The following is a 56726-nucleotide window of genomic DNA, read 5'->3' as shown; positions in this document are numbered from 1 at the left end:
ATCCAGCGCGTCTTTGGTGGCGGCTATACGGTTGAGGATCTGCGCGCGGGCTCACCGCTCGGCACCGATGCGCTCGCGAGCGACGTCGAAGCCGTCTTCGTCTTCCTCGACGGGCCGGCCGGGCAGCCGCCCGCGCAGGTGCTGACGCTGATCCTCGTGCCGCGGATCGACACCGGCTTCGTCCAGGGCAGCATCTTCGGCGATCTGATCGACGTCACAACGATTCCCGGCGTCGATGCGGGGCAGAACATCGGCATCGAGGGCGGCGAGGGCGACGACGTCATCATCGGGCATGCCGGCTCGAATTTCATCACCGGTGGCGCCGGCGACGACGAAATCTCCGGTGGCGGCGGATTCGACACGGCGAGCTATGCGCTGCCGACCGGGACGGCGGGGACGCTGTCCTCCGTCACGACCGGCAACGTCACGCTCGTGCGCCTGACCGACGGCGCGACCGTCACCGATGTCTTCCGCGTCACGTCCTCGGGATCCGCCGTCACGGTCGAGGATCTCAGGCCCGGTTCGCCGCTGGGCACCGACACGGTCTATGTCGGCTCCGGCCCCGTGTTCCAGACCGAGCTGCTCAACTTCCAGATCAGCGGCGTCGGCAATGTGCCGCCCGTCCAGAGCCTGTTCCTCAATATCGCGCCCCAGGGCTTCGCCAATGCCGGCGGCGGCTTCATCCAGGGCAGCATCGGCGGCGACACGATTTCCGCCAATGTCTTCTTTCCGCTCGCCGGCAGCGAGGACGCGATCAGCATCGACGGGGGCCTCGGCGACGACATCATCAGCGGCCATACAGGCTCGAACTTCATCACCGGCGGAGCGGGCGACGACGTCATCGGCGGCGGCGGCGGCATCGATACGGCGGCCTTCACATTGCCGCTCGGCACGGCCGGCACGCTGAGCTCCGTCACCGCGGGCGCGGTCACGCTGGTGACACTGACTGACGGCGCCACGACGAGCGACGTCTTCCGGATCACGCAGACGGGGACCGGCTGGAGCGTCGAGGATCTGCGCCCCGGCTCACCACTCGGCATCGACACGCTGGACGAGACGATCGAGAACCTCTCGATCGCCATCGATGGCGGACCCGGTCTGCCGCCGGTCCAGTCGCTGTTCCTGAACCTGGCGCCTCAGTTCTTCCCGAACGGGACGGGCGGTTTCGTGCAGGGCGGCATCGGCGGGGATGTGATCTCCGTGGCGACGCTGGCGCCGGGCGCGGGGGCCGCCGACAGCGTCACCGTCAATGGCGGCGCCGGTGACGACGTCATCACCGGGCATGCCGGCGTCAACTTCATTGAGGGCGGCGGCGGCAACGACACCATCAACGGCGGCGGCGGGCGCGACGTGGCGCAGTATGCGCTGCCCGCCGGCACGAGCGGCTTCATCGGGTCGGTCCGCGACGACACCAACGTCGTCCGCCTCACCTTGAACGACAATGGCAGCGTCAGCGATCTGTTCTCTATCGTCCGGAACGGTGACGGAACCTGGACACTGACCGATCTGCGCCCGGGCGCGCCGCTGGGCGTCGACACGATCGCGGCCGATGTCGAGGAGGTCTTCGTCTTCGTGCCGTCCTCGCCTGCGGCGATCAGAGTCAATCTCGTCCCGCTGACCGAAACGGTGAACGGCATCACCTCGGTCTTCGGCTCGATCGAACCGGACGTCCTGACGGCGAGCGGCCCCAACAACAGCCAGATCAACCTCTTCGGCAATCTCGGCAACGACACACTGACCGGCCATGGCGGTACGAACTATCTCTCGGGCGGGCCCGGCAACGATATCATCGATGGCGCGGGCGGCGACGATACGCTGGTGGGCCAAGGCGGCGCGGACCAGATGAATGGTGGAACCGGGACCGACCTCGTCAACTATGGCGACGAGACGGGCGTCAGCGGCGTCGTCGTCAATCTGTCGGACACGGCCATCAACGTCGGCGGCGCGGTCTTCGCGGGCGGCACGGCTCGCGACAGCTTCGGCGGCAGCGATACCCTGACCGACATTGAGAGCGTGCGCGGCACGATCTTCGCCGACACGCTGATCGGTGACGACCTTGCGAACGATTTGTTCGGTGATGCCGGTGCCGACACGCTGATCGGCAATGGCGGGAGCGACGGCTTCAGCGGCGGGGGTGGCAACGACATCCTCGACGGCACCGCCGTCGCCTTCGACAGCGACGACACCGACCAGGTCTTCTATCAGGGAACGAACGAGGTCGTCAGCGGCGGCGTTCGGGTCAATCTCTCGGCGACGGCGGTCACCCATCTCGATGGCGGCGTCATCGCCGCCCGCTCCGGCCAGGACACCTTCGGCGGTGTCGACACGCTGATCGACATCGAAATGGTGCGCGGCACCAATTTCACCGACGTGATCTATGGCGGCGACACCGGCAACGACGACTTCGAAGCCTTCCGGGGACTCGGCGGCGCCGACCACATCGACGGCGGCTCGGGCTTCGACGAGACGCGCTACGACCGGGACGCCCGGTTCGGCGGCACGGAAGGCGTGGTCGTCAATCTCAGCGGCTCCAGCCGCACGGTCGATCGCGACGGGGCGGGGCCGCAGGCGCCGATCACGATCGCGGCGGGCACGGCGATCGACGGCTTCGGCACCGTCGATACGCTCGTCGGCATCGAGGGCGCGCGCGGCACGGCTCAGGCCGACATCTTCATCGGCGGCGGCGAAGACAACACCTTCATGGGCTTCGCCGGTGCCAATTCCTTCGACGGCGGCGGCGGCACCGATACGGTGCGCTACGATCAGGAGTTCAACAATGGCGGGGCGCCCGTCGGCATCCGCGCCAATCTCAGCACGACGGCGCAGGTGCTCGGCGGCGTCGCGGTCGCGGCCGGCTCGGTGATCGACAGCTTCGGCGCCACCGACAGCCTGACCAGCATCGAGGCGATCCGCGGCACCCGCTTCGACGACATCGTTTACGGCGGCAATGCGGGCGAGACGCTGCGCGGCGAAGGCGGCAACGACATCTTCTTCGGCAATGGCGGCATCGACACGCTCAGGCTGAATGGAAACCGCGCCGAGTACAGCGTGACCGCCATCGCGCCCGGCCGGTTCGAAATCGTCGATCTGCGCTCCGGTTCGCCCGACGGCATCGACACGATCTATGACGTCGAGCGCCTGCGCTTTCTCGACGGAACGGTCGACATTTCGGTGCCCGAGGCGGCGCCGACGGACATCATCGCCACGGGCCCGCTCTCGGTGCAGGACACCAGCGGCGCGGGCACCACGGTCGCCACCTTCGGCGTCGTTGATGCCGGCGATCTGGGTCCCCACAGCTATGCCCTGGTCGGCGGGGCGACGGACCGCTTCGCGATCGTCGGCGACCGGCTCGTCGTGGCGCCCGGTGCGAACTTTGACGCCGAGAACGAGCCGGTGGTCTCGGTGACCGTACGCGTGACCGACCCTGGCGGACTGAGCTATGAGGAGACGTTCGCGATCACGATCGGCAGCCGCAGCCTCGGCGGCTCCGGCGACGATACGCTCGCTGGCACGGGCGGCGCCGACCGGCTGTTCGGCCAGGGCGGCAACGACATCCTGGTCGGCCTCGACGGCGACGACACGCTCAATGGCGGCACCGGTGCCGACGCAATGCAGGGCGGCGCGGGCAACGATTCCTATGTCGTCGACGATGCCGGGGATGTGGCCAGCGAGGATGACGGGCTTGGCGGCGACACCGGAGGCCTCGACAAGGTCACGGCCTCGGTCAGCTTCACGCTCGGGGACTTTGTCGAGAATCTCACGCTGAGCGGCACCGCCGACATCGACGGCACGGGCAATGCGCTCGACAACCGGCTGCTGGGCAATGCCGGCGCCAACGTCCTCGACGGCGGCGACGGCGAGGACACGCTCAACGGCTATGACGGCTCCGACACGCTGCGGGGCGGGGCGGGCAATGACCGGCTCGATGGCGGGACGGACGTCGATTGGCTGCTCGGCGGCGCCGGCGACGACATCTATTACGTCGACGACGCCCTCGACACGGTGAGCGAGGATGACGGTTCGGGCGGCGATGCCGGCGGGCTCGATCTCGTCATCGCGACCGCCAGCACGGTGCTCTCCGCCCATGTCGAGGATCTGCGGCTCGTCGGAAGCGACGCCATCGACGGCACCGGGAATGACGACGACAACACGCTGCTGGGCAACAATGCCGCCAACCGCCTCATCGGCCTGGGTGGCGCGGATCTGCTCAACGGCTATGGCGGCAACGACATCCTCGAAGGCGGGGAGGGCGACGACGTCCTCACCGGCGGCGACGGCGACGACATCCTGCGCGGTGACGCGGGCGCCGACGTGCTGAAGGGGAGCGCGGGCATCGACTCGATGTTCGGTGGCGACGGCGACGATCTCTATTATGTCGACGACCTCGGCGACAGCGCGAGCGAGGACGACGGCTTTGGCGGCGATGCGGGCGGCTTCGACACCGTCTATTCCAGCGTCAGCTTCACGCTGGCAGCCGGCATCGAGGTGCTCAAGGTGAGCGGTTCGGGTGCGCTCTCGCTGACCGGCAATGCCGGCGACAATTCGCTCTATGGCAATGCCGCGGCCAACATCATCGAAGGGGCGGCCGGCAACGATCTGCTCAGCGGCGGCGCGGGCGACGACGTGTTGCGGGGCGGCGACGACGATGACCGCCTCCTCGGCGGCGACGGCGCCGACCAACTCTTCGGCGATGCGGGCAATGACCGCCTCGACGGCGGGGCCGGGGCCGACGTCATGAATGGCGGCGCCGGTGACGACCTCTACTACGTCAACGATGTCGGCGACGTCGTCAGCGAGGACGATGACTTCGGCGGCGACGCGGGCGGCTTCGACATCGTCTACAGCAGCGTTGACGTCACGCTCGGGGCCGGCATCGAGAACCTCTATCTCACCGGTTCCGCTGCGGCGAACGGGACGGGCAATGGTCTCGACAACCGTTTGCTCGGCAACAACGGCGACAATGTGCTGAGCGGGGACGACGGGGCGGACCGGCTCGTCGGCAATGCCGGCAACGACGTGCTGATCGGCGGTGCGGGCAGCGACAACCTGAATGGTGGCGCCGGCATGGACCGGCTGATCGGCGGTCTCGCCCGCGACGTCCTGACGGGCGGGGCGGACGCCGATACCTTCGTCTTCGAGGCCGTGCCCGATACGCGCGACACCATCACCGACTTCCAGACCGGGCTCGACACCATCGAGATTTCGAGTGCGGCCTTCGGGGGAGGTCTGGCGGCGGGTGGCAGCGTCAACCTCGTCGTCAACGGCACGCTGGCGGCGGGCGTCGCCGGCTTCACCTACAGCTCGACCAGCGGGGCGCTGGCCTGGGACGCCGACGGGCAGGGCGGCGCGGCCGCCGTCGCCGTCGCCGTGCTCACCAACAAGCCCCTGCTGACGGCCAGCGACTTCCTGCTGGTCTGACGACGACCAGGCTGCGTGCGGCACAGGCCGCACGCAGCCTCGGCGGGATGGGGCGCGTCTGCGCGCAGCCAAACTTCGGCAGCGCTCTCCTGAGTTGTTGGCAACTCCCATTTGATGCACGTCAAAGTGCCTGACAGTCGATTGTGTCACGTTTTCATGACAGTCGACGGAGGCTTCCGATGCGCATCGTGCTGGTTCACCCGAATTACCGTAAGCGATGTCCCGCTGGCACCTTTGCTTGAGCGGTCTGAGCGCCGATGTTTGAGGCCCCTGAGGGCTTCGACACATGACGATTTCAGAGCTTACGCTTAAATCCAGCGACGACGAGCCGGTTCGGCGGTTCGAGGTCTTCACTGGGACCGGGCGCCGACGAGATTGGTCGGACGACGACAAGGCAAGGATCGTGGCGGAGAGCTACGAGCCGGGCGCGACGGTGAGCGCGATTGCGCGCCGCCATGCCTTGTCTCCGCAGCAGCTTTTCGGCTGGCGGCGTCTTTTGCGGCGAGCACCAGAGCCGGCATCATCGCCCATGTTCGTGCCCGCGGTGGTCGATGCAGTTCGTTGCGAACCCGAGACCGTGAGGCAGCCGACCACGCGTCGTCGTCGCACTGTCGCCAGGCCGAGCGGCGGGATCGAGATCGAGATTGACGGCGTCGTGGTGCGTGTCGGAACCGGTGCGAGCCCCAAGACGATTGCCGCGGTGATCGGCGCGCTTAAGGGCGGCGCGTGATCGGCCCGACCGGCGCGGTCCGCGTCATGATCGCGACGAAGCCGGTCGACTTCCGCAAGGGCGCGGAGGGCCTGGCCGCGCTGGTGCGCGAGAACATGGGCGCCGATCCGTTCTCGGGCGCGGTCTATGTGTTCCGGGCGCGGCGCGCCGACCGGATCAAGCTGGTCTACTTCGATGGAACGGGCGTCTGCCTGTTCTCGAAGAGGCTGGAAGACGGCAAGTTCCAGTGGCCCGCCATCGCCGACGGCGTCGTGCGACTGACAGCGGCACAGCTTCAGGCGTTGCTCGAAGGCCTCGACTGGCGACGGGTGCATGAACGGCGCGAGACACGGGTCCCCGTCGCGGCAAGTTGATCGTTCCAGACTGGCAAGCCACTGTAATCCATGATTGAATCGGCTTCGTGAACAACGCGGCCAACCCACTGACCAGCGATCCGATCGCGCTTCGGGCGATGCTGGCGGAAGAGCGCGCCGAGAACGAGCGGCTGCGTCAGATCATCAAGGAGTTGCAGCGTCATCGCTTCGGGCGCCGAGCCGAGAGCCTGCCGCTCGATCAGCTCCTGCTCGGGCTCGAGGAGGCCGAGCAGATCGAGGCCGAGGCCCTCGCGGGCGAGGAAGCAGCTGATCCCGTCAAGCATGCCGACCGGGCCAGGAAACGCCGCGCCAACCGTGGAGCACTGCCGGCGCACCTGCTGCGGGTTGAGCAGATCGTCGACGTCCAGGACAAGACCTGCCCGTGCTGCCGGGGCGAGCTGCATGCGATGGGCGAGGATGTCTCCGAGCGTCTCGACATCGTCCCCGCCCAGTTCCGCGTGATCGTGACCCGTCGGCCGAAATACGCCTGCCGGGCCTGCGAGGAGGTCGTGGTGCAGGCGCCGGCACCCGCCCGGCTCGTCGAGGGCGGCATCCCGACCGAGGCAACGGTGGCCCATGTTCTGGTCGCCAAATACGCCGACCACCTGCCGCTTTACCGCCAGGCCCAGATCTATGGCCGGCAGGGCGTGAACCTGGACCGCTCGACCCTGGCTGACTGGGTCGGCAAGGCAGCCTTCCTCCTACGGCCGGTCCATGAGCGCTTGTTCGAGCGGCTGAAGGCATCGACCAAGCTCTTCGCCGACGAGACGACGGCGCCGGTGCTCGATCCCGGCCGCGGCCGGACCAAGACCGGCCAGCTCTTTGCCTACGCCCGTGACGAACGGCCCTGGGGCGGCGCAGACCCTCCTGGCGTGGCCTATCTCTATGCGCCCGACCGCAAGGCTGACCAGCCGATCCGGCATCTTCAAGGCTTCACCGGCGTGCTCCAGGTCGACGGCTACGCCGGCTACAAGGCGCTGGCTGAGAGGAATGCCGTGAGCCTGGCCTTCTGCTGGAGCCACGTCCGACGGAAGTTCTACGATCTCGCGCAAGGTGGCCCCGCGCCAATCGCCACGGAAGCGCTCGCGCGCATCGCGACGCTCTATCAGGTCGAGGCCGACATCAAAGGCTGCTCGGCCGAGGAACGCTGCGCCGCCCGCCAGGCCCGAAGCCGCCCCATTGTCGCGGCGCTGGAGCCGTGGCTCAAGGACAAGCTCGGCCTCGTCAGCCAGAAGAGCAAGCTTGCCGAGGCCATCCGCTACGCGCTCTCGCGCTGGGCCGGTCTCTCACGCTTCCTCGACGACGGCCGCGTCGAGATCGACTCCAACGTGGTCGAGCGCGCGATCCGACCGATCGCTTTGAACCGCAAGAACGCGCTCTTTGCCGGATCCGATGGCGGCGCCGAGCACTGGGCAGTCGTCGCCTCGCTCGTGGAGACCTCCAAGCTCAACGGCGTCGATCCGCAAGCCTACCTCGCCGACGTCATCGCCCGTATCGTCGCCGGCCACCCGCAAAGCCAGCTCGACGATCTGCTGCCTTGGGCCTACGCCAAACTGCCGCTCAAGGCCGTGGCCTGAGAACAACGCTTACGAATTACCATTCCGGGGGCGCCGAGATCGCCGGGAATTGGCCGCCCGCCTGGGTCGCCTATCTGGCGGGGCCGCTGAGGGCCGCCGGTTTCGACGACATCACCTTCATCGACGCGATGACCAACGATCTGAGCGACGAGGAGTTGCGCGCCCGGCTGGCGGACCTGCGGCCCGATGTCGTCGGCACCACCGCGATCACGCCGTCGATCTACAAGGCGGAGGCGGTTCTGAAGATCGCCGCGGAGGTGGCGCCTCAGGCCATCCGCGTGCTCGGCGGCATCCACGCCACCTTCATGTACAAGCAGGTCCTGTCCGAGGCGCCCTGGGTCGACGTGATCGTCCGCGGCGAGGGCGAGGAGATCTTCCGCGAACTCATCCGCGCCATCGATGCCGGCGGCTGGCCGGCCAGCCGCAACACGATCAAGGGGCTGGCCTTTCGCGACGGCGAGCGGATCGTCGCCACCCAGGCAGCAGCGACCGTCAAGGACCTCGACGCGATCACCCCCGACTGGTCGCTGCTGGAATGGGCAAAATACATCTATGTGCCGCTCGGCGTGCGCGTCGCCATCCCGAACATGGCGCGCGGCTGCCCCTTCACCTGCTCGTTCTGCTCGCAGTGGAAGTTCTGGCGCGACTACCGGGTGCGCGACCCCATCAAGGTGGTCGACGAGATCGAGAACCTCGTCGAGCGACACGGCATCGGGTTCTTCATCCTCGCCGACGAGGAGCCGACGATCAACCGCAAGAAATTCATCCAGTTCTGCGAGGAGCTGATCCGGCGGGGGCTGCCCGACAAGGTCAAATTGGGCATCAACACCCGCGTCACCGACATCTATCGGGACCGGGAGCTGCTGTCCTTCTACCGCAAGGCGGGGCTCGTCCATGTCTCGCTCGGTACCGAGGCGGCGGCCCAGCTCAAGCTCGACCAGTTCAACAAGGAAACCAAGGTCGAGGAGAACAAGGAGGCGATCCGCCTGTTGCGCGAGGCCGACATCTTCACCGAGGCGCAGTTCATCGTCGGCCTCGACAACGAGACGGCGGAGACGCTGGAAGAGACCTTCCAGATGGCCTGGGACTGGCAGCCCGACCTGGCGAACTGGGCGATGTACACGCCCTGGCCGTTCACGCCGCTGTTCCAGGAACTGAAGGACAAGGTCGAGATCTTCGACTTCTCGAAATACAACTTCGTCACGCCGATCATGGCGCCGGAGGCGATGTCGCGCGGGGCCCTGCTCGACGGCGTGATGAAGAACTACCGGCGCTTCTATTCGCGCAAGGCGCTGTTCCACTATCCCTGGCGCGGCACCGGCTTTCGCCGCCGCTACCTGCTCGGCTGCCTGAAAGCCTTCCTGAAGGCCGGCTTCCAGCGCAAATTCTACGATCTCGGCAAGGCCGGCTACTGGGGGCCCCAGTCCAAGGACAAGGTGAACTTCAACTTCGACCGCACCCGCACCATCGCCCCGGCGCAGATGGACGATTGGGAGGCGGCGGCCGACCGCGCCTCCCAGGCGCGGGCCCGGCGCGAGTCGCGCCAGCCACTGGTCGCCTGCGGCGGCGGGACGGAGCAACTCGCGCCTGTCGCCCTGACCCGTCCGCCCGCCGCGCCGGCGGAGACGGCCGAGCGGCCATGCTGAGCCTCGGCCTCACCTTCGACACGGCCGCCGGGGCGCGGGCGGGGGCCGGGCTCCTCGGCCCCAACGCCGTCATCCAGCTGGGCGCGGCGTTGCGTGCGGCGCCGGGGCTGGCCGGGGCGGCCGAGCGCGTGTTTGCGCGCGCGGGGTGCACTCGCCTGCTCGCCTCGGCTCCGGATGAGATGATCGACGAGGCGATCCCGGCACGGCTGTTCGCGGCGCTGTGGCGCGAGCTGCCATCCGCGCAGGCGGCGGCAATCGCCCATCAGGCGGGACACCGGACCGGCGCCTATGTGCTGGCGCACCGCATCCCGGCGCCGGCGCGCTGGGCGCTGCGGCGCCTGCCGCCGTTCCTGGCCGCGCGCCTTCTCCTGCAAGCCATCCGCCGGAACGCATGGACCTTCGCGGGCTCGGGGTTCTGTTCGGTCGCGCCGGGCGATCCGGCCCTCATCACGATCAGCCGCAATCCGCTCGCGATGCCGGGCGGGGTCTGGCATGTCGGCGTGTTCGAATGCCTGTTCCGCGCATTGGTCAACGAAGGCACGCAGATTGGCCACGCGGGCGATGTCGTCGCCGGCGGCCCCGATTGCCGATTCACGATCGACTGGCGCGGATGATCCGCAGCCGATGCGGCGGTGCGGCAGGCCAGACCGGCCAGCAGCGCCGGACGAAGCCACCAGCGAGGTCGAGGGGCCGCGTGCCACGGTCCTGGGCGAGGGACACGGGGTTCGTCGCGCGGCGGGCCTATGTGCCTGTCGCTGATCGCCATCATGATGCGGTCTTGGCCGAGTTCGCCCGTGCCGAAGCCCGGCGGAACCGCTTCGTTGCAGCGGACACCCGGCTCGCTTGACACCCGCCGGACAACAATGCGCGCATGGAACTCGGTTCCGGGTTCTCGAAAGCCTCCTCGGCATGATCATCCGCCAATTGATCTATCTCGATGCGCTGGCGCGCGAGCGTCATTTCCGCAGGGCAGCGGATCAGTGCCATGTCTCGCAGCCGACCTTGTCCGCCGCCATCGCGCAGCTGGAGGAGGAACTCGGGGTTCTGATCGTCGAGCGCGGCCGGCGCTTCGAGGGGCTGACCAAGGAAGGGGAGATCGTGCTGGCCCATGCCCGCCGGATTCTCGCCGAAGCCGACCAGATGAAGCAATCCATCGCCGAGCTCAGGGAAGGCGTCAGCGGGCGCATCAGGCTCGGCGCCATCCCGACGGCGCTGCCGATGATCGCTCACATCACCGGCCCGTTCTCGGCGCGTTATCCGGCGGTCTCGCTGACCGTCCTGTCGCTGACCGCTTCGGAGATCCAGGCCCGCATCGACAATTTCGAACTCGATGCCGGGTTGACCTATCTCGACAACGAGCCTCTCGACGGGGTCGTCTCCAAGCCGGTCTATCAGGAATCCTACGTCCTGCTGACACGGGAGGATGGGCCACTGGGCGGACGCGACAGCATCACCTGGGCCGAGGCCGGAGAGCTGAAGCTCTGCCTCCTGACCTCCGACATGCAGAACCGGCGGATCATCGACGGCATCTTCCGCTCGGTTGGCCAGACGCCGCGCCCGGCGATCGAAACCAATTCGATCTTCAATCTCTGCTCCCATGCCGGCATCCAGGGCGTGTCGAGCATCGTGTCCCTGCAACTGCTGGAGTTCTTCGGCGTGCCGCTCGGGACCAAGGCGCTGCCCCTTGTCGAGCCCGAGGCCCGTCGCATGATCGGTCTGATCATCGCCGACCGTCAGCCCCTCGCGCCGCTGGCGCGCAACCTTCTGATGATGTCGCAGCCGGTGGCCGACGCCGCGCTGCCGACGCGCCCTATCCCGAGATAGTCTCGATCTATTGCGCTTTCGCAACCGGTTTGTTTTGCGCCGCACAATCAGTCTGCAAGCCTCATTCAGGGCAGGCCTGATCGTGGCGCGAGAGAGCGGATCCGTGTTCTTCCGTCTATTTGATAGCCTCAACCTATCAAGCGGTTGGCAGAATTGATTTGAAATTGGTCCAGATTGAGTTCCTTCTTGTCGAAAGCGATCGTCGGGACAACGGCGTCGGACGGAGGGACAATGGCCGGATATCGTGCCTGGAATGATGAGGGGGCCCGCCAGATCGTCGGTGGGCTCGTCCATCTCGAAGGGGCGACGCTCCCCATCCTGCATGCCCTGCAGGATGAATTCGGCTATGTCGACCCGAAAGCCGTGCCGCTAATCGCCGACGCCCTGAACCTGTCGCGCGCCGAGGTCCATGGCACCATCTCGTTCTACCACGACTTCAAGACGGCGCCGCCTTTGGGCCGTGTCATCAAGCTGTGCCGGGCGGAGGCCTGCCAGGCGCTCGGCTGCGAGACGCTGGTCGCGCAGTTGGAGCGGGACCACGGCATTCAGGTCGATGGCCACAGCGGGGTCGATGGGGTGGCGGTCGAGACCGTCTACTGCCTCGGCAATTGCGCGCTCGGACCCTCCGCCCTGGTCGATGGCGCGTTGATCGGCCGCGTCGACGCCAACCGGCTCGCAGAGCTCTGCGGCCTTGCGAGCGCATCGCCATGAATGCCCCGATCGCCCCCGTCCGCATCTTCATCCCCGTCGACGCCGCGGCACTCTCGGTCGGAGCGGAGGCCGTTGCGGAGGCGGTTTCGCGGGAGGCGGCAGCACGCGGGATCACGATCGACATCGTACGAAACGGCTCGCGCGGCATGCTCTGGCTGGAGCCGCTCGTCGAGGTCGAGACGCTGCAGGGCCGCATCGCCTATGGGCCGGTCGCGGCCAGGGACGTGCCAGGTCTGTTCGATGCCGGCCTCATTGATGGTGGCGGACATGCGCTCCGGCTCGGTCCCGTCGATGATCTCGACTGGATGAAGCGCCAGCTGCGCCTGACCTTCGCCCGCACGGGCGTCATCGATCCGCTCTCTCTGAGCGACTATCGCGCCCATGACGGGCTCGCCGGCCTTCAGGCCGCGCTGGCGCTGACGGGCGCGGAGATCGTCGAAACCGTCCGCGCATCGGGCCTGCGCGGTCGCGGCGGCGCGGGCTTCCCGACCGGGATCAAATGGAAGACCGTGCACGATGCGAGCGGCGACCAGAAGTACATCGTCTGCAATGCCGACGAGGGTGACAGCGGCACCTTCGCCGACCGCATGCTGTTCGAGGGCGACCCCTATCTGACGATCGAAGGCATGGTGATCGCCGCCATCGCCGTCGGCGCCACCCGCGGCTACATTTATCTGCGCTCGGAATACCCCCACGCCTACAAGACGATGCAGCGCGCGATCCTCAAGGCCGAGCAGGCGGGGATCCTGGGGGATTCGGTCCTCGGCACGGCCCACGCCTTTCATCTGGAGGTCCGTCTCGGCGCCGGTGCCTATATCTGCGGCGAAGAGACGTCCCTGCTGGAAAGCCTGGAGGGCAAGCGTGGCGTCGTCCGCGCCAAGCCGCCGATCCCGGCGCTGAAGGGGCTCTTCGGCAAGCCCACGATCGTCAACAACGTTCTGTCCTTCGCGGCCGTTCCGTGGATCCTCCAGCACGGTGCTCAGGCCTATGCCGATTTCGGCATGGGGCGCTCGCGCGGCACGCTGCCCGTCCAGCTCGGCGGCAATGTCAAGCGCGGCGGGCTGGTCGAGCTCGCCTTCGGCATTTCGCTGCGCGAGATCATCGAGGATCTCGGCGGCGGCACGCTGTCGGGCCGGCCGATCCGGGCGGTTCAGGTCGGCGGCCCGCTGGGCGCCTATCTGACGGCGGCTCAGCTCGACGTCGCGATGGACTACGAGGCGCTGGCCGCGATCAAGGGCATGCTCGGCCATGGCGGCATCGTGGTCTTCGACGACAGTGTCGACATGGCGCAGCAGGCCCGCTTCGCCTTCGCATTCTGCGCCAAGGAAAGCTGCGGCAAGTGCACGCCCTGCCGGATCGGCGCGACGCGCGGCGTCGAGACGATGGACAAGATCATCGCCGGCACCGAACGGCCGAAGAACCTCGCCATCCTGCGCGATCTCTCGAAGCTGATGGCGGATGCCTCGCTCTGCGCCATGGGCGGGCTTACGCCGAACCCGGTCCTGAGCGCGCTCAACAATTTCCCCGAGGATTTCGACCGGCCGGCCGGGCCCGCGAAGGGCTGGCCGCTGGCCGCCGAATGAGGACCTCGTCATGAGCCTGATCAAGGAGATCGATTTCGGCACGCCGATCCGCGTCGCCTACAAGACCGTCACCCTGTCGATCGACGGCATGAGTGTGACCGTGCCCGAGGGCACCTCGGTGATGGCGGCCGCGATGTCGCTGGGCACCAGGATTCCCAGGCTCTGCGCCACGGACTCGCTTGATCCCTTCGGTTCCTGCCGGCTCTGCCTCGTCGAGATCGAGGGTCGGCGCGGCACGCCCGCCTCCTGCACGACGCCGGCCGAGGAGGGCATGGTCGTGCGCACCCAGTCGGAGAATCTGTCCGGGCTGCGCAAGGGCGTGATGGAGCTCTACATTTCCGACCACCCGCTCGACTGCCTGACCTGCTCGGCCAATGGCGACTGCGAATTGCAGGACATGGCCGGCGCCGTCGGCCTGCGTGAGGTCCGCTATGGCTATCAGGGCGAAACCCACGTCTTCGCCAAGGGCACTGACGGCCTCGCCAACGAGAACTGGTTGGGGAAGGACGTTTCGAACCCCTATTTCACCTATGACCCGACCAAATGCATCGTCTGCAATCGCTGTGTCCGTGCCTGCGAGGAGGTGCAGGGCACCTTCGCGCTGACGATCACCGGACGCGGCTTTGACTCGCGTGTCTCAGCCGGGCCGACGGATTTCCTCGGCTCGGAATGCGTCTCCTGCGGCGCCTGTGTCCAGGCCTGCCCGACCGCGACGCTGATGGAGAACAGCGTCATCGCGATGGGCCAGCCGGAGCATTCCAAGGTCACGACCTGCGCCTATTGCGGCGTCGGCTGTTCCTTCAAGGCCGAGATGCAGGGCGACAAGGTCGTCCGCATGGTGCCTTACAAGGACGGCAAGGCGAATGAAGGCCACTCCTGCGTGAAGGGCCGCTTCGCCTGGGGCTACGCGACCCATGCCGACCGCATCACCAGGCCCATGATCCGCGCGAAGATCACCGACCCCTGGCGCGAGGTGTCATGGGAGGAGGCGATCGGGCATGCCGCTGCCGAGTTCAAGCGCATCCAGGTGGAGTATGGCCGGGAGGCGCTGGGTGCCATCACCTCGTCGCGCTGCACCAATGAGGAGGTCTTCCTCGTGCAGAAGCTGGTGCGGGCAGGCTTTGGCAACAACAATGTCGACACCTGTGCCCGCGTCTGCCATTCGCCGACGGGCTATGGCCTGAAGACGACGCTGGGCACCTCGGCCGGCACGCAGGATTTCAAATCGGTCGCCAAGGCCGACGTCATCCTCGTCATCGGCGCCAACCCGACCGACGGCCATCCGGTCTTCGCCTCGCGCATGAAGAAACGTCTGCGCCAGGGCGCGCGCCTGATCGTCGCCGACCCGCGCCGCACCGACATCGTCAAGTCGCCGCACATCAAGGCCGATTACCACCTCCAGCTTCTACCCGGCACCAATGTCGCGCTGATCAACGCGATCGCCCATGTGGTCGTGACGGAGGGGCTGATCGATCAGGATTATGTGCGCGAGCGCTGCGACCTCGCCGATTTCGAGATCTGGGCGCGCTTCATCGCGCAGGAGCACAATTCGCCCGAGGCGACCGAGGCCTTCACCGGCGTGCCGGCGGCCGATGTCCGGGCCGCCGCACGGCTCTACGCAACCGGCGGCAACGGTGCGATCTATTACGGGCTGGGCGTCACCGAGCACAGCCAGGGCTCGACCATGGTCATGGGCATGGCCAATCTCGCCATGGCGACCGGCAATATCGGGCGCGACGGTGTCGGCATCAATCCGCTGCGCGGGCAGAACAATGTCCAGGGGGCCTGCGATATGGGCTCTTTCCCGCACGAGTTCACCGGCTATCGGCATGTCTCAGATGACGCCACGCGCCAGGTCTTCGAGGGGATGTGGGGCGTGACTCTCGATGCCGAGCCGGGCCTGCGCATCCCCAACATGCTGGACGAGGCCGTCGGCGGCAGCTTCAAGGCGCTCTATGTCCAGGGCGAGGACATCGCCCAGTCCGACCCCAACACCCAGCATGTCACCGCCGGCCTGTCGGCGATGGAATGCGTCGTGGTTCAGGACCTCTTCCTGAACGAGACTGCGAAATACGCCCATGTCTTCCTGCCGGGCTCGTCCTTCCTGGAGAAGGACGGCACCTTCACCAATGCCGAGCGTCGCATCAACCGCGTCCGGCAGGTGATGGCGCCCCTTTCGGGCAAGGCCGAATGGCAGGTCACGATCGATTTCGCCCGGGCGCTGGGCTACGAGATGGCCTATTCCCACCCCTCCGAGATCATGGACGAGATCGCCCGGCTGACGCCGAGCTTCGCCGGGGTGAGCTATGACAAGCTGGACAGGCTCGGCTCGGTGCAGTGGCCCTGCAACGATCAGGCTCCGCTGGGCACGCCGCTGATGCATGTCGACCGCTTCGTGCGCGGCAAGGGCAAGTTCATGATCACCGAATTCGTGCCGACGGAAGAGAAGACCGGCGCGCGCTTCCCGTTGATCCTGACCACGGGCCGCATCCTGTCGCAGTACAATGTCGGTGCGCAGACGCGGCGCACCGCCAACTCCGCCTGGCATGACGAGGACGTGCTGGAGATCCACCCCTTTGACGCTGAGAACCGCGGCATCAAGTCGGGCGACCTGGTTGCGCTCGCCAGTCGATCGGGGGACATCTCGCTGCGGGCCGAGGTCTCGGAACGCATGCAGCCCGGTGTCGTCTATACGACCTTCCACCATGCCGAGACGGGCGCCAACGTCATCACGACGGACTACTCGGACTGGGCGACGAATTGCCCGGAATACAAGGTCACGGCCGTCGAGGTGCGGCGGACGAACTATTATTCGCAATGGCAGGAGCGCAATCGCGAGGAGGACGTCTCGCTGCGCCGGATCGCAGGGAGGCTACCCGATGCCGCGGAATAGCGCGCCCGCCCAGCCCCCGGCCAGTTGCGCGGTGGCTGCGACACCCGTCCGTTTCGCCCGAGGCGCCGGGGAGGCGGGCAGCGTCGAGGTTGCCGTCGAGGCGGCGGTCAACATTGTCTATGGCAACCAGCCCTATGCGGTGATGATGGCGACGCCGTCGGATCTCGAGGACTTCGTCACCGGCTTCAGTCTGACCGAGGGCATCATCTGCGATCCCACTGAAATCAGGGAGATCTCCGTGGTGCCGCAGGCGGGCGGCCTGGTCGCGACGGTCGATCTTGCTCCGGGGCGTTTTCGCGAGCATCTGGCGCGCCGTCGCAACCTGTCGGGGCGCACCTCCTGCGGGCTCTGCGGCGTCGAAACCCTGGCGGAGTTGCCGATGGCGGCCGGTCGCCGCGACCACCAGCCCGGCATTGCGGCCGCAGCGATCGCAACGGCGCTGTCGGCGCTCGATCGACATCAGCCGCTGCATCGCCTCACCCGCGCCGTCCATGCCGCGGCCTGGTGCGACGGGCAGGGAAGAATTCTCGCGGTCCGCGAGGATGTCGGGCGACACAATGCCCTCGACAAGCTGATCGGGGCGCGGCTGCGGGCCGGCCAAACGGCTGGAGAGGGCTTCGTGCTCGTGACCAGCCGGGCTTCTTTCGAGATGGTAGAGAAGGCCGCGATCTTCGGCGCGGGCACGCTGGTGTCCATTTCGGCCCCGACATCGCTCGCGATCGAGCGCGCCGTCGCGCTGACGCTGACGCTGGTGTCGGTCGCGCGGGACGATGGCTGCACGATCTTCGCCGGCTCCCTCGCCTCGACCCTGGAACTCGCCGCGCGATGACGCCGGCCGACACGGCGACCGGGGGCGCCACCTCGCATGAGAGCCTGCAGCGCGAAAAGCTCGCCCGCATGGCCGGACAGATCGCAGGATTTTTCGAGGCCTATCCGCGCGAGCAGGCCGTTCCCGCGATTGCCGAACACATCAACCAGTTCTGGAGCCGCAAGATGCGCAGCGATTTCCTCGCCGCGTTCCGGGCGGATTCCCCGGAACTCCACACCCTCGTGCGCGACGCGATGGCGCAGATCAAGCCGCCGGGGAGGGGATAGCGGACAAGGGTTCGTCCGGCCGCTCGCCGGCCGGAGCGGAAGGTGGCTGTCCCGTTCGAGCTGTTATGGTCTGACGTGCAGCGGTCCAGGAACAAGGTCTCGCCGCCGGCCTTTACGTCATCTTAGGTGGCCACCCGTCACGGTGCGACGATGAAGAGGGTCTCGCCGACGGAGGACGCCCAGATGTCGATCCTTGCCTGCCTCTCGGACGCCCCGGAAGCCGGGGGGCGATCCGACGGGTTCATGATCGAGCGGGTGCTTCAGTCGGTACGCCAGCATCTGGGCATGGAGGTCGCCTATGTGTCGGAGTTCGTGCGCAATGAGTCGGTCTTCAGGGTCGTCGACGCGCCCGGCCTGGAAGCGCTGATCAAGCCGGGTGACTCGCGCTCGCTCGACGATGTCTACTGCCGCCATATTCTCGCCGGCCGTTTGCCGGAGTTGATTCCCGATACCTCGGCCATCCCCCTGGCCGCTGCCATGCCGATCACGCAGGCCGTCCCCATCGGCGTCCATGTCAGCGTGCCGCTTCGGCTCTCCGACGGCTCCGTCTTCGGCATGTTCTGTTGCCTCAGTCCGCATGCCAATCATTCGCTGAACGGTCGCGACCTCCAGGTCATGCGCGCGTTTGCAGACATCACCGCCCAGCATATCGATGAGGATCGGCGCAGCAGCCGGGATCGCGATGCCCGGCACGCCCAGATCGCCCGGATCATCGACGATCGCGCCTTCGACATTCACGTCCAGCCGATCTGGGATTTCGCCAGCGATCGTGCTGTCGGCTTCGAGTGCTTGGCACGTTTCTCTCAGGAGCCCCGTCGCTCGCCGGACAAATGGTTTGCCAAAGCCGCTGAACTCGGCCTCGGGGTGCCGCTGGAACTGGCGGCGATCGAAGCGGCTCTGGATCATGCCAGTCGTTTGCCGAGCCATATCTACCTGACGATCAATGCCTCTGCCGAAGCGGTGATGGCTGCAGAATTCGGCGATGCAGTCAGCCGACTCGACCCCCATCGTCTCGTGATCGAGGTGACGGAACATGGCGCCGTGCATGATTACGAGGGACTGTTGGCCAAGCTCGATTGCTTTCGGAGCAAGGGCGTCCGCCTTGCGATCGATGATGCGGGTGCCGGCTATTCGGGACTGCAGCACATCGTTCGACTGAAGCCCGACATCATCAAGCTCGATATGTCGCTCACCCGCAATGTGGATGGCGATCCGGCCCGAAGGGCGCTCGCCAGCGCGCTCATCTTCTACGCTCGCGAAACCGGCTGCCAGATTCTGGCCGAGGGGATCGAGCGCGACGCCGAATTGCAGACCCTTAAGCTCTTGGGCGTCAGCAAGGGGCAAGGCTACTGGCTCGGTCGGCCCGTGCCGATCGACATGGCCGCCGCTGAACTGGCGTCGATGGCCGCCTAGAAGCTGAGGCCACGGCTTGGCGCATTGCGCCGGTATCCCATCATTCGCAGGCAGCCCATCAGGGGACGTGGACGACCCGGGTCCTGTGTCGATGAGGCAGAGGCCGAGTTCGGTCCCGGCTGGACGCGCGTTCGTCTCCCGCCTAAAGCCTCGTGCCGATCGCCTTGTGCCAGCCTGGCCGACGGTTGCAGGAGGCTGCATGGGCAAGGTGCTCAACCTGACGATCCTGTGTCTCTCGGTGGTCGCCTCCCTGTCCGTCTGGTTTGCCGCGACCGCTGCTGTCGCCGATCTCATCAGCCATGGGCTGATGACCAGCGCGCAGGGCGGCCTCCTCACCTCGGCTGTCCAGGCAGGGTTTGTGATCGGCACGCTCGCCAGCGCCACTCTGGGCCTCGCCGACCGGATCCAGCCGAAGCGCCTGTTTGCGGCCGGGTGCGGCCTCGCGGGCGCGGCCACGCTGCTGTTGCCCTTCGTCGAGCCGGTAGGCTGGGGCACGATCGGACTGCGGGCCGTGGCGGGCGCCGCCATGGCGGCGGTCTATCCGGTCGGGATGAAGATGGCCGCCACCTGGGCGAAGGGCGATCTCGGCGTCCTCATCGGGATCCTCGTGGGCAGCCTGTCCCTGGGCTCTGCCTCACCCCATCTCGTGAACGGGCTGATCGGCACGTTGCCGTGGACGACCGTCTATCTCGTCGCCGGAAGTCTGTCGCTGGCTGCAGGCGCCCTTATTCTGGCGTTTCGCGAAGGTGCGGCGCCGTTCGTGGCGACCCGATTCCGGATCGCGGATATCGGCGAGGCCTGGCGCTCGCCCCAACTGCGCTTCGCCAATCTCGGCTATCTCGGCCATATGTGGGAACTCTACGCCATGTGGGCCTGGATCGGGGCGTTCCTCCAACACGGTCCCGTCAATCTCCAGGGCGGCAAGGCCAGCCTCATGGTCTTCCTGATCATCGCCGCAGGGCTCCCCGGTGCCGTGCTGGCAGGGCTCGCGGCGGATCGATTCGGTCGTTGCCAGACGGCTGCGGCTGCGCTGCTCGCCAGCGGCCTGTGCGCTCTCGCCATCGGCCCGCTGGCGAGTGTCGCTCCGGCGCTCGCCGTCGCGCTCGCCCTCGTCTGGGGCTTTGCCGTCGTCGCCGATTCCGCGCAGTTCTCTGCGCTGGCCATCGAGGTCGCGCCCCGTCGATTGACGGGAACTATGCTGACGATCCAGACCTGCATCGGCTTCCTGATCACGATCGCAGCCATCCAGGCTCTGCCCTGGCTCCTCCCCTATACGGGCTGGAACCATGCCTTTGCCCTGCTCGCCATCGGACCTTTCCTCGGAGTTCTCGCGATGTGGAAACTCAAGGCCATGCAGCGAACCAGCAACATCGCCTGACCTGGTGAAGCGGCCTACCGCAGCGGGCTGACCCGCGGCGATAGGCCCGTCACGCGTGTCAGTTCCGCCCGGTGGGGCCGCGCGACACACGCGACCGCGACGTTCGACAGCCTGTCCTAGAGAAGGCGGCCGGTGCCGAGATAACGCCATTTGCGACGCTAAGTCGTGTGTGCGTGAACAGGTGATCGGGGAGAAGAAGGTGTGCGGCGGGTGTTGGCCCGGGAACCCGCTCAATCGAAAAGCCAACACAGAAGCCGTCCGAGAGGCTTGGTGATGGCTGGGGGACTAGGATTCGAACCTAGACAACCAGAGTCAGAGTCTGGGGTCCTACCGTTAGACGATCCCCCAATGGCGGACGGCGTCGGCGCGCTCGCCTTGGTGTCGCGGGGTCTAATCAATGCTTCGCCGAATGGCAAGCCCCGAATGCGCCCGTCGGCGGAAGCGGGCTTGAGCCTTCGCGCGCATCTCTTTCGCGACGTCGCGCCCGACCGCCCCGAGGGGCGGGCAGGGTGCGGCTGTCATCAGCCCGCCGCCCTCGCTCCGGCCGCAGCGGCGTAGCGGAAGCGCGCGATTGACAGGCCTGCATGCCGGCGCGCAGTATGCAGCATACAAGAATGCGGCCGGGCCAACCGACTGCCGTCCCGGGCCTGGAAACATCCGGAGTCGCGTCATGCGCTCTCGCCGATCACCTGTTCGATTCGTGTCGGAAACCCGCGCCGCTCGGGTGCGGCATGCCTCGCGGCCGCCTTGCCGGTCGTGGCGCTGACCCCGCCGGCCCCTGAGCAGCGACGAAGCCTGAAAGCCCATTGCCGATGAACCTGCCCCGCTCGCTGCTGCGCCTGCTCGAGAATGCGCTCATCCTCGCCTTCGTCGTGATGATTGCGATGGTCTTCGGCAATGTCGTGCTGCGCTACGGGTTCAACTCCGGCATCACGATGTCGGACGAAGCCTCGCGCATGATCTTCGTCTGGCTGACCTTCGGCGGCGCCTTCCTGGTCGCGCTCGAGAACGGGCATCTCGGCATGACGGCGATCGTGCAGATGCTCGGCCTGCGCGGCCGGTGGCTGGCGCGACTCATGGCCGAGAGCCTGTCGCTGTTCTGAATGGGCCTGCTGGTCTGGGGCTGCTGGCAGCAGAGCAGCCTCAACATGGCCAATCTCTCGCCGGTGATGGGGGTGCCGACCGCGATCTTCTATGTCGCCGGGCTCGCCTGCGGGCTCGGGATCGGGGCGATCAACCTCGTGACCCTGGTCAGGCTCGTCACCGGGCGAATGCCGCCCGACGAGCTCGTCATCGGGGCGGAGTCGGAGGAACTCGCCGGCTTCGAGGCGCAGCAGCGGGAGCGGCTGCGCCCATGACGGTCCTCGTCTTCCTCGTCTCGCTGCTCGGCGCGATGGCGCTGGGCATGCCGATCGCCGTCTCGCTGCTGGTCTGCGGCGTCGCGCTGATGCTGCATCTGGGGATGTTCGACGCGCAGATTCTGGCGCAGAACCTGATCGGCGGGGCCGACAGCTTCCCGCTGATGGCCGTGCCCTTCTTCATGCTGGCCGGCGAGCTGATGAATGCGGGCGGGCTGTCCAAGCGCATCATCGCCTTCGCGATGGCGCTCGTCGGGCATGTCCGCGGTGGCCTCGGCTATGTCGCCGTGGTGGCGGCGATCGTGATGGCCAGCATCTCCGGCTCGGCGGTCGCCGACACGGCGGCGCTCGCCGCCCTGCTGATCCCGATGATGCGGCAAGCAGGCTACCGACTCGACCGCAGCTGCGGGCTGATCGCGGCCGGCGGCATCATCGCACCCGTCATCCCGCCCTCGATCGGTTTCGTGGTCTTCGGCGTGGCGGCCGGCGTTTCGATTACCCGGCTGTTCCTGGCCGGCATCGTGCCTGGCCTGCTGATGGGGCTGGCGCTGGTCATCACCTGGTATGTGCTGGCGAAAGACGAGCCGGTCTCGACCCTGCCGCGGCCGAGCGTCCGCAGCATCGCCAAGGCTGCGCTCGACGGGTTGTGGGCGCTGCTGTTGCCCTTCGTCATCATCGGCGGGATGAAGCTCGGCGTGTTCACGCCGACGGAGGCCGCGGTGGTGGCCGCCGTCTACGCCTTCTTCATCGGGATGTTCGTTTATCGCGAGCTGCGGATCGCACATCTGCGGCCGGCGCTGCTGGCGGCGCTGAAGATGTCGGCCTCCGTGATGTTCCTGGTCGCGGCGGCGCTGGTCTCGGCCTGGCTGATCACGATCGCCAACATTCCCGCCGAAGTGGGCGCGCTGCTGGGCCCCCTGATCGAGTACAAGACGCTGCTGATGGTCGCGATGATGCTGCTCGTCGTCGTCGTCGGCACGGCGCTCGACTTCATCCCAACCGTGCTGATCCTGACGCCGGTGCTGATGCCGATCGTCAAGCAGGCGGGCATCGACCCGGTCTATTTCGGCGTCCTCTTCATCATGAACAACGCGATCGGCCTGCTGACGCCGCCTGTGGGCACGGTGCTCAACGTGGTCTGCGCCGTCGGCCGCGTGCCCGTCGACAAGGTGGTGCGCGGCGTCATGCCGTTCCTGCTGGCGCAGATCGCGGTGCTCGCGCTGCTGGTTCTGGTCCCGGAGATCGTGACCGTGCCGGCGAAATGGTTCTACGGGCGCTGAGGAGGCGCCGCGTCGAAGACGAGAAGCAACGAAAACGACACCCTCAGGAGGAAGACAAGATGACCATCACCAGGCGCCATGCTCTGATCACCGCCGGCTCCGGCCTCGCCCTCTTCGCGATCGGCCGGCCGGCGCTCGCCCAGGCGGCGAAGCTGCGCTTCGCGCATCCCCATCCGGAATCGGACAGCTGGCACAAGGCCGCGCTGCAGTTCGCCGAGAAGGTCAAGGCGAAGAGCAATGGCCAGCTCGAGGTCCAGATCTTCCCGAACGGTGCGCTCGGCTCCGATCCGCAGACGATCAGCGCGGTACGCGGCGGCTCGCTCGACATCTGCCTGACCGGCAATCCGTTCTTCACCGGCCTGGCGCCCAAGCTCAACGTGCTCGATCTGCCCTTCCTGTTCCAGAGCCGCAAGCATGCGGCTGCCGTGATGGACGGCCCGATCGGCGACGGCCTGCGCAAGGAACTCGAAGGCTCGAACCTCAAGGCGCTGGCGACCTGGGAGATCGGCTGGCGCAACCTGACCAACAGCCGCCGCGCGGTGGCGACCGCCGCCGACATCAAGGGGCTGAAGATCCGCACCACGCCGAACCCGGCCCATATTCGCGCCTTCCAGCTGCTCGGCGCCGTGCCGACGCCGATGGCCTTCACCGAGCTGTTCTCGGCGCTGGAGACCGGTGCGGTCGACGGGCAGGAGAATCCGGTGACGCTGATCCTCAACGCCAAGTTCGCCGAGGTGCAGAAGCATCTCTCGCTGACGCGCCATGCTTTCACCACCGGACCCGTGGTGATGAACAAGACGAAGTTCGACGCGATGGCGCCCAATCTCCAGAAGATCCTCGGCGAGACGGCGATCGAGCTCGCCGCCGTTCAGCGGCAGATGAACGAGGACACCGAGGGCTCCAGCCTCGCCGCGCTGAAGAAGGCCGGCATGCAGGCGGTCGAGAACCCCGACCGCGAGTCCTTCTCGAAGATCGTCACGGCGGAAGTCGAGAAGGAGTTCGTCACCAAGTTCGGCGGCGAGACGCTCGAGGCGATCAAGAAAGCGGCGGTGTGATGGAGATCATCGACCTCTCCATGCCGATCGAGCCGCATTTCCGGTGGCCGGTCGACCTGGCGATCAGGGGCGACATCGCGGCGGGGGACCCGTTCCGGGTCTCCCGCATCAGCATGACCTGCCACGGCTTCTCGCATGTCGATGCGCAGGCGCATGTCGTCGCCCACAGCCCGACGATCGAGGCGACCGCGCTCTCGCGCGTCGTCGGGCCCTGCCGCGTGCTCGACCTGCGCGACGTCGCGCCCAACCAGGCGATCGACGCCGACAGGCTGGCTGCGGCCGATCCCGGCGGCCCGGAGGGGGAAATCCTGCTGCTCTCCAGCGGCTGGGACACCAAGCGCGACTACCGCACGCGCGAATTCTGGCTAGACGCGCCCTATCTCACGCGCGAGGCGGCGCTCTGGCTGAGGGACCGCAAGCCCACCGCGCTCGCCTTCGACTTCCCGCAGGACTATCCGATCCGCCTGCTGCTGGACGACGAGCATGTGCCCTTCGACCAGCATGTCACGCATGACATCTGTCTGCGGGCCGGCATTACGCTGATCGAATATGTCGTCAACACCAGTGCGCTGACGAACCCCCGCACATTCTTCTGCGCGGCGCCGCTGAAGCTGCCGAATGCGGACGGCTCGCCGGCGCGGATCTTCGCGATCGAGGGGATGGTCTGAGAAGGGTTCCCGCTCAGGCGAGGACGCCGAGGCCGCGCCCGATCACATAGAGCCCGACGACGGCGACGAGGCCGGCGAAGAGCCGTGTCAGCAAGGTCCTGTGGCCGGAGAGCCGGCGCGCCAGCAGCGTGCCGGCAATGCCGCCGACGAGTCCGCCGGCGACGAAGAGCGCGGCGACATGCCAGTCGACCAGCCCCGACAGTGCATAGGACGCGGCGGTAGTCAGGCCGAAGGCGGTCACTGCCACCAGCGAGGAGCCGATCGCGACGATCATCGGCAGATTCGCGGCGGTCATCAGCCCCGGGACGATCAGGAAGCCGCCGCCGATCCCGAAGAAACCGGAGAGCCCGCCGACGAGGCCACCCATGCCGAGAAGGCGCGGCAGGAGCCTCGCTGCGGTGCTGCGCCCGAGCGGCTGGAAGCCGGCGCCGCTCTCGCTCCGGCGCAGCAGCATGGCTGCGGCGATGACGAGCATCAGCACGCCGAAGACCAGCAGCAGCTTCTGTCCGTCGAGCCGCTTGCCGAGCGCCGAGCCCAGAGCCGCGCCGGCGATGCCGGCGGCGGAGAACACCAGCGCACAGGGCCAGCGGACATGGCCGGCGCGGGCATGGCCGAGCAGATTGCCGAAGGCGCTGAGCGCGACCGCGACCGCGCTCGTGCCGATCGCGACATGCGGCGATGCGACGCCGACGACATAGACCAGCAGCGGCACGGCGAGGATCGAGCCGCCGCCCCCGACGAGGCCGAGGGTGAAGCCGGCGAGCGAGCCCGAGCCGAGCGAGGCGATGTCAGGCGTGGCGATCATCGGCGGCGTCCGTCAGAGCACGTCCAGCGGGACCTTGAGGAAGCGCTTGCCGCTGGCGTCGGGCGCCGGCAGTTCGCCCGCCTTCATGTTCACCTGCAGCGAAGGGATGATCAGCTTGGGCATGTCGAGCGTCCTGTCCCGGGCTTCGCGGGTACGGACGAACTCGTCCTCGGTGATCCCGTCGCGGACATGGATGTTGTGCTCGCGCTGCTCGGCGACGGTGGTCTCCCAGCGAATGTCGCGGCCATTGGGGCCGTAGTCATGGCACATGAACAGCCGGGTCTGTGGGGGAAGCGCCAGCACGCGCTGGATCGAGCGATACAGGGTGCGGGCGTCGCCGCCGGGGAAATCGGCCCGGGCCGAGCCGCCATCGGGCATGAACAGCGTGTCGCCGACGAAGGCGGCATCGCCGACGACATGGGTCATGCAGGCCGGGGTGTGGCCGGGCGTGTGCATGGCGAAAGCGGCCATGCCGCCGATCGTGTAGGTGTCGCCGTCGGCGAAGAGACGGTCGAACTGGCTGCCGTCCCGCTGGAACTCGGTGCCCTCGTTGAAGACCTTGCCGAAGGTCTCCTGCACGATCGTGATCCGGTCGCCGATGCCGATCTTGCCGCCGAGCAGCCCCTGGAGATAGGGCGCGGCGGAGAGATGGTCGGCATGGACATGGGTCTCGATCAGCCACTCGACCTCGAGCCCGTGCTCGCGGACGAAGGCGACGATCTCGTCGGCGGAGTGATAGGCGATCCGGCCCGCCGCATAGTCGATGTCCATCACCGAATCGACGATGGCGCAGGCGCGGGAGCCGGGATCCTTCACGACATAGCTGACGGTGTTGGTCTGCGCGTCGAAGAAGGCGGTGACCTCGGGCCTGGTCGCGAGGTCGACGGCGTGCGGAATGGTCATGGGGAACCTCTTCGGTTGGTCAGGCGGTCTTCGACCGCAGGGGCGGCGTGGCGGACGACAGGAGCCGCGCCAGCGCCATGCCGGCGAGCATGGCCGCGATGAAGATGATCGCCGGCTGGCCACCGGTCAGGGTGGAGACGAGCGCGGGGCCGGGGCAGAGGCCGGCGAGGCCCCAGCCGATGCCGAACAGGGCGGCGCCCGTCAGCAGCCGGGCATCGGCCGCGCCGGGCTCGGGCAAGAGGAAGCGCTCGGCCATGACGGGGCGTTCGCGGGCCAGGATCAGCCGGTAGGCCAGGAAGGTGACGGCGATTCCGCCCGCCATCACGAAGGCCAGGCTCGGGTCCCAGGTGCCGGCCGGGATCGCGGCGAGATCGAGGAAGGCGAGCACCTTCGCCGGGTCGGCCATGCCGGCGAGGATCAGCCCGAGCCCGAAGACGAGGCCGGTCAGGAACTGCAGGATCACGGACATCGAGGCTCTCACAGCACGTGTCGGATGAAGAAGACGGTCGCGATCGCCGTCGTCATGAAGGTGGCGACGGCGACGAGGGAGCGCAGCGAGAGCCGCGAGAGGCCGCAGATGCCGTGGCCGGAGGTGCAGCCATTGCCCCAGACGGCGCCGAAGCCGACGAGACCGCCCGCCACAGCCAGCAGAAAGGGCCCGGTCGCGATCTCGGGCCGCGGCGCGGTGCCGGTCAGTCCCAGATGGACGAGCGGGGCCAGGACCAGGCCCGCGATGAAGGCGAGCCGCCCCCAGGACTGGCCGTCGCCGGCCGGCAGGAGCAGCCGCGAAACGATGCCGCTTATCCCGGCGATGCGGCCCTGGAACAGCATCAGCATCGCCGCCGCCAGCCCGATCAGGGCGCCGCCCGCCAGCGAGGCGAGCGGAGTGAAGTTCGACGCGACCGTCACGGCTGGCGCGTCCCGCAGGTGTTGAGGCCCAGGAGCGTGTAGGCCGGGCAGAAGCGCATCGCGGCCGTCCCGATCATCACCGCGCCCCAGGCCGTCAGCGCATATTTCCAGGCGCCGAGCGGGGCGACCCAGCCGGCGAGGGGGGGCACGAAGACGGCGACGAGGAGGACCGCGCCGACGACGAAGCGAAGCGTCCGATCCAGCGAACCGACATTGACCATGACCACGATCTCCCGTTAAGAACTGATATCCTCCATATATATGGAATATCGAATATGTCAACGGCCTTGCTGAAGCGCGACGAAGCCGGCATCGCGGCCCCGATCGAAGAGGCGGCGGCGCTGCTCGCCGCCATGGCGAGCCCGCGCCGCCTCGCCATCCTGTGCCGGTTGGTCGAGGGCGAGGAGGGGGCGGGTGAACTCGCGCGGATCACGGGCCTGAGCCCGGCCGGCGTCGCGGCCCATCTGGCGCAGCTGCGGCGGCAGGGGTTGATCGCTGCGCGCCGCCGCGGCGTCGCGGTGACCTTCTCGCTGGCCAGCGCGGAGGCGAGGGCGGTGCTGGAGACGCTGCACGCACTCTATTGCGAGCCGCGCGCCGCGCAGGGCGGCCCAGCGGCGCAGGCCTGAGCGGGGCATCCGCCCAGGCCGGTCGTCCGTCGGTGTCGTCAGGGGCCGATGAGCTGGCCGCCATCGACGACGAGGCTCTGGCCGGTGACCCAGCTCGCCCGCTCGGAGGCGAGGAAGAGCACGACCTCAGCGATCTCCTCGGGCCGGCCCATGCGTCCGAAGGGGATGGTGGCCAGGGTCGAGTTGTAGAGATCGGGATTCGAGGTCTTTCGGTCCTCCCAGGTGCCGCCGGGGAATTCGACCGAGCCGGGGGCGACGCAGTTCACGCGGATGCCCTGCCGCGCCAGCATCTTGGCCTGGCTCGCGGTGTAGTGCATCACCGCCGCCTTGATCGCGCCATAGGGCGCCGAGCGGGCTGTTGCGCGCAGCCCCGAGATCGAGGAGATGTTCACGATCGCACCGCCCGAGGTCATGTGCGGGATGGCGGCGTGGCTGCCGCGGACCACCGCCATCATGTCGACGGCGAAGGAGGCGCCCCAGCCGGCCTCGTCGTCGGAATGGCCGAAGCCAGAGGCGTTGTTGACGAGGATGTCGAGGCCGCCCAGCGCCTTCACCGCTGCGGGGAGATAGGCGTCGATCGCCGCCGCGTCGGCGAGGTCGACGGAGGCGGCATGGGCGGTCACGCCGAGATCCGCGAGCTCTTGCCGCGTCGCGGCGAGCGGACCCGGGGTGCGTGCGCAGATCGACACCGCGGCCCCGCGCCGGGCGAAGGCGAGCGCGGTCGAGCGGCCGATGCCGCGGCTGCCGCCCATGACGATGACATGTTTGCCGGCAAAGTCCTTCATCATGGCGTGCGATGCTTTCTACAGAGGGAGAGCAGGGCTGGCGCGGCGAGATCGCGCCGGCCATCCTCTCCGGTGTAGTCCAAGCGGCGTCTGCGGTCGAACCGCCCGCTGTGCCTGCGCGTTGATCGAACGCAACGTTGCGGCCGGCCCGCACCGCGATGATGCAGGCCGCAACCGGGAGAGCACGATGGCGGCTGAGGATTTCGAGGAAGCGCTGGAGCTGCTGGCGGCCGAGGCTGGCGTCCTGCCTGCGCAGGCGCGGGAGATCACCACCCATATCTCGGTGGTGCTGCTGGCAGGCGAGCGGGCCTTCAAGCTGAAGCGGCCGGTCGCGTTGCCTTATCTCGATTTCTCGACTCCGCAGAAGAGGCTCGCCGCCTGCGAGCGCGAGCTGTGGCTGAACCGGCGAACGGCGCCGTCGCTTTACCGGGCCGTGCGCCGGCTGACGCGCGAGCGCGACGGGCGGCTGGCGCTGGACGGCGGCGGCGACCTGGTCGATGCCACGGTCGAGATGGCGCGCTTCGACGAGGACGGGCTGTTCGACCGGATGGCGCAGGAGGGGCGGCTGACGCCCGCTCTGATGACGACGCTGGCGCAGGCCATAGCGCGCTTCCATGCGGGGGCCGAGATCGCGCGCAGCCGCGGCGGCGCCGAGGCGATGTCCTCCGTCCTCGCGATCAACGAGAACGGCTTCGCGCTGACCGATCTCCTGCCGGCCGGCGAGGTCGCAGCGCTGGAAACGGCCTGCCGGGAGGCGCTCGACCGCCACCGGTCGCTCTTGGATGCGCGCGGCCGGGAGGGGCGGATCCGCCGCTGCCATGGCGACCTTCACCTGCGCAACATCTGCCTCGTCGCGGGCGAGCCGACGCTGTTCGACGCGCTCGAATTCGACGAGGCGCTGGCGACGACGGATGTGCTCTACGACCTCGCCTTCGTGCTGATGGATCTCTGGCATCGCGACCTCGCCGGACACGCGAACACGCTGCTGAACCGTTATCTCGACGCCACGGACGACGAGGCCGGGCTGCCGGTGCTGCCCTTCTTCATGGCGGTGCGTGCCGCCGTGCGGGCTCATGTCCTCGCCGTCCAGGCGCGGGACGGCGAGGACGCACAAGCCCTCGACGAGGCGCGCTCCTATCTGGCGCTGGCCTTGCGCTGCCTGGCGCCGAAGGCGGCCCGGCTCGTGGCGGTTGGCGGCCTGTCGGGGGCGGGCAAGTCGACCGTCGCGGCGGCGGTGGCGCCGGGCATTGGGCCGGTTCCCGGCGCGCGGATCCTCGCCTCCGACCGGCTGCGCAAGCGCCGCTACGGGGTCGAGCCGCAGACGCGGTTGCCGCCGGAGGCCTATGTTCCAGCCGTCTCCGAGGCGGTCTTTGCGGAGCAGGCACAGCGTGCGGCCGCGATCCTGCGGCTGGGGCATGGCGTCGTCGCCGATGCCGTGTTCGACGGCACGCCCGATCGCGAGCGCATCGCGCGGGCCGCGCACGAGGCGGGCGTGGCCTTCCAGGGGCTGTGGCTCGAGGCGCCGGCGCAGACCCTGATCGCGCGGGTCGAGGCGCGCCGGGGCGATCCCTCGGACGCCACGGGCGACATCGTGCGCCAGCAGCTTGGCCGCGCCACACCGGTGGAAGACTGGAGGCGGCTCTCCACCGAGGCGGGCCCCGAGGCCGTCTGCCGGGAGGCCCGCGCGATCGTCGCCGGAACGGATTCCCCCGACGCCGCTTGATCTCCCTCAAGGTCCGATCCGCGCGACGCCGTACCATGGCGGTGACGAAGGGAGAGTGGATCATGGCGACGATGATGAAGGCTGCGGTCGTGCGGGCGTTCGGTCAGCCCCTCGTGATCGAGGACGTGCCGGTTCCGGTCCCGGGACCGGGCGAGCTCCTCGTCAAGGTTCGGGCCTGCGGCGTCTGCCACACCGATCTGCACGCCGCCGACGGAGACTGGCCGGTCAAGCCGGTGCCGCCCTTCATTCCCGGCCACGAGGTCGCGGGAACCGTCGCCGCGCTCGGGCCAGGCGTCACCGATTTCAAGCTGGGGGACGCGGTCGGCATCGCCTGGCTGCATGATTCCTGCCTGCGCTGCGAATATTGCGAGACCGGCTGGGAGACGCTCTGCGAGCACCAGCACAACACCGGCTACAGCTGCAATGGCGGCTTCGCCGAATATGCGATCGCTTCGGCGGCCTTCGCGGCGCAGCTGCCGGACGGCGTCGATTTCGCGGCCATGGCGCCGATCCTCTGTGCCGGCGTCACCACCTACAAGGGCCTGAAGGAGACCGAGGCGAGGCCCGGCGAATGGGTCGTGATCTCCGGCATCGGCGGGCTCGGCCAGGTCGCGATCCAGTATGCGCGGGCGATGGGGCTCAAGGTCGTGGCGGTCGACATCGCCGAGGACAAGCTGGCGCTGGCCCGCGCGACGGGGGCCGACGTCACCGTCGATGCCCGTTCGCCCACGGCCGTCGACGAGGTCATCGCCGCCACGGGCGGCGGGGCGCATGGCGTGCTGGTCACCGCCGTCTCGCCGCCGGCCTTCGCCCAGGCGATGCGGATGGCGCGGCGCCGGGGCACGGTCGCGCTGGTCGGGCTGCCGCCGGGCGAATTCCCGACGCCGATCTTCGAGGTGGTGCTGAAGCGGGTGACGCTGCGCGGCTCGATCGTGGGAACGCGACGGGACCTCGACGAGGCCATCGCCTTCGCGGCGGAGGGCAAGGTCAAGGCCCGGATCGCGACGGTGCCGCTGAGCGACATCAACGCAGTGTTCGCACGGCTCAAGCGCGGCGCGATCGAGGGGCGGATCGTGCTCGATCTATCGCTGCCGATCGCCATGTCCGGGCCGGAGACCGATCGGGCCGCCGCCTGATGGCGCGGTGGGCGGATCGCGGGGAGAGGAGCCTCGCCATGCAGGGAGCCTACACCATCGCGGGGATGACCCCCGATCAGGTCGCTGCCGCCGGACTTCTGGTGGGCACGCTGAAGCCTCTACCGGATCTTGAGGGCTGGCGCAGGGATGGCGGCGATGCGGAGGTCACCGCGGGGCGGCGCCAGGACGTGCGGGTGGCGACCAACCCGCGCGGCTATGTCCAGGGTCTGTGCCTGTGCCGCCAGGCGCGCCACGTCGTGCATGGCGACATTCTCGACGTTCCGCTGTTCATCGTCGCCAGCGCCGCAGACGGGCCGGGCGTCGCCTCTGCACTGGTCGAGGATCTCTGCGCCATCGCCGGCCGGCTGGATTGCGCCGCCGTGCGCATCCGCACCGGCGACTCGCCGCGCGCGCTCCACGGGATGGACCGCGCGAAGCGCGGTGGCGCCAGCGGCATCGCCGTGATTCTCGATTCCTCGCCGATGGGCGAGCCGCCCTGGCGGTTCAGGGCGCCGGCTTGCCCGTGAAGACATAGCCGACGCCGCGGACCGATTTGATCAGCGTCGGCTGGCGCGGATTCGGCTCGATCTTCTTGCGCAGCCGCGCGATCTGCGCGTCGATCGTGCGATCGAAGGCCTCGAGGCTGCGGCCATGGGTGAGGTCCATCAGCACGTCGCGGGACAGGACGCGGCCCGGCGCGCGCGCCAGCGCCGCCAGCATGTCGAACTCGCCGGTCGTCAGCACGATCTCGACGCCTTCGGCGGTGACGAGCTGGCGGCGGGCGAGATCGAGCCGCCACCCGTCGAAGTGGATCGTCTCGCCGGCTTCGGCGCCGGCGTGCGCGGCGGGCTGGCGCCGGCGCAGCACGGTCCTCAGCCGGGCGAGAACCTCGCGCAGATGGAAGGGCTTGGCGATGTAGTCGTCGGCGCCGACCTCGAGCCCGACGATGCGGTCGACCACGTCGTCGCGGCCGGTCAGCATGATGATCGGCGTCTCGCAGCGCGTGCGCAGCTCGCGCGCCAGCATCAGCCCGTCCTCGCCGCCGGGCAGGACGAGGTCGAGAAGGATGATGTCGACCGGGTGGCGCTGCAGGGCGTCGCGCATGGCGGCGCCGTCGCCGACGGCGGTGACGCGGTACCCCTCGTCCTCAAAATAAGTGATCAGCATCTGCCGGATTCGAACATCGTCATCCACGACCAGGATGTGTTCATTGCGGGCGGGCGGCTCGGTCATGGCAGGCAGTTGGGTTCCCTCGCGATCCCGGTTGTTACAAACCGTCACAACTTTGCACGGTTCGTCACCGTGGCGGCGTTCGCCCGTTACCGGGAGCGGTTCAAGTCGGCTCGTCAATCACAGAGGGATGACAAGCCGATGCTCTCGCAAACCACCATGTCACAGCCGCACGGAGCTGTCAGGCGACTCGCGACGGTCCCGCCTTGCCCGGCCAGCCTCAACAGCCTCTTCGGCGGGCAGCCGGTCGAGACCTTCGAGCCCGGGACGGCGGTGTTCTGGGAGGGCGACGAGGCCCGCCATGTCTTCGAGGTCGTCGAGGGCGTGCTGCGCGTTTTCCGCATCCTCAGCGACGGCCGCCGCGTCATCACCGGCTTCCTCTATCCCGGTGATCTCCTCGGCGTCTCGCTGAAGGACCAGTATCTCTACACCGCCGAGGCGGTGAACCGGACGAAGCTGCGCCGCTACGAGCATGGCCGCTTCCAGGAGGAGATCAACCGCTCACCGGAGCTGCGGCCGCAGCTCTTCGCCTGCCTCTGCGACGAGATGGCGGCGGCCCAGGACCAGATGGTCCTCCTCGCCCGCAAGAGCGCGGAAGAACGCGTCGCCAGCTTCCTGCTGCTGATCGCCCGCCGGCTCGGCGGCGACGAGCGCCAGCCGGTGATCGAGATCCCGATGACGCGCCTCGACATGGCCGATTACCTCGGCCTCACGATCGAGACCGTCTCGCGGACGATGACGCGGCTGACCAATTGCGGCGTGATCGCCCCGAGCAGCCGCCATGCCCTGGTGGTGCGCAAGCTCGGCAAGCTGGCGCTGCTTGCAGGCGAGACCGATGCCGACGATAAAGACGGCGCCGGAGGCCGCGCGATCCAGCAGGCGGTCTGGCCGAACTGAGCGCACGGCACCGAGAGAGACGATGGAGGCGACCGTCACCAACGAGTCCAGTCTGGACGAGATCGCCCGCATCCTCGACAGCGCCAACGTCATCGTTCACGGCTTCGACGGCGTGGTCACCCGCTGGACCAGCGGGTCCGAGGGCCTCTATGGCTGGAGCCGTGCCGAAGCGCGCGGCCGCGTTGCACATGAACTGCTGGAGACGGTGTTCCCCCAGCCCTTCGCCGACATCGTCGCGCATCTGAAGGCGCATGGGGTCTGGACCGGCGAACTCAGCCAGCGCCGCAAGGACGGGACGCCTGTCTTCGTCGCCAGCCGCTGGGTCGTCGCCGAGACGGAGGGCGAGGCGGGAACGGCGATCATCGAGACCAATGTCGATGTCAGCGACCTGCGCACGATGCAGGCGCATCTCGTCGCGCGCGAGGCGCATCTGCGCTCGATCCTCGACACGGTGCCGGAGGCGATGGTCGTGATCGACGAGAGCGGCACGATCACCTCCTTCAGCGCGGCGGCAGAAAAGCTCTTCGGCTTCGCCACCTCGGAGGTGCTCGGCCGCAATGTCCGGATGCTGATGCCGCAGCCGGATCGCGACGCCCATGACGGCTACATGGAGCGCTATCTGGAAACCGGGCAGCGCCGCATCATCGGCTATGGGCGCGTCGTCACGGGTCAGAAGAAGGACGGCACCGAGTTTCCGATGGAGCTCGCGATCGGCGAGGCGCGCGCCGCCGGCCGGCGCATCTTCACCGGATTCATCCGCGACCTCACCAGCCGCCACCGGATCGAGGAAGAGCTGCGCCAGGCACACAAGATGGAGGCGGTGGGGCAGCTCACCGGCGGCATCGCCCATGATTTCAACAATCTGCTGACGGTGGTCAGCGGCAATCTCGAGATGATCGAGCGGCGGCTGACCGACGACCGCGCCCGCGCCCTGCTGCGCGAGGCGCAGAGCGCGGCCGAGGACGGCGCCAAGCTCACCGCCCAGCTCCTCGCCTTCGGGCGCAAGCAGCCGCTCAACGCCAAGCGCGCCGATATCGGCCAGCTCGTCTCGCGCTTTTCGGACCTGCTGCGCCGGGCGCTCGGCGAGACGATCGAGCTGCGCATGATCGTCTCGGGATCGCCGGGGCCGGCGCTGGTCGACGCGTCGCAGTTGCAGAACGCGCTGCTCAACCTCGCTTTGAACGCGCGCGACGCGATGCCCCGCGGCGGGCGGCTGACGGTGGAGATCTCGGCGGCGAAGCTCGATTCCGACTATGCCAGCATGTATCCGGAGGTCCGCACCGGCAGTTATGTGCTCATCTCGATCACCGATACCGGAGCCGGCATGTCACCCGAGGTGCGCAAGCGCGCCTTCGAGCCTTTCTTCACCACCAAGGGCGTCGGGGCGGGCACGGGGCTCGGGCTCAGCATGGTCTACGGCTTCACCAAGCAGTCCGGCGGCCATGTCCAGCTCTACAGCGAGGTCGGGCAGGGGACCAGCGTGCGGCTGTTCCTGCCGGTCGCGCAGGCAGCCTCGGCGGAGGTTTCCGCAGTGCCGGATGCGGCCCATGAGCCGCCGCCGAGCCTGCCTGGAGGAACCGAGACGATCCTCGTGGTGGAGGACGACGCGCGGGTGCGGCGGGTGGCGGTCGCCCGTCTGGAAGACATGGGCTATCGCGTGCTGCAGGCGGAGACCGCCGCCGAGGCGCTGCCGATGCTGGCCGCCCATCCACAGGTCGCGCTGCTCTTCACCGACATCGTCATGCCCGGCGGGATGTCCGGCGACGAACTCGCGCACGAGGCGCGCCGCCAGCGGTCGGATCTGAAGATCATCCTGACCTCCGGCTTCGCCGAACCCAGCGTCGCGGTGCGCGAGTTCGCCGCCGAGGCGAGCTGGCTGAAGAAACCCTACAGCGCGATGGAACTCGCGGTGCGGATTCGCGAACTGCTCGACTAGGAGGCCGGCGACGCGCCGGTTTCGCCGCCCGTCATCTCGTCGGGATCGGCCTGCGGCAGGCGTTTCAGGCTATGGACGGCGATGCCGGCCTCCTCCAGCAGCGCACGGCCCGGCATCCCGTCGATCTCGAAGACGAACAGCGCCGTGTCGCAGCAAGCGCCGAGGCGGCGCAGGAGCCCGACCGCGGCGAGCGCCGTCTTGCCGCTCATCAGGCAATCATCGACGACCGCAACCCGGCGTTCCGCGATCCGGTGGGCGCGGGAGATCGCGACGCCGTCACCGAGCTCGTAATTCGCCATGATGCTGCGGATGACCTCGACCCTGATCGCCCCGACCTTGCGGATGTCGAGCAGGCCGAGGCCATTGCGGTAGGCCAGCGCCCCGGCCATGCCGAGGCCGCCGACATCGATACCGGCGACGACGGCGATCTCGCCCGATAGCTGGCGCCCGAGGGCGTCGATGACGTGCCGCGTCGCGGTGGCGTCGGTCGCCAGCGGCGAAAGGTCCGGAAAGTCGACGCCTGGCGTCGGGTGGTTCTTCCAGCGCCGGTAGCGGAGAAGGATCGCCTCTCCGTCGGGTCCTGCGATGCTGGTGATCCGTTCCATGCCTCGCGGTCCCCTCTGCTCGCCCCGGCGGGCGTCGCTTGGGGGCACATGGACGCGGCGCGCGCGCGGCGCAAGCCGCCATCTGTGGCGGGGGACACTGCCGCGGCAACGCACGATATCGCAGCTCGACACGGCCTCGACCGGCGCGCCCATAACGACAGTGAGACCGGCACCGCGAGGTGCAGCCTTGACAGGAAGGGTGGCTTGGGGGAGGCGTATCGCCACGCGCATCCCATTGAATGCACAGGCTTTTTTTAATTATTCCAAGGAGAAGGCGGTGTCGTCCCTCACGCTCCCGCTCCAGGCTGCAACCGGTCTGGCTCTTCCGCGCCGGCTCGGCGTGGCCCTGATCTGCCTGATCGCTAGCTTCGCGCCGCTGCAGGCGCAGCAGGGCGAGCCCCCGGCAGCCGCGCCGTCGGCGGCTACGGCGCCGGCTGCCGCCGAGGCGGCTCCTGCCCAGGCAGTTCCCGATGCCCTGGCCCCTGCTCAGGCTGCTCCGGCCGCGCCGACGACGGCGCTGCCGCCCGCGCCGCCGCAATTCGGGATCGCGCCCCCGACCACGGCGCATCCGGTCGCGCCGGCGGTCCAGCCGGTCCAGGCCATGCCTGCTCCGGCCCTGCCGGCGGCGGTTCCGGCCCTGCCACATGATCTGTCGCCCTGGGGCATGTTCATGGCGGCCGACATCGTCGTGAAGGCGGTGATGGTTGGGCTCGCCTTCGCCTCGGTGGTGACCTGGACGATCTGGCTCGCCAAGGCGCTCGAACTCGCGACCGCCAAGGCGGCTGCCGGACGGGCGCTGCGCCAGCTGGAGGGCGCCGACAGCCTCCAGGGTGCTGCCGAGGGCATGACCGGCCGGAAGGGCCGCCCGCGCGGCGATGTGGGGCTGCTGTTCGGCTCGGCTCTGGACGAGACGCGGCGTTCCGCCGATCTCGGCGAGGAAGGCATCAAGGAGCGCGTCGCGATCGCCCTGTCGCGCATCGAGGCCCGCGCCGGGCGCGCCATGACCCGCGGCACCGGACTGCTCGCGACGATCGGCTCGACCGCCCCCTTCGTCGGCCTGTTCGGCACGGTCTGGGGCATCATGAACTCGTTCATCGGCATCAGCCAGGCGAAGACCACCAATCTGGCCGTGGTCGCGCCCGGCATCGCCGAGGCGCTGCTGGCGACCGCGATCGGCCTCGTCGCGGCCATCCCCGCCGTGATCATCTACAATGTCTTCGCGCGCTCGATCACGGGCTATCGGGCCCTGCTGTCGGATGCCTCCGCCGAGATCCTGCGCCATCTCTCGCGCGATCTCGAACGCCAGCAACGCCAGCCGGTGCCGGCCGCGATCGCGCGCGCCGCGCTGCATGCGGTGCCGAGCCCGGCGCCAGCCGCGCTGCCGCGCGTCTCGGCGGAGTGAGACATGGGCGTTTCGCTGAAAGATGCGCAGGATGGCGACCTCGGCGAGGTCAGCGACATCAATGTCACGCCCTTCATCGACGTGATCCTGGTGCTGCTGATCATCTTCATGGTCGCCGCCCCGCTCTCGACCGTGGACGTCGCGGTCGATCTGCCGGTGTCCAATGCGCAACCGCAGCCCAGGCCCGACACGCCGGTGTTCCTGACAGTGAAGAGCGACCTGTCACTGGCGCTCGGCAATGACGGTGTGCCGCGCGAGGCGCTGGGCGCGACGCTCGACCGGCAGACGCAGAATGATCGCGAGCAGCGCGTCTTCCTGCGTGCCGACGGGGCCGTCGCCTATCGCGAGTTGATGGAGGTGATGAACCTGCTGCGCCAGGCCGGCTATCTCAAGATTGCGCTGGTCGGACTCGAGGATACGGTGCAGGGCGTTGCCCCGACGGGAGGACCGCGGCCATGAGCGGGCTGGCGGGTCTGAGCGGTCGCCGCAGTGCGCTGGGAGCTCGGCTCTGGCCTTCGCTGCTGCGCTGGGCGCTTGCCATGGTCGTCGTCGCCGGCGCCCATGGCGTCGCCGGCTGGATGATCGTGACCTGGCAGCGCGCCGAGGCCGCCATGGGTGCCCCACCCGCCGCGATGATGATCGAACTCGCGCCGCTTCCGGTTGCGCCCGAGGCGCCGCCGCAGGAGGTCGCGCCCGGTCCCGAGATGGTCGAGGCCCAGCCGGAGCCCCAACCCGAGCCGGTCGTGGAGCAGTCGCCGGAGCCCGAGCCGCAGCCCGTGGTCCAGCCCGAACCGGAGATCAGGATCCCGGAACTGCCCCCGCTTCCCGATCCGGCGGCCGTGCTGGCACCGCCGCCGCCCCCGCCGCCGCGCCCAAGGATCGTCGAGCGCAAGCCGCCACCCAAGAAGGTGGTCGCGCGCGCCAAGCCGATCAACAGGGACAAGCCCCGGGCCGAGCGCACGAGCGCGCCGACGGCGCAGGCCCAGGCAGCGCCGATGGCGGCCGCGCCGAACCAGGGGGCCGCGACCGCGTCCGCCGCTTCGCGCGCCAGTTGGCGCGGCACGCTGCTGGCGCATCTCAACCGCTACAAGCGCTTCCCGGGCGGAGCCAATCCGGGCACGGTCCAGGTCTCTTTCAGCATCGACCGCTCAGGGCGCGTGCTCACGGCCCGCCTGGTCCGCGGTTCCGGCGACGTGCTGCTGGACGAGGAGGCGGTGGCGATGATCCGCCGGGCGAGCCCGGTCCCGGCGCCGCCCGAAGGCCTGGGTGGCGGGACCATCGCGCTCGCCGTGCCGGTGAAGTTTTCGCGTTGAGACTCGGGGACGCCCGTTGTGTCCGCGGGAACAGTCGCCCGTGGACCGCTAGGCTTATGCTGAACAGCAGAGACATGGGGGTGTCGGATCGCCGGCTGCCCCAAGCGGAGAGGTATGAGATGAATGATTTCGAAACGCGTTGGCAGAATGCCGTGCGAAAAACCCCTTGGGGACAAGACGAAAAAGCAGGTCACGTCCTGATCGCAACGGCGTTCATGAACAGCACATTCATCTACGGTACGGTTGGCCCCAATGCCTTGCACAATGGTTGGCTCGCAACCGGCAATCCGGTTGCCCGCGCCGGTTTGCATTGGATCAACAGGGCGCGCGAGCACCCGCACAGCATCTTCAGAAACCGGCTCATCCGCCTTTATGATCCCGGCCCGCGAACCGGGGCGCTGGTCAAGGGTGGCCTGCAGATGATGGACATGTATTACGGGATGAACAACGACCTGTTCAGGAACCGCGACGTCCGCATCGCGCAGTTCGTACATAACGTCATGGGTTTTGCCGATCGCGGCGTGCCGTTCGATCCCAACGTGTCCGGGCGGGAGGCGTTTTTCAGGGCGTTTAAGACCAGGCAGGAGGGATGGGAAAAGCAGGGTGTCACCGACGCGGCTTACGGACAATCGGCGACGAAGGAGATGTCGAAGATCATCCGCGAGGGCATCAAGCGCTTCGGCGGGAAGCTCATCTTCGAGGGGAAGTCCGTTTACGGTTCTGGCATCTTCGACCCGCATGCGCGGCAGGGCGACACCGATCTGGAGGCCCAGGAACTGTTTCAGTACATGGTCTGGCCCCTGACGCCATGCGTGCCGTTCGGGGAGGGAACGCTCGAGTTCCAGTGGGGCGGGCGACCGGCGACGCCGACACGCGCCCATTTTCTCAGCAACTGGAATTGGGGTGGCCCCATGACCCATGGGCCCGCCAACCGCGTGAACCCGACCAACGCCAGGGATCCGTGGCGAGACTATCTCAAGAAGGTCATGGGGAAGCGACATGGGCTCAGGCTGATCTGGCACAATTTTGGGAACTTTCCGCAGAACTTTCCAAGACTGACCCAGGGCAATCGGGCGTTGGAGGAATGGGAGGTCAGCATCATGGAACGAGCGATCGCGCGCGTCAGCCAGTCCCTCCACGACACCGCAGCGCCGCCGCAGGTCGGCGCGTTCAATCGCACGACCTGGACGGGCGATCCGCGCCCTCTCGGGCGCCGGTAGTGACGGCCGGGTTCCTGAAAGGGCCCCGAAGAAAAAGGGCCGCGCGTGAGCGCAGCCCGAGTCTAGGGAGGAAACGCCCAAGGAGGGCGACGCAACATCGCTGCTGCGGTGCATCATACATAGGAAACGGCGCCCAGGCTCACAAGAGGAAAAGGACAGCATCATTGTCCTAATTTTTGGGCAGTCAGCCCCATGGCGCGCCATCGAGGCGGGCTGTTTCGGGCCGATGCGACGGCATCCGATCCATGATCCTCGTGCAACGTGCTGCGGGCCTGCGCAATTCGTGCCGATTTTCGGCGTTGACAGCCAGTTTGAGCCTCTTCAAATTCGTAGGCATACAAATGAATTCGCGGCTGACGCGGTTTCGTCGGCATGCGACATCTGTCCAAGAGCGCTGGGGCTTCCGCCACCGGGCCAGACATGGGGAACAGGCATGATGATCGACCGCCGCAGTCTTCTGGCCGGCGCCTCCGCCGGCGCCGCCATCCTCGCCGCTCCCGCCCTGGTCAGGGCGCAGGGTTCCGGACCGATCAAGGTCGGCGAGATCAACAGCTACACCGCCCAGCCCGCCTTCCTGAAGCCCTATCGCCAGGGCTGGGAGCTGGCGCTGGAGCAGATCAACGCAAATGGTGGCGCGCTCGGCCGCAAGATCGAGACGATCTTCCGTGACGATGGCGGCAAGCCTGAGGACGCGGTGCGCCATGCCGGCGACCTCATCAACGCCGAGAAGGTCGACCTGCTCTCGGGCGGCTTCCTCTCGAATGTCGGTCTCGCGATCGCGGATTTCGCCAACCAGAACAAGCGGCTTTACGTCGCCTCGGAGCCGCTTTCCGACGCGCTTGTCTGGGCCAAGGGCAATCGCTACACCTTCCGGCTGCGCCCCTCCACCTATATGCAGGCCGCGATGCTGGTCGAGGAGGCCGCCAAGCTTCCGGCCAAGAAATGGGCGATCGTGGCGCCGAACTACGAATACGGCCAGTCGGCCGTGCGGTGGTTCAAGGAGCTGCTGAAGAAGGCAAAGCCCGATGTCGAGTTCGTCGCCGAGCAGTTCCCGGCGCTGGGCCGCATCGATGCAGGCGCCACCGTGCAGGCGCTGGAAGCCTCCAAGCCCGACGCCATCTTCAACGTCACCTTCGGCGGCGACCTGACCAATTTCGTCCGGCAGGGCAACACCCGCGGCCTCTTCGAGGGTCGCACCGTGGTCTCGATGCTGACCGGCGAGCCCGAATATCTCGATCCGCTCGGCGCCGAGGCGCCGGTCGGCTGGATCGTCACCGGGTATCCGCAGGCGGATATCAAGACGCCGGAACACCTCAAGTTCCGCGAGGCCTACGTCAAGAAGTTCAACGATTATCCGCGGCTCGGCTCGGTGGTCGGCTTCGACACGATGAACTCGATCGCTGCGGGGCTGACCAAGGCCGGCTCGACCGAGACCGAAAAGCTCGTCGACGCCTTCAAGGGACTGAAGTTCCCCTCCGCCTTCGGCCAGGCCGAATACCGCGCTGTCGACCACCAGTCGACGCTCGGCGCCTTCGTCGGCAAGACCGCGCTGAAGGACGGCAAGGGCACGATGGTCGACTGGCGCTATGCCGACGGCGCCAAGTACCTGCCCAGCGACGAGGTGGTGAAGACGCTCCGTCCGGCCGGGTGAGGATTCCTTTGCCGGTCTAACCACATCGTTGCGAACACCCGCAGCGTCATCCCGGACAAGCCGCGCAGCGGCGCCGCTCCGGGATCCATTGTAGAGCGCAACGCCCTATGATGGATCCCGGGACTGCGCTTCGCTCCGCCCGGGATGACGGGGGTGTCGTCGCGCCTGCCATTTGCACGGGGCCCGCATGATCGACCTCATCCTCACCCAGACGCTGAACGGCCTGGCCTCGGCCTCGTCGTTGTTCCTCGTGGCGTCGGGGCTGTCGATCATTTTCGGCGTCACGCGGATCGTGAACTTCGCCCATGGCTCGCTCTACATGCTCGGCGCCTATCTGGCCTGGACGCTGGTCGGGCGTTTCGGGCCGGCGGACGCGCTCGGCTTCTGGGGCGGCGTGCTGGCGGCGGCGGCCCTGACGGGGCTGATCGGCGTCGTCATCGAGGTGCTGATCCTCAGGCGGATCTACCAGGCGCCGGAGCTGTTCCAGCTGCTGGCGACCTTCGGCGTCGTGCTGATGCTGCAGGACGTGGCGCTGGCGATCTGGGGGGCGGAGGACAAGATCGGCCCGCGCGCACCGGGCTTCAAGAGCTTCGTCGTGATCTTCGGCAACCGCTTCCCGACCTATGAGCTGTTCCTGATCGCGGTCGGGCCGATCGTGCTGCTGATCCTCTGGCTTCTGTTCCAGAAGACGCGCTGGGGCACGCTGGTGCGGGCAGCGACGCAGGACCGCGAGATGGTCGGCGCGCTCGGCGTCAACCAGCGCCTGCTCTTCACCTCGGTGTTCGCCTTCGGCTCGATCCTGGCGGGGCTGGGTGGCGCGCTGCAGCTGCCACGCGAGGCGGTGACGCTGCATATGGATCTGGCGATGATCTCCGAGGCCTTCGTCGTGGTCGTCGTCGGCGGGCTCGGCAGCGTCACCGGCGCCTATCTCGCCGCCGTGCTGATCGGCATCCTGCACGCCTTCGGCATCCTGATCTTCCCGAAGATCACGCTGGTTCTCGTCTTCCTGGTCATGGCGGTGGTGCTGGTGGTCAAGCCCTATGGCCTGATGGGCAAGGCACCCGTCGGCCATCAGAGAGCCCATGGCCCGGCCGAGCCGCTGCTGCGCTCGGCCGACGGCACGACCAAGCTCGCCGGGCTGATCGGCCTCCTGATCCTGGCGCTGGCGCCGCTGGTGACGCCCGACCACATGCTGGTGACGCTGACGGAGCTGGTGATCTTCGCGCTGTTTGCCGCCTCGCTGCACTTCATGATGGGGCCGGGCGGCATGGCCTCCTTCGGCCATGCCGCCTATTTCGGGCTGGGCGCCTATGGCGCGGCGCTCGCCGTGATATGGCTGGGCGCGCCGATGGAGCCGGCACTTCTGATGGCCCCCTTCCTGGCGGGCATCGCCGGAATCGTCTTCGGCTGGTTCTGCGTGCGGCTGTCGGGGGTCTATCTGGCCATGCTGACGCTCGCCTTCGCACAGATCGCCTGGGCGACGGCCTTCCAGTCGGTCGATCTCACCGGCGGCGACAACGGCATCCTCGGCGTCTGGCCCTCGGCCTGGGCGGCCTCCAAGACGGTCTATTACTATCTGACGCTGGTCGTCTGCGCGGCGGCGGTGCTGGCGCTGCGGCTCACCATCTTCTCGCCCTTCGGCTACGGCCTGCGGGCGGGGCGCGACAATGCGCTGCGGGCGGAGGCGATCGGCCTCGACGTGGTGCGCATCCAGTGGGTTGCCTTCGCGGTGGCCGCCTTCTGCGCCGGGATTGCGGGCGCGCTCTTCGCCTTCTTCAAGGGCTCGGTGTTCCCGACCTATATGGCGATCCCGCGCTCGGTCGATGCGCTGCTGATGGTGCTGCTCGGCGGCGTGCAGACGGTGTCGGGCCCGATCATCGGCGCCTTCGCCTATGCCGGGCTGCACGAGCAGCTGATGAAGGCGACGATGTACTGGCGCTTCGCGCTGGGACTCTCGATCGTGCTGCTCGTCGTGCTCTTCCCGCGCGGGCTCGTCGGCACGGTCCTGGCCCTGCGGGAGCGCCGTGCCGGGCCCGAACCGGCGCCAACGACCCGGCTGGCGGAGGCGGCGCGATGACTGCTCTCGCCCCTGCCGCTGTGGCGACCGCCGTCGCCGCCAGCGAACCCGTGCTCGTCGTGCGCGACCTCGCGAAATCCTTCGGCGGCGTGCGCGCGGTCGACGGTGTCTCCTTCTCGGTGCTGCCCGGCACGATGCTGGCGTTGATCGGCCCCAACGGCGCCGGCAAGACGACCTGCTTCAACATGCTCAACGGCCAGTTGCGGCCCGATGGCGGGGAGGTGCTGCTGGCCGGCCGCGCGATCACCGGCATGAAGCCGCGCCATGTCTGGCGCATGGGGGTCGGCCGCACCTTCCAGATCACCGCGACCTTCACCTCGATGACGGTGCGCGAGAACGTCCAGATGGCGCTGATCTCTCATGCGGGCGGGATCTGGAGCCCGTTCGGTCGCGCCCGCGACTGCCATCGCGAGGAGGCGGACGGCCTGCTCGCGCAGGTCGGCATGCTCGAACAGGCCGAGCGCGCCTGCGGCGTGCTCGCCTATGGCGACCTCAAGCGCGTCGAGCTCGCGGTCGCGCTCGCCAACCGGCCGCGGCTGCTGCTGATGGACGAGCCGACCGCGGGCATGGCCCCGCGCGAGCGCATCGAACTGATGGCGCTGACGGCGGGCATCGCCACCGCCACGGGCATCGCCGTGCTCTTCACCGAGCACGACATGGATGTCGTCTTCACCCATTCCGACAGCGTCATCGTGCTCGACCGCGGCCGGCTGATCGCCCATGGCACGGCGCAGGTGGTGCGGCAGGACCCCAATGTCCGCGCCGTCTATCTCGGCTCCGGCGCGACCTCGGGAGGGCATTGAGATGAGCGCGATGCTCGAGATCACCGGGCTCGATGCCTACTACGGCCGCGCCCATATCCTGCAGGGCGTGAGCTTTTCGATGCAGCGCGGCGAGGTTCTGGCTCTGATGGGCCGCAACGGCGCCGGCAAGTCGACGACGATGAAGGCGGTGATGGGGCTCGTCCCGCCCGCCGGTGGCAGCGTCAGCTTCGAGGGCCAGCGGGTCGACGGGCGCGAGCCCTTCGAGATCGCCCGCATGGGCATCGGCTATGTGCCCGAAGACCGTCGCGTCTTTTCCGAACTCACCGTGATGGAGAACCTCTCGGTGGCGCAGCGCCCGGCGCGTCCCGACGCGCCGCATTGGACGCCGGAGCGGCTGTTTGCGCTGTTTCCCAATCTCGGGCGCATGCGCGACCGGCCGGGCGGGGCGATGTCGGGCGGCGAGCAGCAGATGCTGACGATCGCGCGAACGCTGATGGGCAATCCCCGGCTCGTCCTGCTCGACGAGCCCTCGGAGGGTCTCGCCCCGGTCATCGTCGAGGAGATGGCCAGGACCATCCTGGCGCTGAAGAGCGAGGGGCTGACCGTGCTGATCTCGGAGCAGAACCTGCATTTCGCCGGCAATGTCGCCGATCGCGCCGCGATCATCGAGAAGGGCATCATCCGCTTCACCGGCACGATGGACGAGCTGAAGGCCGATGAGGCGGTCAGGGCGCAGTATCTGTCGGTGTAAGCGCTTGCCGTCATTCTCGGGCGGAGCGCAGCGCAGACCCGAGAATCTCAGGACCAGAGGACACGGGTTTCCGAGATGGTCGGGTCAAGCCCGACCATGACGTGGCAGAGCCTCGATCCCCCCGACACTGCGCCACTCGTCCGCCAGCGCCAGCAGTGCGCCCTCGATCAGCCCGTCGCGCCGCAGCACTTCTGCCATCCTCACGCCCGATGCGAGCGCCGCGGCGATCGCCTCGGGCGAGAGCGGCCCGACATCGAGGGTGACCGGCAGGTCGCGCAGGTCGCTGTCGGGGTTGAGGTCGCGCGCCGGCCGCCGGATGACGGCGGCGTCCTGCAGATCCGTCGCATTCGCAATAACGGTCGCGGCCGCATCGGCCTCGGCGGCGCTGCGGGCGAGCACGGTGACGGCATCGGCGATGCCGCGCGAAAACGACCGGCCGCGCCAGCCGCTCGTCGCGATGCCGCAAAAATGCTGCGCAGCATGAGGTGCAGCATGAAGCCGGATGAAGCCTTCCGGCCGGGCGCGGGCGAGCGAGGGCACCACGCCGATGTCGAGCGGATTCCCCGGCGTGACCAGCACGGCGATGTCGCCGCCATTGTTGACATAGGCGCGCTCGAGGCCGGGGACGGCCTGCACCATCGCGCCCAGCACAGTGTCGGCGACGGCCCCGGCGACGGCGGCCATCGGCGTGATGAACTGCTCGCGAAAGAACCAGCAGGCGCGGGCCATGCGCCTCGCCGTCGCGCCGGCCAGTGGCGGCGGCTGCGGCCCGAGCGGCTGGCGCAGGATCGTCAGTTCGCCGGCGAGCTCGGCCAGCAGGCCGTCGAAGGCGGCCTCGGCCGCGGCATAGGCGCGCTCGATCTCTGCGGAAGCGCCGAAGGCCGCAATGACGAGATCGCTCGGGCCCTCCTGCAGATGCAGGCGGTTACCCGGCAGGCGGGCGACGCGGTGGGATGTCATCCGACGCCTTTAGCCGTCATTGCGAGCGCAGCGAAGCAATCCAGAATCGTCAGGCTCTACGCCCCCTGGATTGCTTCGCTGCGCTCGCAATGACCGGGGCATGTCAGCCCCGCCGCAGCGGCCAGGGGTTCTCCGCCGCGCCACCCTCGATCCGGGCCTGGCCGCCATGGGCGCGCAGGACATCCTCGACCGGCACGATCTCCTCGGCATGGCCGCCGCAGGCGAGATAGAGCGCGCGCGGCAAGGTGAACTCGATCGGCGCGACGATGGCGGGCGTCGGGACATAGCCGAAGGCGTTCTTTGGCATCCGCAGCACGTCGACCATGACGGTGATGCCGCCGCCGGGCCAGACATAGACCGGCGCGCCGCCCATCGTAACGCGCGTCGTGCCACCCTGGACGGAGCGGGTGAGCAGGATCGGGTTCTCGGTGACGCCGGCCCGCAGCGAGCCGCCGGCGCCGGCGACGAACATCACGCTGCAGAGCGATGGCTCGCAGTTCTCGCCGATGCGCTCGACGACCTGGCGCACGGCGGCGGGCATCTCCGCCTCCACCGGCAGGAGGGTCTCGTCGAGGATGCAGTAGAGCGAGTCCTCGCCGGTGGTCGAGGTCATCAGCAGCCGCATGCCCGGCCAGGCGATGCCCGGGTCGATCTTCTGGATGATCGAGAGCGGGTCGGTGATGTCGGTGCCGCCCCAGCCCAGCCCGGGCTGCGCGACCTGGAAGTAGCGGCCGGGCGTCGATTTGCGGCCGCGGACGCGGATGCCGGCAGGTTTCATGTCGAGCACGCGGCCGGCCTGATGCTCGGTCAGCACGCCGGTGATGTGGTCGTCGACGACGATGACCTCGTCGACATGGCCCTGCCACTGCTTGGCGAAGATGCCGATCGTGGCCGAGCCGCAGCCGACGCGCATGCGCGTCTCGGGCTTGCCGTCGACGATCGGCGCCTGGCCGGCCTGGACGACGACGCCATGGCCGCCATCGATGGTGAGTTCGACCGCCTCGCCATTGCCGAGCTTCAGCATCGTCTCGCAGGTGGTGTTGCCCTCCTTCTTGGAGCCGCCGGTGAGATGGCGCACGCCGCCGATGGAGAGCATCTGCGAGCCGTATTCGGCGGTGGTGACATGGCCGACCTGCTCGCCGTTGACGCGGATCGCCGCGGTTTCCGGGCCGAGATGGCGGTCGGTGTCGATCTTCACCTTGAGGCCGCAATAGGAGAAGATGCCCTCGGTCACCACGGTCACCGTGTCGACGCCCTCATGCTGCGACGAGACGATGAAGGGGGCGGGCTTGTAGTCGGGATAGGTGGTGCCCGAGCCGATGCCGGTGACGAAGACGCGCTCGGCGGGCAGGATCGAGCCGTCCCAGTCCTGCGCGGGCTCCGTGAAGGCGACGAGCGGCTGGCCGCCCTCCACCGCTTCCGCCAGCAGCACGACCGGGTCGGTGCGGATCAGGAGCCCGTTCTCGTTGGCATAGCGCGAGCAGGCGCCGGCGCGACCGGGGCGGATCCGGCAGAGCACCGGGCAGGCATCGCAGCGGACGATGCCCTCGTCGCCCTCGGCGACGCCGAATTTGCGCGAGCGCTCGGCGAGCACGCTCTCCTGCGCGCTCATCGGGTTGATCTCGTTCACGAGCGACCCTCCTTGGCGCGCAGAAGCTCCCAGAGCCGGTGCGGCAGCACGGGCACCTGGCGCGGCGTGACGCCGGTGGCATGGCGGATCGCGCCGAGAATCGCGGGCGCCGTCGGGACCAGCGCCGGTTCGCCGATGCCCTTGGCGCCGGAGGGGCCGAGCGGCTCGGGATCCTCGACCAGGATGATGTCGATCGGGGGCACGTCGCCGGCGGTCGGGATCAGGTAGTCGTGCAGGTTCTCGGTCCGACCGGGGAGGTATTCCTCCATCAGCGCCAGCCCGATGCCCTGGGCGATGCCGCCATGGATCTGGCCTTCGACCAGCATCGGGTTGATCGCGCGGCCGACGTCATGGGCAGCGACGATGCGGTTCAGCTTGATCGTGCCGAGATCGAGATCGACGTCGAGCGAGGCGATCTGAGCGGCGAAGCCATAGGTGGCGTAGGGCACGCCCTGGCCCATCGCGTCGAGCGGGACGGTCGGCGGGTCGAAGGAGCCGACCCCCTCCAGCACCGTGCCGTCGGCCTGTGCGGGGAGGGCGGCGAGGTCGATCCGGGCGACGACGCCGTTCTCCTCGACGATGACGCTCGTCCCCTCCAGGGCCAGCCGCGCCATTGGGCCGGCATTGGTCAGGCGCAGGATTTCGGCGCGCAGCGCGGCGGCGGCGGCCTCGGCGGCCCGGCCGGAGACGAAGGTCTGGCGCGAGGCGGAGGTCTTGCCGGCGTCGAAGGTCAGGGCGGTGTCGCCGAGCACGAGGTCGAAGCGATCGACCGGCAGGCCGAGCGCATCCGCCGCGATCTGGGTCAGGACGGTGGTCGAGCCCTGGCCGATGTCGACGGCGCCGTTCCAGAAGGTCAGGCGGCCGTCCTGCGACAGCGTCACCCGCATGGTCGAGGGGTTCGACATGCCGGTGTTGCCGATGCCGTACCACATGCAGCCGATGCCGACGCCGCGGCGGGTGCGGCCCTCGCTCGCGTTGAAGGCGGCGGCGTCCGCCAGCAGCCGCTGCCAGTGCGGCTTCAGCGCCTCCAGGCATTCGGCGAGGCCGGCGCTGGCCTCGAGACGCTGGCCTGATGGCGTCGTGTCGCCGGCGCGGATCGCATTGATCAGCCGGAAGTCCAGACGGTCGAGACCGGCGGCCGTAGCGAGGTCGTCGAACAGGCTCTCCTGGGCGAGCGCCGCCTGCGGCACGCCGAAGCCGCGGAAGGCGCCCGAGGGCGGGCCGTTGGTGTAGATGGCGCGGGAGAGATTGCGGACATGGGGCACCTTGTAGGGCCCCGTCGCATGCACCGGCACACGGCCGGCGACCGTCGGCCCCCAGGAGGCGTAGGCGCCGGTGTCGAAATCGCCCTCCATCGCATAGGCGACGAGCCGCCCTTCCGCATCGCAAGCGGCCTTCGCCTGGATCGAGGAAGGATGCCGCTTGGTCGAGGAGATCATCGATTCGATGCGCGAGAAAACGCAGCGCACCGGCCGGTCCAGTACCCAGGCCGCGACAGCCAGCATCGGCTGCAGCGAGACGTCGAGCTTGCCGCCGAAGCCGCCGCCGCAGGCGGAGGGCAGGATGCGGACGCTCTCCAGTGGCAGCCCGAGCACGCGGGCGACCTCGTCGCGGTCCATATAGGGCGCCTGGGTGCAGGCGAAGATCTCGATCGTATCGCCGATGCGTTTTGCATAGCCGGCTTCGGGTTCGATATAGGCGTGCTCGACGAAGCCGGTCTCGAAGGCGCCCTCGGCGACATGGGCGGCCTGCGCGAAGCCCGCCTCGACATCCCCGCGCTCGACGCGGCCGCGCGTCAGCACGTTGTCGGGCACGAAGTCGTGCAGGGTGAAGGCGCCCTCGGCCAGCGCCGCGGCGCTGCCGACCATCGCCGGCAGCGGCTCCCAGGCGATCGGCATGTCGTCGATGCTCAGCGCCTCGACCGCCTCCTTCTCGCCGACCACCGCCAGCACGCATTCGCCGCGATAGCGCGTCTCAGCGATCGAGAAGACCGGCTGGTCCTTGAGATGCGGATAGATGCCGAAGGAGTTCTCGCCCGGCACGTCCTGCGCGGTGAAGACCCGCACCAACCCCGGTTGCGCGGCGACGAAGGCGTCGAGATCGCCCAGCGTGAAGCGCGCGCGGGGATGGGGGCAGCGGATCGCACGCAGCCAGAGCGCATCGTCAGGAGCGCTGTCGGCGCCATAGCGCTCGGAACCGGCGACCTTGGGCGCGCCATCGAGACGGGCCAGACGCGTGCCGATGGCAGGGCCGTCGGTGGGGGAAGTGGCCGTCCCGTGGCCGATGAAGCGATGGGCGTCGCGCACCGCCTCGACGATCTTGAGATAGCCGGTGCAGCGGCAGAGCACGCCGCCGAGCGCGTCGAGCGTCTCGCGCTCGCCGGGCTGCGGGTTGCGCCGGAGGAGATCATAGGCCGCCATCAGCATGCCCGGCGTGCAGATGCCGCACTGGGCCGCGCCATGGACCTGAAAAGCCTGCTGGAGCGCCGCGCCGATCGCGGTCTCCGCCAGCCCCTCGACGGTGAGCACATCGCGGCCGGCGATCTGGCCGACCGGCACGAGGCAGGCACAGGCCTGGGCCTCGTCGATCAGGACGGTGCAGGCGCCGCAATCGCCGGCGTCGCAGCCGACCTTGGTCCCGGTGGCGCCGAGGCTGGCGCGCAGGACTTCGCTGAGGCGGCTGTCGGGCGCGTCGCCCAGCGCGACGTCGGCGCCGTTGAGCCGGAAGGCGATGGCGTCCGCGGCATGAGCGGTGGCGGAGAGGGCCGAGCGGTCATGGATGGTCACGCAGCGGCCTCCATCGGCTTGTCGGCGAGTTGGGTCAGCGCCCGGCGCACCAGCACGAGTGCCGCATCGCGGCGATAGGCGGCGCTGGCGCGGACATCGTCGATGGGCGCCAGCGCGGCGAGGTCTTCGGGCTGGACGAGGGCGGCGAGATCGCCGGCCGGCTGCCCGATGAGCCGGGCCTCCAGCGTGGCCAGACACTGCGGTGCGGCCGAGCAGGCGCCGACGGCGATACGGGCGCCTAAGACCAAGCCCGCCGCGTCGGTGGCGATGATCGCGGCAACGGAGGCGATGGAGATGACGAGATAGGCGCGCGCGCCGAGCTTGAGAAAGGTCGAGCGGGCGCTCTCCGGCTGGGCGGGGATGTGGATCGCGACCAGGATCTCGTCGGGCGCCAGCGCGGTGCGGCGGTTGCCCAGAACGAAGTCTGCGAGCGGCAGGCGGCGGCGGCCGCGCCGGCTCGCCAGTTCGACCTGCGCGTCGAGCACCAGCAGCGGCGGCACGCCGTCGGCAGCCGGCGAAGCATTGCAGAGATTGCCGCCGATCGTGCCGCGATTCTGGATCTGCACGCCGCCGACCTGCCGGCTCGCCTGTTTCAGGGCGTCGAAGGTGGGCGGGAGTTCGGCCTCGGCGAGGGCGCTCCAGGTCGCGGTCGCGCCGATGCGGGTTCCCGCCGCGTCATGCTGAATGCCGGAGAGCTCGGGCACCGCGCCGAGGTCGAGCACATCACGGCTGAAGGGCTGGAACCAGGCGATCTTCTGCGTGCGGACCGGATAGACGTCCGTGCCGCCGGCGAGGAGCGTCAGCGGCGTCTCGCCGGCCTGCGCGCGCAGCGCCAGCGCCTCCTCCAGCGTGGTGGGCCGCAGATAGCGCGCCATGGCCAGCTCCCCTAGACTGTGACGATCCGGAACCCGTGTTGATTATTGTTAGTATACAAACAAGGTGGCGCAAGCAGATTTTGCGGGCAGCCCGTGCTCAATCGAGACGCGCCAGCAGCGCGAGCAGGCGCTCGGCCTCCTCGCGGGAAAGGGGCGACAGGGTCGCGGCCGTGATGGCGCGCGCCTTCTCGGTGAGGCCCGGCATCGCCTCCAGGCCGGCGGGCGTCAAGCGGACGCGGACGCGGCGCTGGTCGTCCGGGTCCGGGCGACGCTCGACCAGCCCGCGCTCGGCGAGGCGCGCGATGACGCCCTTGATCGTCGCGGGGTCCATGGCGGTCATCCGCCCGAGCTGATTCTGGGAGATATCCTCGCCGCCGCCAAGTTTCGCCATCGCGGCGAACTGGGTCGGCGTCGGCCCGTCCTCGCCCATGATGCGCTGGAAGATCGCGATGTGGCGCTGCTGCGCACGCCGCATCAGGAAGCCGACCTGCTCCTCGAGCACATAGCTCTCAGCCGGCTTCCGCCCGCGCCTGGCGGCGTCGGCAGGCGTCTCGCCATCCACCTCGACGATGGGGGACTCGATGCGCGTCATGGCGGTCTTCTAGCCTCCTCGGCGGTGGGCGCTCAGGCGCAAGCGGGCGACCTCGCCAGCAGCTCGCCAGCCCTTGGCCAGCCCCTTGCCAGCGGCGGCGGGCCTCTCCATGATTGTTATTACACATTCAATCACCGCCTGTCCCACAAGGGCGTCGGCGGCCTGTGCTCCGGAGATCCAGATGGCTCACGACGTCGCGGCGGGACCCGCCAAGGGCAAGCTGGTGATCCGCAACATCGGCCTGCTGCTCTCGGGCGATCTGACCAAGCCGATCCTCGATGCCGATGCGATCGTCGTCGTCGACGGGCGCATCGCGGCGATCGGCAAGTCGGCCGATCTCGATCTCTCGGGCGCCGAGACCGTGATCGACGCAAAGGGCTCAGGCCTGTCGCCGGGGCTGATCGATTCCCATTGCCACCCTGTCTTCGGCGACTGGACGCCGCGCCAGAACCAGCTCGGCTGGATCGAGATGGGGGTGAATGGCGGCGTCACCACGCTGGTCTCGGCCGGCGAGGTGCATCTGCCGGGCCGGCCCAAGGACGCCATCGGCGTCAAGGCGCTGGCGGTTACGGCGCAGCGCTGTTTCCAGAATTTCCGCCCGGCGGGCGCCAAGGTGATCGCGGGTGCGCCGGTCGCCGAGCTCGATTTCGGCCGCGAGGTCTTCGAGGAGCTGAAGGCGCTCGGCATCCGCCATATCGGCGAGATCGGGCTCGGCACCGTCGCCAAGGGGCCCGACGCCAAGCGCGTCGCCGATTGGTGCCGCGAGATCGGGCTCGAATCGATCATGCACACCGGCGGCCCCTCGATCGCGGGCTCGCATTTCGTCAACAAGGACGACGTGCTGGAGGCCCAGCCCGACGTCGTCAGCCACATCAATGGCGGGCCGACCTCGATCGCCCATGCCGACATCCGCATCCTCTGCGAGAAGGCGAAGGGCGCGCTCGAGGTCGTCCATAACGGCAACGAGAAATCGGCGCTGGTGGCGCTGGAGGCGGCCCGCGAGGCCGGGCGGCTGGCGGATGTGCTGATCGGCACGGATGCGCCCGCCGGTTCCGGCGTCCAGCCCAACGGCATGCTGCGGATGATCACGCTGTTGTCGAGCCTCGGCGGGCTGCCGGCCGAGCAGGCCTTCTGCCTCGCCACCGGCAATGTCGCGCGCCGGCGCTCGCTCGATGCCGGGCTGATCGCGGTCGGCTATCCCGCCGATTTCGTCTTCCTCGACAAGCCGCAGCATTCCTCGGGCAAGGGCCTGCTGGAGGCGGTGGCGCTCGGTGACATCCCCGGCATCGGCATGGTGGTCATCGACGGGCTGGTGCGGACCGGGCGCTCGCGCTCGACGCCGCCGTCGCACAGCGCCCCGGCTGTTGTCTGAAAGGCCGTCCCATGAGCGTGCTCGTCGAGATCCGCCGCATCCAGACTACCGTGGAGGAGATCTTCCACGAATTCGGCCCGCTGTCCGGCCGCACCGAGCGCATCGCCTCGGTCTGTGCCGTGCTGACCAACCCCTATGCCGGCCGCTACGAGCCCGACATCATGCCGATGATGGAGGCGCTCAAACCCGCGGGGCTGGAGATGGCGACGCGCTGCCTCAACGCGCTCGGCGGCGATCCCGCCACCGTCGAGGGCTATGGCAAGGGCGCCGTCGTCGGTTCGGCCGGCGAACTGGAGCATGGCGCGCTCTGGCATGTGCCGGGCGGCTACGCGATGCGCGAAATCCTCGGCAACGCCAAGGCGATCGTGCCCTCGACCAAGAAGGTCGCCGGACCGGGCGCGCGGATCGACATTCCCGTCACCCACATCAACGCCTGTTATGTGCGCAGCCATTTCGGTGCGGTGGAGGTCGGCGTGCCGGGCTCGCCCCAGGCCGACGAGATGGTGCTCATCCTCGTCATGACCACCGGCGCACGGATCCATGAGCGCGTCGGCGGCCTGCGCGCCGACCAGATCAGCGTCTGGGACGGGCAGCGCTGAGCGCGCGCCCCGCCCCGACATCCTTCTTTCCGCCGGAGCCCATCATGCCCGCGACCATCCGCAAGATCCTGACGCAAGTCGACGAAACCCTGATCGAAGGGGGCCAATCCGTCTCGCCGCCGACGCGGCGCGCCGTCTCGGTCGCCGTGATCGCCAACCCCTTTGCCGGAGTCTACCGCGACGATCTGGGAGAGCTGAGCGAGATCGGCGTCGAACTCGGCGATCTCCTGACCAAGCGCTGCCTCGCGGCGCTGGGCATCGAGCCCGGCCAGGCCGAGAGCTTCGGCAAGGCGGCGATCGTCGGCGAAGGCGGCGAGCTGGAGCATGCGGCGGCGATCCTGCACCCCAAGATGGGCACGCCGGTGCGCGCCGCGCTCGGCAAGGGCCCGGCGCTGATCCCCTCCGCCAAGAAGCGCGGCGGACTGGGCACGCCGATCGACGTGCCGCTCGGCCACAAGGACGCGGCTTATGTCCGCTCGCATTTCGACGCGGTCGAGGTGCGGGTCACGGACGCTCCGCGCGCCGGCGAGATCCTGGTCGCGATCGCGGTCACCGATTCCGGTCGACCGCTGCCGCGCATCGGCGGGCTGACCAAGGACCAGATCAAGGGCGAGGACGGGCTGCGGTAGCGCTCTTCGCGTCCGCTTCCGCCGTCATCCTGGGGCGACCGCAGGTCGTCCCGGGATCCATCATAGGGCGCCAATGGAGCCCTATGATGGATCCCGGCCTACGCCGCTATGCGGCTTGTCCAGGATGACGGAACTTCCTGGACAAGCCTCAGCAGTTCATCCGCCCAGCGACATCGTCAGCGGCGGCTTGACCTCGGGCGGGAGCGGCGAGGTATAGCCGTCCGCGCCGAGGCGCTTCTCGTGGTCGGCCTTGGCGGCGGCCATCAAAGCCGGATCGAGCAGGACAGCGGCGCCGGTCGCCGCCATCGCCTTGGCGACATGGACCATAGCCTTGTGGGCGGCCGGGCTCTTGCCCTGGGCGACGACCTGCCAGGTGTGGAAGGGCGTACCGATCGCGACCGTCGGCGCATGGGCCTGGACCGTCGGCACCGCCCAGCTGACATCGCCGATATCGGTCGAGCCGATCGCCGGGTTGCGCTTGGCGTCCATCGGCACGAGGAAATCGGCCAGCGGCGCGCCGGTGTCGTCCATGCCGATGGTGCGCCAGATCGAGGCGATCTCCTGCGGTTGCAGGGTCTTGCGGATCTCCTGCGCGAAGGCGCGGTCGGCGTCGTCGAAATGCGGCGGGCCGAGCTCCTCCATCACGCCATGCATCGCCTGTTCCAGCGGGGTGTTGCCGAGCAGGTCGGAGACGGCGCTGACGATGCGCATCTCCATCTTGGTTTCGGTCATCAGCGCGGCGCCTTCGGCAATCTTCTTCACGCGCTGCACGAGTTCGAGCATGCCGCGCAGATCGCGCGCACGGATCGAATAGCGCACGCGGGCATGGGCCTGCACGACATTGGGGGCGATGCCGCCGGTGTCGAGCACGGCGTAGTGGACGCGGGCGTCGCTGGGCATGTGCTCGCGCATGTAGTTGACGCCGACATTCATGAGTTCGACGGCGTCGAGCGCGCTGCGGCCGAGATGGGGCGCGGCGGCGGCATGCGCCGTGCGGCCAGTGAAGACGAAATCGGCGCGGGTGTTGGCCAGCGCGAGCGGCGGCGCCACCTCCCACCAGCTCGACGGGTGCCAAGAGATCGCGACATCGGCGTCATCAAAAGCGCCGGCGCGGACCATGAAGGCCTTGGCCGCGCCGCCTTCCTCGGCCGGGCAGCCGTAATAGCGCACACGGCCGGGCAGCTTGTGCTCGGCGAGCCAGTCCTTCATCGCCACGGCGGCGAGCAGCGCGGCGGAGCCCAGCAGGTTGTGGCCGCAGCCATGGCCGTGGCCACCAGTCTCGACCGGAGAGTGACTGGCGACGCCGGCCTCCTGCGACAGGCCTGGCAGGGCGTCGTATTCGCCCATGAACGCGATCAGGGGTCCGCCTTCGCCGGCCTCGCCGATGACGGAGGTCGGGATGTCGGCGATGCCCTTGGTGACGCGGAAGCCCTGATGCACCAGCTCGGCTTCATGCTCGGCGCAGGAGCGCGTCTCGGTGTAGCAGACCTCGGGCATGCCCCAGACCCGCTCGCTCAGCGCGATCAGGCGCTCCTTGTTGGCATCGACGTGGCGCCAGAGATCGTTTC

The 56726-nt window shown here is 68.6% G+C and carries 50 protein-coding genes and 1 tRNA gene (2 of these 51 running past the window's edge); 36 read left to right on the top strand and 15 right to left on the bottom strand.

The features are described from left to right. The 14 genes from SJY11_RS15370 to SJY11_RS15305 all read left to right on the top strand — a co-directional run. On the top strand, positions 1 to 5418 hold the final stretch of the coding sequence (locus SJY11_RS15370; protein WP_376987488.1) for a putative Ig domain-containing protein. 6153 nt of this gene lie to the left of the window's left edge; 5418 of the gene's 11571 nt are visible here — the last part of the coding sequence; its start codon lies beyond the left edge, outside the window; the stop codon is at positions 5416 to 5418. Between the two features lie 286 nt (positions 5419 to 5704). Then, the gene (gene tnpA / locus SJY11_RS15365; protein ID WP_376986911.1) at positions 5705 to 6148 is read left to right on the top strand and encodes an IS66-like element accessory protein TnpA; all 444 of its coding nucleotides are present in this window, start codon (positions 5705 to 5707) and stop codon (positions 6146 to 6148) included. Continuing rightward, complete coding sequence (tnpB, locus tag SJY11_RS15360) at positions 6145 to 6501, top strand: IS66 family insertion sequence element accessory protein TnpB (RefSeq protein WP_376986912.1); 357 nt, start codon at positions 6145 to 6147, stop codon at positions 6499 to 6501. The genes tnpA and tnpB overlap by 4 nt, the downstream gene beginning before the upstream one ends. A 47-nt stretch (positions 6502 to 6548) precedes the next feature. Continuing rightward, a complete protein-coding gene (gene tnpC, locus SJY11_RS15355) occupies positions 6549 to 8078 on the top strand; it encodes an IS66 family transposase (RefSeq protein WP_376987486.1) in 1530 nt (509 codons plus the stop codon). After that, the gene (gene bchE, locus SJY11_RS15350; protein WP_376987484.1) at positions 8039 to 9724 is read left to right on the top strand and encodes a magnesium-protoporphyrin IX monomethyl ester anaerobic oxidative cyclase; all 1686 of its coding nucleotides are present in this window, start codon (positions 8039 to 8041) and stop codon (positions 9722 to 9724) included. Before tnpC ends, bchE begins: the two co-directional genes overlap by 40 nt. Further along, entirely contained in the window at positions 9718 to 10338 is a 621-nt protein-coding gene (gene bchJ, locus SJY11_RS15345) for a bacteriochlorophyll 4-vinyl reductase (protein ID WP_376987482.1), read from the top strand. Before bchE ends, bchJ begins: the two co-directional genes overlap by 7 nt. 295 nt (positions 10339 to 10633) lie before the next feature. Further along, entirely contained in the window at positions 10634 to 11548 is a 915-nt protein-coding gene (locus SJY11_RS15340; protein WP_376987480.1) for a LysR family transcriptional regulator, read from the top strand. 231 nt (positions 11549 to 11779) lie between these two features. Next, on the top strand, positions 11780 to 12259 hold the full coding sequence (locus SJY11_RS15335) for an NAD(P)H-dependent oxidoreductase subunit E (RefSeq protein ID WP_376987478.1): 480 nt from the start codon (positions 11780 to 11782) through the stop codon (positions 12257 to 12259). Continuing rightward, positions 12256 to 13842: a formate dehydrogenase beta subunit gene (locus SJY11_RS15330; RefSeq protein ID WP_376987477.1), complete on the top strand. Its 1587-nt coding sequence runs from the start codon at positions 12256 to 12258 to the stop codon at positions 13840 to 13842. The genes SJY11_RS15335 and SJY11_RS15330 overlap by 4 nt, the downstream gene beginning before the upstream one ends. 10 nt (positions 13843 to 13852) lie before the next feature. Then, the gene (gene fdhF / locus SJY11_RS15325; protein WP_376987475.1) at positions 13853 to 16735 is read left to right on the top strand and encodes a formate dehydrogenase subunit alpha; all 2883 of its coding nucleotides are present in this window, start codon (positions 13853 to 13855) and stop codon (positions 16733 to 16735) included. Then, positions 16722 to 17564 carry a formate dehydrogenase accessory sulfurtransferase FdhD gene (gene fdhD / locus SJY11_RS15320; RefSeq protein WP_376987473.1) on the top strand — a complete coding sequence of 281 codons (843 nt, stop codon included), beginning with the start codon at positions 16722 to 16724 and terminating at the stop codon, positions 17562 to 17564. The genes fdhF and fdhD overlap by 14 nt, the downstream gene beginning before the upstream one ends. Next, complete coding sequence (locus tag SJY11_RS15315; protein ID WP_376987471.1) at positions 17561 to 17830, top strand: formate dehydrogenase subunit delta; 270 nt, start codon at positions 17561 to 17563, stop codon at positions 17828 to 17830. The genes fdhD and SJY11_RS15315 overlap by 4 nt, the downstream gene beginning before the upstream one ends. 183 nt (positions 17831 to 18013) lie before the next feature. Then, positions 18014 to 19243 (top strand): sensor domain-containing phosphodiesterase, encoded by a 1230-nt coding sequence (locus tag SJY11_RS15310; protein ID WP_376987469.1) that lies wholly within the window; start codon positions 18014 to 18016, stop codon positions 19241 to 19243. Between the two features lie 199 nt (positions 19244 to 19442). After that, the gene (locus tag SJY11_RS15305) at positions 19443 to 20621 is read left to right on the top strand and encodes an MFS transporter (RefSeq protein WP_376987467.1); all 1179 of its coding nucleotides are present in this window, start codon (positions 19443 to 19445) and stop codon (positions 20619 to 20621) included. Positions 20622 to 20895: 274 nt separating this feature from the next. Here SJY11_RS15305 and SJY11_RS15300 read toward each other — a convergent pair. Further along, a tRNA-Gln gene (locus SJY11_RS15300) sits at positions 20896 to 20969 on the bottom strand. A gap of 464 nt (positions 20970 to 21433) precedes the next feature. Between SJY11_RS15300 and SJY11_RS15295 the strand changes: the two genes are divergently transcribed. From SJY11_RS15295 to SJY11_RS15275, 5 genes are read left to right on the top strand one after another with little or no spacing between them, the layout of a single operon-like run. Beyond that, positions 21434 to 21724 carry a TRAP transporter small permease gene (locus SJY11_RS15295; protein WP_376987465.1) on the top strand — a complete coding sequence of 97 codons (291 nt, stop codon included), beginning with the start codon at positions 21434 to 21436 and terminating at the stop codon, positions 21722 to 21724. Next, a complete protein-coding gene (locus SJY11_RS15290; RefSeq protein ID WP_376987463.1) occupies positions 21725 to 21979 on the top strand; it encodes a hypothetical protein in 255 nt (84 codons plus the stop codon). Then, on the top strand, positions 21976 to 23259 hold the full coding sequence (locus tag SJY11_RS15285; RefSeq protein ID WP_376987461.1) for a TRAP transporter large permease subunit: 1284 nt from the start codon (positions 21976 to 21978) through the stop codon (positions 23257 to 23259). Before SJY11_RS15290 ends, SJY11_RS15285 begins: the two co-directional genes overlap by 4 nt. Positions 23260 to 23318: 59 nt before the next feature. Then, positions 23319 to 24314 (top strand): TRAP transporter substrate-binding protein, encoded by a 996-nt coding sequence (locus SJY11_RS15280; protein ID WP_376987460.1) that lies wholly within the window; start codon positions 23319 to 23321, stop codon positions 24312 to 24314. After that, the gene (locus SJY11_RS15275; protein ID WP_376987458.1) at positions 24314 to 24982 is read left to right on the top strand and encodes a cyclase family protein; all 669 of its coding nucleotides are present in this window, start codon (positions 24314 to 24316) and stop codon (positions 24980 to 24982) included. The genes SJY11_RS15280 and SJY11_RS15275 overlap by 1 nt, the downstream gene beginning before the upstream one ends. 13 nt (positions 24983 to 24995) lie before the next feature. Here the strand turns inward: SJY11_RS15275 and SJY11_RS15270 are convergent, their stop codons facing one another. From SJY11_RS15270 to SJY11_RS15250, 5 genes are read right to left on the bottom strand one after another with little or no spacing between them, the layout of a single operon-like run. Further along, a complete protein-coding gene (locus SJY11_RS15270; RefSeq protein WP_376987456.1) occupies positions 24996 to 25787 on the bottom strand; it encodes a sulfite exporter TauE/SafE family protein in 792 nt (263 codons plus the stop codon). 12 nt (positions 25788 to 25799) lie between these two features. Beyond that, positions 25800 to 26690: an MBL fold metallo-hydrolase gene (locus SJY11_RS15265; protein ID WP_376987454.1), complete on the bottom strand. Its 891-nt coding sequence runs from the start codon at positions 26688 to 26690 to the stop codon at positions 25800 to 25802. Between the two features lie 19 nt (positions 26691 to 26709). After that, positions 26710 to 27159 (bottom strand): DUF6691 family protein, encoded by a 450-nt coding sequence (locus tag SJY11_RS15260; RefSeq protein ID WP_376987452.1) that lies wholly within the window; start codon positions 27157 to 27159, stop codon positions 26710 to 26712. Between the two features lie 8 nt (positions 27160 to 27167). After that, positions 27168 to 27599 carry a YeeE/YedE family protein gene (locus SJY11_RS15255; RefSeq protein WP_376987450.1) on the bottom strand — a complete coding sequence of 144 codons (432 nt, stop codon included), beginning with the start codon at positions 27597 to 27599 and terminating at the stop codon, positions 27168 to 27170. Further along, on the bottom strand, positions 27596 to 27820 hold the full coding sequence (locus SJY11_RS15250; RefSeq protein ID WP_069055401.1) for a YgaP family membrane protein: 225 nt from the start codon (positions 27818 to 27820) through the stop codon (positions 27596 to 27598). Before SJY11_RS15250 ends, SJY11_RS15255 begins: the two co-directional genes overlap by 4 nt. A 54-nt stretch (positions 27821 to 27874) precedes the next feature. Here SJY11_RS15250 and SJY11_RS15245 point away from each other — a divergent pair, with 54 nt between their 5' ends. Further along, on the top strand, positions 27875 to 28225 hold the full coding sequence (locus tag SJY11_RS15245; RefSeq protein ID WP_376987448.1) for an ArsR/SmtB family transcription factor: 351 nt from the start codon (positions 27875 to 27877) through the stop codon (positions 28223 to 28225). A 38-nt stretch (positions 28226 to 28263) separates the two neighbouring features. Here the strand turns inward: SJY11_RS15245 and SJY11_RS15240 are convergent, their stop codons facing one another. Continuing rightward, on the bottom strand, positions 28264 to 29013 hold the full coding sequence (locus tag SJY11_RS15240) for an SDR family NAD(P)-dependent oxidoreductase (RefSeq protein ID WP_376987446.1): 750 nt from the start codon (positions 29011 to 29013) through the stop codon (positions 28264 to 28266). 184 nt (positions 29014 to 29197) lie between these two features. On the opposite strand from SJY11_RS15240, the gene SJY11_RS15235 reads away from it, so the two are divergent. The 3 genes from SJY11_RS15235 to SJY11_RS15225 all read left to right on the top strand — a co-directional run bounded on the left by SJY11_RS15235 (position 29198) and on the right by SJY11_RS15225 (position 32396). Further along, positions 29198 to 30733, top strand: a complete 1536-nt coding sequence (locus SJY11_RS15235; protein ID WP_376987444.1) for a bifunctional aminoglycoside phosphotransferase/ATP-binding protein — start codon at positions 29198 to 29200, stop codon at positions 30731 to 30733. 62 nt (positions 30734 to 30795) lie between these two features. Continuing rightward, on the top strand, positions 30796 to 31869 hold the full coding sequence (gene adhP / locus SJY11_RS15230) for an alcohol dehydrogenase AdhP (RefSeq protein WP_376987442.1): 1074 nt from the start codon (positions 30796 to 30798) through the stop codon (positions 31867 to 31869). A 38-nt stretch (positions 31870 to 31907) separates the two neighbouring features. Further along, entirely contained in the window at positions 31908 to 32396 is a 489-nt protein-coding gene (locus SJY11_RS15225; RefSeq protein ID WP_376987441.1) for a hypothetical protein, read from the top strand. On the opposite strand, the gene SJY11_RS15220 is transcribed toward SJY11_RS15225, so the two are convergent. Next, positions 32374 to 33102: a response regulator gene (locus SJY11_RS15220; protein WP_376987439.1), complete on the bottom strand. Its 729-nt coding sequence runs from the start codon at positions 33100 to 33102 to the stop codon at positions 32374 to 32376. The genes SJY11_RS15225 and SJY11_RS15220 overlap by 23 nt on opposite strands. Positions 33103 to 33258: 156 nt before the next feature. Here SJY11_RS15220 and SJY11_RS15215 point away from each other — a divergent pair, with 156 nt between their 5' ends. Together SJY11_RS15215 and SJY11_RS15210 are read left to right on the top strand one after the other, a co-directional pair. After that, a complete protein-coding gene (locus SJY11_RS15215; RefSeq protein WP_376987437.1) occupies positions 33259 to 33996 on the top strand; it encodes a Crp/Fnr family transcriptional regulator in 738 nt (245 codons plus the stop codon). Positions 33997 to 34018: 22 nt separating this feature from the next. After that, a complete protein-coding gene (locus tag SJY11_RS15210; protein WP_376987435.1) occupies positions 34019 to 35932 on the top strand; it encodes a hybrid sensor histidine kinase/response regulator in 1914 nt (637 codons plus the stop codon). Here SJY11_RS15210 and SJY11_RS15205 read toward each other — a convergent pair. Continuing rightward, positions 35929 to 36537, bottom strand: a complete 609-nt coding sequence (locus tag SJY11_RS15205) for a phosphoribosyltransferase family protein (RefSeq protein ID WP_376987433.1) — start codon at positions 36535 to 36537, stop codon at positions 35929 to 35931. The two genes, SJY11_RS15210 and SJY11_RS15205, sit on opposite strands and share 4 nt — an antisense overlap. 277 nt (positions 36538 to 36814) lie before the next feature. Between SJY11_RS15205 and exbB the strand changes: the two genes are divergently transcribed. The 8 genes from exbB (at position 36815) to SJY11_RS15165 (ending at position 45715) form a co-directional block, all read left to right on the top strand. Then, complete coding sequence (gene exbB, locus SJY11_RS15200) at positions 36815 to 37939, top strand: tonB-system energizer ExbB (protein ID WP_376987431.1); 1125 nt, start codon at positions 36815 to 36817, stop codon at positions 37937 to 37939. A gap of 3 nt (positions 37940 to 37942) precedes the next feature. Then, complete coding sequence (exbD, locus tag SJY11_RS15195) at positions 37943 to 38398, top strand: TonB system transport protein ExbD (protein WP_376987429.1); 456 nt, start codon at positions 37943 to 37945, stop codon at positions 38396 to 38398. Then, a complete protein-coding gene (locus SJY11_RS15190) occupies positions 38395 to 39252 on the top strand; it encodes an energy transducer TonB family protein (RefSeq protein ID WP_376987427.1) in 858 nt (285 codons plus the stop codon). Before exbD ends, SJY11_RS15190 begins: the two co-directional genes overlap by 4 nt. 119 nt (positions 39253 to 39371) lie before the next feature. Beyond that, positions 39372 to 40472, top strand: a complete 1101-nt coding sequence (locus tag SJY11_RS15185; RefSeq protein ID WP_376987425.1) for a hypothetical protein — start codon at positions 39372 to 39374, stop codon at positions 40470 to 40472. Positions 40473 to 40905: 433 nt separating this feature from the next. Next, on the top strand, positions 40906 to 42123 hold the full coding sequence (locus SJY11_RS15180; RefSeq protein ID WP_376987423.1) for an ABC transporter substrate-binding protein: 1218 nt from the start codon (positions 40906 to 40908) through the stop codon (positions 42121 to 42123). Positions 42124 to 42310: 187 nt separating this feature from the next. Then, positions 42311 to 44200 carry an ABC transporter permease gene (locus SJY11_RS15175; protein ID WP_376987421.1) on the top strand — a complete coding sequence of 630 codons (1890 nt, stop codon included), beginning with the start codon at positions 42311 to 42313 and terminating at the stop codon, positions 44198 to 44200. After that, positions 44197 to 45003: an ABC transporter ATP-binding protein gene (locus tag SJY11_RS15170; protein WP_376987418.1), complete on the top strand. Its 807-nt coding sequence runs from the start codon at positions 44197 to 44199 to the stop codon at positions 45001 to 45003. Before SJY11_RS15175 ends, SJY11_RS15170 begins: the two co-directional genes overlap by 4 nt. Position 45004: 1 nt before the next feature. Further along, positions 45005 to 45715: an ABC transporter ATP-binding protein gene (locus SJY11_RS15165; protein ID WP_376987416.1), complete on the top strand. Its 711-nt coding sequence runs from the start codon at positions 45005 to 45007 to the stop codon at positions 45713 to 45715. A gap of 84 nt (positions 45716 to 45799) precedes the next feature. Here the strand turns inward: SJY11_RS15165 and SJY11_RS15160 are convergent, their stop codons facing one another. The 5 genes from SJY11_RS15160 to SJY11_RS15140 all read right to left on the bottom strand — a co-directional run bounded on the left by SJY11_RS15160 (position 45800) and on the right by SJY11_RS15140 (position 52558). Continuing rightward, on the bottom strand, positions 45800 to 46675 hold the full coding sequence (locus SJY11_RS15160; RefSeq protein WP_376987415.1) for a UPF0280 family protein: 876 nt from the start codon (positions 46673 to 46675) through the stop codon (positions 45800 to 45802). Between the two features lie 103 nt (positions 46676 to 46778). Continuing rightward, positions 46779 to 48287, bottom strand: coding sequence for a 6-hydroxynicotinate reductase (locus SJY11_RS15155; protein ID WP_376989340.1), 1509 nt, complete (start codon positions 48285 to 48287; stop codon positions 46779 to 46781). 14 nt (positions 48288 to 48301) lie between these two features. Continuing rightward, positions 48302 to 51091 carry a molybdopterin-dependent oxidoreductase gene (locus SJY11_RS15150; protein WP_376987413.1) on the bottom strand — a complete coding sequence of 930 codons (2790 nt, stop codon included), beginning with the start codon at positions 51089 to 51091 and terminating at the stop codon, positions 48302 to 48304. Next, on the bottom strand, positions 51088 to 51966 hold the full coding sequence (locus tag SJY11_RS15145) for an FAD binding domain-containing protein (RefSeq protein ID WP_376987411.1): 879 nt from the start codon (positions 51964 to 51966) through the stop codon (positions 51088 to 51090). The genes SJY11_RS15150 and SJY11_RS15145 overlap by 4 nt, the downstream gene beginning before the upstream one ends. A gap of 97 nt (positions 51967 to 52063) precedes the next feature. Then, positions 52064 to 52558 carry a MarR family winged helix-turn-helix transcriptional regulator gene (locus SJY11_RS15140; RefSeq protein ID WP_376987409.1) on the bottom strand — a complete coding sequence of 165 codons (495 nt, stop codon included), beginning with the start codon at positions 52556 to 52558 and terminating at the stop codon, positions 52064 to 52066. Between the two features lie 181 nt (positions 52559 to 52739). Here SJY11_RS15140 and SJY11_RS15135 point away from each other — a divergent pair, with 181 nt between their 5' ends. Genes SJY11_RS15135 through SJY11_RS15125 form a run of 3 tightly spaced genes read left to right on the top strand, consistent with a single transcriptional unit; the run spans position 52740 to position 55158 of the window. Beyond that, positions 52740 to 53930, top strand: coding sequence for an amidohydrolase family protein (locus SJY11_RS15135; RefSeq protein WP_376987408.1), 1191 nt, complete (start codon positions 52740 to 52742; stop codon positions 53928 to 53930). An 11-nt stretch (positions 53931 to 53941) separates the two neighbouring features. Further along, a complete protein-coding gene (locus tag SJY11_RS15130; protein ID WP_376987406.1) occupies positions 53942 to 54529 on the top strand; it encodes an amino acid synthesis family protein in 588 nt (195 codons plus the stop codon). Positions 54530 to 54573: 44 nt separating this feature from the next. Beyond that, positions 54574 to 55158 carry an amino acid synthesis family protein gene (locus SJY11_RS15125; RefSeq protein WP_376987404.1) on the top strand — a complete coding sequence of 195 codons (585 nt, stop codon included), beginning with the start codon at positions 54574 to 54576 and terminating at the stop codon, positions 55156 to 55158. 156 nt (positions 55159 to 55314) lie between these two features. Here the strand turns inward: SJY11_RS15125 and SJY11_RS15120 are convergent, their stop codons facing one another. After that, positions 55315 to 56726 carry the 3' portion of a M20 family metallopeptidase gene (locus SJY11_RS15120; RefSeq protein ID WP_376987403.1) on the bottom strand. The gene runs 10 nt beyond the window's last position, so 1412 of the gene's 1422 nt are visible here — the last part of the coding sequence; its start codon lies off the right edge, out of view; the stop codon is at positions 55315 to 55317.

Origin of the sequence: Allobosea sp. R86505 (assembly GCF_042466375.1) — a bacterium.
In the GTDB taxonomy this organism is placed as follows: Bacteria; Pseudomonadota; Alphaproteobacteria; order Rhizobiales; family Beijerinckiaceae; genus Allobosea.
Note: the sequence above shows the minus strand (reverse complement) of the source record. Positions and strands in the feature narration are given on the sequence as shown.

What these genes read in the sequence shown, in the direction of transcription:
- tnpA (WP_376986911.1), top strand. Translation starts at nt 5,705, where the DNA reads ATGACGATTTCAGAGCTTACGCTTAAATCCAGCGACGACGAGCCGGTT.
- bchJ (WP_376987482.1), top strand. Translation starts at nt 9,718, where the DNA reads ATGCTGAGCCTCGGCCTCACCTTCGACACGGCCGCCGGGGCGCGGGCG.
- SJY11_RS15340 (WP_376987480.1), top strand. Translation starts at nt 10,634, where the DNA reads ATGATCATCCGCCAATTGATCTATCTCGATGCGCTGGCGCGCGAGCGT.
- SJY11_RS15335 (WP_376987478.1), top strand. Translation starts at nt 11,780, where the DNA reads ATGGCCGGATATCGTGCCTGGAATGATGAGGGGGCCCGCCAGATCGTC.
- SJY11_RS15330 (WP_376987477.1), top strand. Translation starts at nt 12,256, where the DNA reads ATGAATGCCCCGATCGCCCCCGTCCGCATCTTCATCCCCGTCGACGCC.
- fdhF (WP_376987475.1), top strand. Translation starts at nt 13,853, where the DNA reads ATGAGCCTGATCAAGGAGATCGATTTCGGCACGCCGATCCGCGTCGCC.
- fdhD (WP_376987473.1), top strand. Translation starts at nt 16,722, where the DNA reads ATGCCGCGGAATAGCGCGCCCGCCCAGCCCCCGGCCAGTTGCGCGGTG.
- SJY11_RS15315 (WP_376987471.1), top strand. Translation starts at nt 17,561, where the DNA reads ATGACGCCGGCCGACACGGCGACCGGGGGCGCCACCTCGCATGAGAGC.
- SJY11_RS15310 (WP_376987469.1), top strand. Translation starts at nt 18,014, where the DNA reads ATGTCGATCCTTGCCTGCCTCTCGGACGCCCCGGAAGCCGGGGGGCGA.
- SJY11_RS15305 (WP_376987467.1), top strand. Translation starts at nt 19,443, where the DNA reads ATGGGCAAGGTGCTCAACCTGACGATCCTGTGTCTCTCGGTGGTCGCC.
- SJY11_RS15295 (WP_376987465.1), top strand. Translation starts at nt 21,434, where the DNA reads ATGAACCTGCCCCGCTCGCTGCTGCGCCTGCTCGAGAATGCGCTCATC.
- SJY11_RS15290 (WP_376987463.1), top strand. Translation starts at nt 21,725, where the DNA reads ATGGGCCTGCTGGTCTGGGGCTGCTGGCAGCAGAGCAGCCTCAACATG.
- SJY11_RS15285 (WP_376987461.1), top strand. Translation starts at nt 21,976, where the DNA reads ATGACGGTCCTCGTCTTCCTCGTCTCGCTGCTCGGCGCGATGGCGCTG.
- SJY11_RS15280 (WP_376987460.1), top strand. Translation starts at nt 23,319, where the DNA reads ATGACCATCACCAGGCGCCATGCTCTGATCACCGCCGGCTCCGGCCTC.
- SJY11_RS15275 (WP_376987458.1), top strand. Translation starts at nt 24,314, where the DNA reads ATGGAGATCATCGACCTCTCCATGCCGATCGAGCCGCATTTCCGGTGG.
- SJY11_RS15270 (WP_376987456.1), bottom strand. Translation starts at nt 25,787, where the DNA reads ATGATCGCCACGCCTGACATCGCCTCGCTCGGCTCGGGCTCGCTCGCC.
- SJY11_RS15265 (WP_376987454.1), bottom strand. Translation starts at nt 26,690, where the DNA reads ATGACCATTCCGCACGCCGTCGACCTCGCGACCAGGCCCGAGGTCACC.
- SJY11_RS15260 (WP_376987452.1), bottom strand. Translation starts at nt 27,159, where the DNA reads ATGTCCGTGATCCTGCAGTTCCTGACCGGCCTCGTCTTCGGGCTCGGG.
- SJY11_RS15250 (WP_069055401.1), bottom strand. Translation starts at nt 27,820, where the DNA reads ATGGTCAATGTCGGTTCGCTGGATCGGACGCTTCGCTTCGTCGTCGGC.
- SJY11_RS15245 (WP_376987448.1), top strand. Translation starts at nt 27,875, where the DNA reads ATGTCAACGGCCTTGCTGAAGCGCGACGAAGCCGGCATCGCGGCCCCG.
- SJY11_RS15240 (WP_376987446.1), bottom strand. Translation starts at nt 29,013, where the DNA reads ATGATGAAGGACTTTGCCGGCAAACATGTCATCGTCATGGGCGGCAGC.
- SJY11_RS15235 (WP_376987444.1), top strand. Translation starts at nt 29,198, where the DNA reads ATGGCGGCTGAGGATTTCGAGGAAGCGCTGGAGCTGCTGGCGGCCGAG.
- adhP (WP_376987442.1), top strand. Translation starts at nt 30,796, where the DNA reads ATGGCGACGATGATGAAGGCTGCGGTCGTGCGGGCGTTCGGTCAGCCC.
- SJY11_RS15225 (WP_376987441.1), top strand. Translation starts at nt 31,908, where the DNA reads ATGCAGGGAGCCTACACCATCGCGGGGATGACCCCCGATCAGGTCGCT.
- SJY11_RS15220 (WP_376987439.1), bottom strand. Translation starts at nt 33,102, where the DNA reads ATGACCGAGCCGCCCGCCCGCAATGAACACATCCTGGTCGTGGATGAC.
- SJY11_RS15215 (WP_376987437.1), top strand. Translation starts at nt 33,259, where the DNA reads ATGTCACAGCCGCACGGAGCTGTCAGGCGACTCGCGACGGTCCCGCCT.
- SJY11_RS15210 (WP_376987435.1), top strand. Translation starts at nt 34,019, where the DNA reads ATGGAGGCGACCGTCACCAACGAGTCCAGTCTGGACGAGATCGCCCGC.
- SJY11_RS15205 (WP_376987433.1), bottom strand. Translation starts at nt 36,537, where the DNA reads ATGGAACGGATCACCAGCATCGCAGGACCCGACGGAGAGGCGATCCTT.
- exbD (WP_376987429.1), top strand. Translation starts at nt 37,943, where the DNA reads ATGGGCGTTTCGCTGAAAGATGCGCAGGATGGCGACCTCGGCGAGGTC.
- SJY11_RS15190 (WP_376987427.1), top strand. Translation starts at nt 38,395, where the DNA reads ATGAGCGGGCTGGCGGGTCTGAGCGGTCGCCGCAGTGCGCTGGGAGCT.
- SJY11_RS15185 (WP_376987425.1), top strand. Translation starts at nt 39,372, where the DNA reads ATGAATGATTTCGAAACGCGTTGGCAGAATGCCGTGCGAAAAACCCCT.
- SJY11_RS15180 (WP_376987423.1), top strand. Translation starts at nt 40,906, where the DNA reads ATGATGATCGACCGCCGCAGTCTTCTGGCCGGCGCCTCCGCCGGCGCC.
- SJY11_RS15175 (WP_376987421.1), top strand. Translation starts at nt 42,311, where the DNA reads ATGATCGACCTCATCCTCACCCAGACGCTGAACGGCCTGGCCTCGGCC.
- SJY11_RS15170 (WP_376987418.1), top strand. Translation starts at nt 44,197, where the DNA reads ATGACTGCTCTCGCCCCTGCCGCTGTGGCGACCGCCGTCGCCGCCAGC.
- SJY11_RS15165 (WP_376987416.1), top strand. Translation starts at nt 45,005, where the DNA reads ATGAGCGCGATGCTCGAGATCACCGGGCTCGATGCCTACTACGGCCGC.
- SJY11_RS15160 (WP_376987415.1), bottom strand. Translation starts at nt 46,675, where the DNA reads ATGACATCCCACCGCGTCGCCCGCCTGCCGGGTAACCGCCTGCATCTG.
- SJY11_RS15155 (WP_376989340.1), bottom strand. Translation starts at nt 48,287, where the DNA reads ATGAGCGCGCAGGAGAGCGTGCTCGCCGAGCGCTCGCGCAAATTCGGC.
- SJY11_RS15145 (WP_376987411.1), bottom strand. Translation starts at nt 51,966, where the DNA reads ATGGCGCGCTATCTGCGGCCCACCACGCTGGAGGAGGCGCTGGCGCTG.
- SJY11_RS15140 (WP_376987409.1), bottom strand. Translation starts at nt 52,558, where the DNA reads ATGACGCGCATCGAGTCCCCCATCGTCGAGGTGGATGGCGAGACGCCT.
- SJY11_RS15135 (WP_376987408.1), top strand. Translation starts at nt 52,740, where the DNA reads ATGGCTCACGACGTCGCGGCGGGACCCGCCAAGGGCAAGCTGGTGATC.
- SJY11_RS15130 (WP_376987406.1), top strand. Translation starts at nt 53,942, where the DNA reads ATGAGCGTGCTCGTCGAGATCCGCCGCATCCAGACTACCGTGGAGGAG.
- SJY11_RS15125 (WP_376987404.1), top strand. Translation starts at nt 54,574, where the DNA reads ATGCCCGCGACCATCCGCAAGATCCTGACGCAAGTCGACGAAACCCTG.